Source organism: Pseudohaemophilus parahaemolyticus, assembly GCF_938021905.1.
Classification (GTDB): Bacteria; Pseudomonadota; Gammaproteobacteria; order Enterobacterales; family Pasteurellaceae; genus Haemophilus_A; species Haemophilus_A parahaemolyticus_B.
The window spans coordinates 1-53,647 of sequence record NZ_CALIFA010000064.1 but is presented as its reverse complement, the minus strand read 5'-3'; the positions used below and the strand labels follow the sequence as shown (position 1 = coordinate 53,647).

Below are 53,647 nucleotides of genomic sequence, written 5' to 3'. Positions count from 1 at the left end.
AGTTATATAAACCTGATGCCATTGGGCGAATCATACCTGCACGCAACATTAATTGATGGCTCACTACCTGAGCATCATTTGGCGTTTCTTTAAGGGTGGAGAATAAATATTGACTTGTACGCATTGTTTTTCCTATTAAAAATTATAAATAAATTTATCGGCAAAAATAAGGCTATTTTAGCGTAAAAAGGCGGGGTGTGGTATGATTGCCCACAATAAATACAGAAATTCAGTAAGGGAATAAGATGATTGTTGTTACCGCAGGTCACGTCGATCACGGCAAAACCGCACTATTGCAAGCCTTAACGGGCACAAATACGGCACACTTACCTGAAGAGAAAAAACGTGGGCTGACCATTGATTTGGGCTACGCTTATCTGCCGATCAAAACGCCAAACGGCAAGGAGGATATTCTTGGCTTTATCGATGTGCCAGGGCATCAACGCTTTTTGTCGAATATGCTTGCAGGCGTGGGTGGCATTCAGCACGCTTTGTTGGTAGTTTCCGCCGAAGAGGGCATTAAGCCGCAAACCGAAGAGCATCTTGAGATTCTGAGATTGCTCCGTTTTTCGCACATTATGCTGGTGATTACCAAAGCAGATCGTGCGGAAACAAGTCAAATCGAACAGCTAATTCACTCCATTCAAAGCCGTTATCCTTTCTTAGCGGAAGCTCCTGTTTTTGTGACTTCGGCACATACAGGGCAGGGCATTGAAGCGTTAAAAAATCATCTGATTGCCCTTAATACACAAGTTAAAAGTGCGATAGACAAACCGTTCCGCTATGCTATTGACCGCGTGTTCAATGTGAAAGGAGCTGGTTTGGTGGTTACGGGCACAGCAGTGGCGGGGCAGGTTAAAATTGGCTCGGAGTTCTACCTCACAAACGGTAAAAAAGTGCGTGTAAAAGGCATTCACGCCCAAAATAGCCCGTCAGAAATTGGTTTAGCGGGGCAACGATTAGCACTTAACATTGCGAACGTAGAAAAAGAGCAGGTGCAGCGTGGCGATTGGATTACCGAACTCGTTCCACATTTTGCGACAGACCGCATTACCGTACGGTTCAACGTGATTCAGCCGTTAAAAGAGAGTACCGTTGCTCATCTTTACCATTTTGCTTCTCATATCACGGGCAAAGTGAGCTTGCTCAACGCCAAACAAGCGGTGGAAAATGGCGATTATTTTGCAGAAATTTTGATGGATGAGCTGCTGCACATTACGGTAAACGACAAGTTGATTATTCGCAGCGGTGATGACCGTCAAACGCTTGGCAGTGCGGAGGTGTTGGAGATTCATTCGACTAAACGCCATAAACGTAGTGAAGCTCGTCTTGCTTTTGTCAATGAATTGGCAAAAACAACCGCTTGCGATGATTTTACTGCTCGTCTGGAGTTGATGTTGCAAAATCGTGCTTTGACGTTGGATTTCTTGCTTTGGGCAGAACAGCGTTTTGCCAGCCAATTACCTGAAAATACAGATGCGATAGTTTACGATAAGTGGATTTTCTCCTGCAAATTTAAGCAACAAATCCAGCAAAGAATGGTCGAGAAACTAACGGAATATCACGCCAACCATCAAGACCAACTAGGGCTTTCGAAAGCTCGCCTTTATCGAATGACAGTACTTGAACAGCCTGAAGGTTTGGCGTTGCAATGGCTAGATGAATTAGTTGCCGAAGGCGTGCTGGCTCAAACGCGTGGTTGGGTGCACCTGCCTGAGCATCGCATTGAGTTTTCGGCAACAGAATTGCAAATCTGGCAACAAATTCGACCGCTTTTTGAAGCTACTAATCAAGCCCTGTGGGTGCGAGAAATCGCAACCGAGCTTAGCCTTGATGAAACGGATACGCGAAACTTGCTCTATAAAGCAGGAAAACTGGGCTATGCCGTGCCAATTGTCAAAGATCGCTTCTTACTTGCTGAACAAATCCAACAATTTGCAGGCTGGATTAAAGCATTTGTGCAAACCCACGGTGAGATTTCTGTTAATCAATTACGCGATGAATTGCAATATGGACGCAAACTTACCGTGCAGTTGATGGAGTATTTTGATCGCACAGGTTTCCTCCGCCGTAAAGGGAATGTGCATCTGTTGAGGGATGCGGAGAGTTTTTAATATTACCCCTCTTTTTGCTAAAGAGGGGGAATGTTCTTAGAAAAAATATATGATGAAAAAAAAATCCCCCCGTGCGGTTGCCGCACAAATTATTTTAGAGGTGTTGGATCAGGGCAAATCGCTTTCAAACCTGATTCCCGAAGCACAAAATCATCTCAACCCTAAAGATATGCCATTGGTGCAAGAGATAACGTTTGGCGTGTGTCGTGTATTGCCTCGCCTAGAAAATATTATCAAACAGTTGGTTGATAAACCACTTAAAGGCAAAACCCGTTTGGTGCATTGCTTGCTGTTAGTTGGGTTGTATCAACTGCTTTATATGCGTGTGCCAGCTCACGCGGCAGTGGATGAAGTGGTGAATGCAACTAAAGTGCTGAAACTCGACAGTTTCCGTGCTTTAACTAACGGCGTGTTGCGTCGTTTTCTGCGTGAGCAAGAGCAAATTCTCGCTGTAGTCGATAAACATTGGCAAACGCTTCACCCTGAATGGTTTGTGAACAAAATCAAAAAAGTCTATCCGCATTGGCGTGAGATTGTAGAGGCGAATAATCAGCGTCCACCGATGTGGATTCGTGCCAACGTGCAGCATATTCAGCCGAAAGATTATGTGGCTTTATTGGGCGAGTTGGCAAATCAACGTGAAAATCCGACCGCTTGCGTGCCTGATTGTGCCATTTTGCTTGAGAACCCAGTGTCGGTAAACCAATTGCCTCACTTCGAACAAGGCTGGGCGACGGTGCAAGATGCTCACGCTCAATGGTCGGCAGAACTCTTGGATGCTCAAAATGGTGAAACGATTTTAGATGCCTGTGCCGCGCCTGGTGGCAAAACCACACATATTCTTGAAAAAGCCCCGCAAGCGGTCGTTTTTGCGTTAGATATTGAAGAAAATCGCTTGAAACGTGTGCGGGAAAATTTAGTACGTCTCAATCAATCCGCAACTGTGATTTGTGGCGATGCCAGCCAGCCTGATACCTGGCTTGAAAAGGGGGTGATGTTCGACCGTATTTTGCTGGATGCACCTTGTTCAGCAACGGGCGTGATTCGTCGTCATCCTGATATTAAATGGCTTCGCAAAGAAGCGGACATTACTGAACTTGCCAACTTGCAAGCTAAGATTTTAGAGGCACTTTGGGCAAGATTAAAACCAAACGGCATTTTGCTTTATGCGACGTGCTCGATTTTGCCAGAAGAGAACAGCTTGCAAATTCAACGTTTCCTTGAAAATCACGCAGATGCTGAAGCGGTGGAGATGGATTTCCACGGTGAAAAAGTGGCTGAAAAACAATTCTTCCCACAGTCCAACGGCGGGGATGGATTCTTTTATGCGAAGTTGAGAAAAGTGGGTTTATAAGAACAATATAATTCGTAGCAATCTTGTTTTGTGTAGGGGCGGGGTTTATCCCCGCCCGAAATCAATATCAATGATATGTTTTATTGGGTGGGATAAATCCCACCCCTACGCAAATGAGGGTAATACAATAAAAATAAAAAATCATTATGAAAATAATCATCCTCGGAGCGGGGCAAGTAGGCTCAACGTTGGCTGCTTCGCTTTCTAATGACGAAAACGACATCACGCTGATTGATGATCGCCAAGATTTGCTTGATAAATTGCAGGAAAAGCACGATTTACGCGTGCTAAAAGGCAATGGGGCATCGCCTCGTATTTTGCGACAGGCGGGAGCGAACGATGCAGATATGTTGGTGGCGGTGACCGATAGTGATGAAATCAATATGATCGCCAGTCAAGTCGCGTATAGCTTGTTCAAAGTGCCGACTAAGATTGTACGGATTCGTAACAGCGATTATGTGCGTGAGCGTGAACATCTGTTCGGCAACGATAATTTACCGATAGACCACGTGATTGCACCTGAATTGTTGGTGCAAAAGGATATTTTACGTCTGATTAACTATCCTGGGGCGTTGCAAGTGGCACATTTTGCCGATGATTTGGTCAGCCTTGTTAGCACTAAAGCCTATTACGGTGGGCCTTTGGTCGGCTACCCAATTTCTGCCCTGCACGATCATCTACCTTATATTGAAGCTCGTATTGTGGCAATTTTCAGACAAGATCGTGCCATTATTCCGCAAGGTTCGACTATTATCGAAGCAGGTGATGAGGTCTTTTTTATCTGTGAAACGCAAAACATCAAGGCGATTATGAGCGAGCTGCAACGTTTGGAGCGTCCGCATAAACGAGTGATGATTGTAGGTGGTGGCTCAATCGGATTAGGGTTAGCGAAGGATTTGGAAAATCAGTGCAGCGTGAAAATCATTGAGCGAAGCCGTGAAAAAGCTGAAGTACTTTCAACTAAGCTAGAAAAAGCCCTTGTGTTACAAGGCGATGCGTCGGATCAAGAGTTGCTTTTTGAAGAGCATATCGAAAATATCGACTTGTTTCTCGCCCTGACAAGTGATGATGAAGCAAATATTATGGCGGCACTGTTGGCAAAACGTTTAGGGGCGAAAAAAGCGATTGTGTTGGTGCAACGGATGTCTTATTTGCACTTAATTCAAGGCGGGACGATTGATATTGCGATGTCACCACAGCAATCGACTATTTCTGCACTTTCTAGCTATGTTCGCAAAGGCGATATTGTGAAAGTGGTTTCGCTCAAACAAGGTTTGGCTGAAGGGATTGAAGTAGTCGCCCACGGTGATGAGGAATCTTCCAAAGTGGTAGGGAGAAAAGTACGAGAGCTTAAGCTTCCGCAAGGGGCGATTGTTGGGGCAATTGTGCGAGATAGTCAGGTGATGATTGCCCACAAATCCACTGAAATCCAAGCTGAAGACCGTGTGATTTTGTTCGTAAACGATAAAAAACACGTGAGTGAAATTGAAAAATTGTTCCAAGTAAGTTCGTTTTTCTTATAGCGATTTGAGGCATAAAAACACCGATCAAGCGGTCGGTTTTCTTTTACAAATTACCAAATTACTTCTACGCTGTTTTGATACTGCGATAACAACTCATCAGCAATCGGTTCGTCAGTAAACAGTTTATCAATTTCTGTCAATTTACAAAGTCTGAACACATCTTTTCGTTCAATTTTGGAGTGATCGGCAACTAAGAATTTTTGCTTGCTCATTGCAAGTACTTTACGTTTAAATGGCAAATTAAGTTGGTTAGATTCCCAAATTGCTCCTTCATAAATGCCTGTACACGAGAAAATTGCCATATCAATATGTAAGCGTGAGAACAGATGCTCGGAAAAAGGGCCGTAGAAAGCATCATATTTTTCGGAATAAACCCCTCCTGTGGCAATGGTTTCGATATGTGGCTTATGGGCAAGCGAATGGATTATCCGCATAGAGCTTGTGATAATTTTGCACGGAATGTTGGGTAGGCGTTGGGCGATGTACCATGCAGTTGAGCTGGCATCAAGCACAATCACCGCATCTTCAAAAATCTGTTCGCGAATTAGCTCGGCAATGTGTTTTTTGCCGTCATTATGGGATTTCTTACGGGTAGAAAAAGATTGTCCAATATTCTGGCTTTGCAAACTTATCGCTCCCCCGTGCGTGCGATAGAGCTTGTTTTGATCAGCGAGTTTGTTTAAATCGCGTCGGATAGTTTCAATCGATACCCCTAAACTTTCGGCAAGTTCTGCCGAACCCGCCTCCTCATACTCTTTTAAGTAATCTAAAATCAGCTCGTGGCGTTTTTCCATCGTCACATCCTGTGGTTTATCGGAAAAGAATTTGCCAATTTTGGGCGAAATTAGACCGCTTGTCGAGCAAGAAAGGCGAAAATTGGGAGGGGGATCACAAAATTCATCAACATAAAACTTTGTTCGTAGGGTGTGTGAAACAAAGGTTCACGTACGTAAGCGGTTAATTTGTATTGAGGTTTTGAGAAAATGTGTGTGGATTTTGCAAATCCGCACACGATACATTTTCTAGAGGTATTTTTGTAATGCTTTCAGCTTTAGCTACGAGTTTTTTTCTCAATCATAACCATTTGTTCTGCACTTTTTATTAAGAGATTGAAGAGATTTTTATCCATTATCCTTTCCTTCATCAATAGAAATAAATGTTGATTTTTCAAAGAAGTATACTTCTTTTTAGTTGTTATTGACATAACAACTAAACAATATTGATGAATTAAATTTATGAGGTGTTAGCTATGTCAGATAGTTTTAAAAATAGCCCTGAATATGATGATTGGATTGAATCAGGTGGACGTGATTCAGATTACGAATACTATTACAATAAATGGTATCGTAGAACTCACGGGTAATTAGGAAATGGCAAGCTAATTTATTGATGAATTAGCTTGCTTTTTTATTTGTTATTTAAATAGGAGATTTGGCATATGGGACTTTTCGGTTTTATTCATGAAGTTTTTTCAGAAGCTACGGATTTTGTGACAGATACAGTAGAAAGTGCAGTTTCAACTGTAGGCGATGTTGCAATGGGAACATTAGATGTTACTTTCAGCACCATTGAAAAAAGCGTTGATCTTGTTGGAGATGGGATTTCAGCAACAGTTGAAACAGTAAGTGATATCGCAGATGCTGTTTCGGATTTTGCGAAAGAAAATCCGACTGTAACAACAGTGGCAGTTGCAGCAGCAGGTGTAGCAGCTGCAACCGTTGCAGCACCAACAATCGTAGCAACACTAGGTGCAAGCGGTGTGTTAGGCACGGCAAGTACAGGCACGGCAATTAATACGTTAAGCGGAGCAGCTCTTAAAAGTGCTTCATTAGCTAAAATTGGCGGTGGTGCTAAAGCTGTTGGTGGCTTAGGCGTTGCAGGTGGCAAGGGCGTTATTGGTGCAACTGGTGGAGTTTGGGGCGGTGGTGTAGGAAATAATTTTTCTTCTGATAAATAGAACTTTAATCGCTCAAATTTTCGCAAAAAATTTGCCAAAAAAGCAAAAATCTTTTATAATCTCCAACCATTTTTGCATAAGTTTTCGGCTGGCGAATTATCGTCAGCCTTTTGTGCTTTATAAAATTCGGCGAACTTTGTCATTTTAGTGGCTGAATTTGCAAATTCCTTCCCCTTTTTAACCGCTTGCAGTAGTGATTTTTGACTCAAGAGAGGAAAAAGGAAAATGACACATCGTACTCTATTTTAATGCCACTTCCAGCCGAGTTTTCTCGTGTGGATTGTGAAATCTCAACCAAATACATAAAAATCAGAGGCTATCTACAAATGGCATACTCATATTCCGAGAAAAAGCGTATTCGTAAGAGCTTTGGTAAACGTCCACAAGTTCTGAACGTACCTTATCTATTAACTCTCCAACTTGATTCTTACGAGAAATTTATTCAACAAGATTCAGAAGGACAACAAGGTTTAGAAGCGGCATTCCGTTCTGTATTCCCGATTGTGAGCAACAACGGTGCAACAGAATTACAATACGTTTCTTACGAACTTGGCGAGCCTGTTTTTGACGTACGTGAATGTCAAATTCGTGGCACAACCTATGCTGCACCATTACGCGTAAAATTACGTTTAGTGACTTTTGACCGTGAAGCCGCAGCGGGCACGGTAAAAGATATTAAAGAACAGAACGTGTATATGGGCGAAATCCCATTAATGACCGACAACGGTACTTTCGTCATCAACGGTACTGAGCGTGTTATCGTTTCACAATTACACCGTAGCCCGGGCGTGTTCTTCGATTCTGACAAAGGTAAAACCCACTCTTCAGGTAAAGTGCTTTATAACGCACGTATTATTCCTTACCGTGGTTCTTGGTTAGATTTCGAGTTCGATCCGAAAGATAACTTATATGCACGTATCGACCGTCGTCGTAAATTACCAGCAACGATCATTCTTCGTGCGTTAGGCTATACAACTGAAGAAATCCTTTCGATGTTCTTCGAAAAAGTGAAGTTCACCGTTTCAAGCGATAACAAATTACAAATGGAACTTGTGGCTGAGCGTTTACGTGGTGAAACAGCGTTATTCGACATTGAAGCAGATGGCAAAGTTTACGTAGAAAAAGGTCGTCGTATCACGGCAAAACACACGCGTGATTTAGCGAAAGCAGGCGTGACCAAAATTGATGTGCCAGTGGAATATATCGTAGGCAAAGTGTCTGCGAAAGACTATGTGAATTTAGAAACAGGCGAGATCATCTGCCCTGCGAATATGGAAATTTCTTTAGAAATGTTAGCGAACCTTTCACAGGCAGGTTATAAAGAGATCGAAGTATTATTCACGAACGATTTAGACCACGGTCCTTATATTTCTGAAACGTTACGTGTAGATCCAACTTACGACCGTTTATCAGCGTTAGTGGAAATCTATCGTATGATGCGTCCAGGCGAACCACCAACAAAAGAGGCTGCAGAAGGCTTATTCGATAATATGTTCTTCTCAACAGAGCGTTACGACTTATCAGCAGTAGGTCGTATGAAATTCAACCGCTCGTTAGGCATTGCAAAAGGCGAAGATTCAGGCGTATTAAGCAACGACGACATCATCGGTGTGATGAAGAAACTCATCGAAATCCGTAATGGTCGTGGTGAAGTAGATGATATTGACCACTTAGGTAACCGTCGTATTCGCAGCGTGGGCGAAATGGCAGAAAACCAATTCCGTATTGGTTTAGTACGTGTAGAACGTGCAGTGCGTGAGCGTTTATCTTTAGGCGATTTAGACGGTGTTACTCCACAAGATTTAATCAATGCGAAACCAATTTCTGCAGCAGTAAAAGAGTTCTTTGGTTCATCACAACTTTCGCAATTTATGGACCAAAATAACCCGCTTTCAGAGGTAACACACAAACGTCGTATCTCTGCACTTGGCCCAGGCGGTTTAACTCGTGAGCGTGCAGGCTTTGAGGTTCGAGACGTACACCCGACCCACTATGGTCGTTTATGTCCAATCGAAACCCCAGAGGGTCCAAATATCGGTTTGATCAACTCACTTTCTGTGTATGCACGTACTAATAACTATGGTTTCTTAGAAACCCCATTCCGTAAAGTGGTGAATGGTCAAGTAACCGAAGATATTGAGTACTTATCTGCGATTGAAGAAGGTAAATACGTTATTGCACAGGCGAACTCAAACTTAGACGAAGAGTTCCGCTTTACCGATACTTATGTAACCTGCCGTGAACAAGGCGAATCTGGTTTATATAAACCAGAAGATGTTCACTATATGGATATTTCAACCCAACAAGTGGTGTCTGTGGCTGCTGCACTTATTCCGTTCCTAGAGCACGACGATGCGAACCGTGCGTTGATGGGTGCGAACATGCAACGTCAAGCAGTTCCAACATTACGTGCGGACAAACCATTAGTTGGTACGGGTATGGAAAAACCAATCGCACTTGACTCTGGTGTCGCGGTAGTTGCAAAACGCGGTGGTATAGTGCAATACGTTGATGCATCACGTATCGTGGTGAAAGTAAACGAAGATGAAACGATCCCAGGCGAAGCGGGTATCGACATTTACAACTTAATCAAATACACCCGTTCAAACCAAAACACTTGTATCAACCAAATTCCTTGTGTGAACTTGGGCGAGCCTGTGGCACGTGGCGAGATCTTAGCAGACGGTCCTTCAACAGACTTAGGTGAATTAGCGTTAGGTCAAAACATTCGCGTGGCGTTCATGCCTTGGAATGGTTATAACTTCGAAGACTCAATGTTAGTGTCTGAGCGTGTGGTTCAAGAAGACCGTTTCACGACAATCCACATTCAAGAATTATCTTGTGTAGCACGTGATACCAAGTTAGGTGCGGAAGAGATCACCGCGGATATTCCAAACGTGGGTGAATCTGCATTAAGCAAACTAGATGAATCAGGTATCGTTTATGTGGGGGCGGAAGTAAAAGGTGGCGACATCTTAGTGGGTAAAGTTACCCCTAAAGGTGAAACCCAATTAACCCCAGAGGAAAAACTTTTACGTGCAATCTTTGGTGAGAAAGCCTCTGATGTAAAAGACTCTTCACTTCGTGTACCAAACGGTACTTCAGGTACGGTTATTGATGTTCAAGTCTTCACGCGTGATGGTGTACAAAAAGATAAACGTGCATTAGAAATCGAAGAAATGCAGCTTCGCGAAGCGAAAAAAGACTTAACCGAAGAGTTAGAGATCTTAGAGGCGGGCTTATTCGCACGCGTACGTAGCCTTTTAGTGGAAGGCGGCGTGGCAGAAGCGACTTTAAATGCAGTTTCTCGTGAAAAATGGTTAGAACAAACGCTTGAAGATGAAGCGAAACAAAACCAATTAGAACAACTTGCAGAACAATATGATGAATTACGTAAAGAGTTCGAACGTAAACTTGAAGTTAAACGTAATAAGATTATTCAAGGCGATGATTTAGCTCCTGGCGTGTTAAAAGTGGTGAAAGTGTATCTTGCTGTGAAACGTCAAATCCAACCAGGGGATAAAATGGCGGGCCGTCACGGTAACAAAGGGGTTATCTCAAAAATCAACCCAGTTGAAGATATGCCATACGACGAAAACGGTCAGCCTGTGGAAATCGTGTTGAACCCTCTGGGCGTTCCATCACGTATGAACATCGGTCAGATCTTAGAAACCCACTTAGGTTTAGCGGCGAAAGGTATCGGTGACCAAATCAATGCGATGATTAAACAGCAACAATCAGTGGCGAAATTACGTGAATATATCCAAAAAGCATATGATTTAGGTCACGGTTCACAAAAAGTGGATTTAAGCACCTTCTCTGATGAAGAGATTATGCGTTTAGCTGAAAATCTCCGTAAAGGTTTACCGCTTGCAACACCAGTGTTTGATGGTGCACACGAAAGCGAAATCAAAGGCTTATTAGAGCTTGGCGGCTTACCAACATCAGGTCAAATCACCTTATTTGACGGTCGCACTGGTGAGAAATTCGAGCGTCCTGTAACCGTTGGTTATATGTATATGCTCAAATTGAACCACTTAGTTGATGACAAAATGCACGCACGTTCAACAGGTTCTTATAGTCTTGTTACACAACAACCGCTTGGTGGTAAAGCACAATTCGGTGGTCAGCGTTTCGGTGAGATGGAGGTTTGGGCATTAGAAGCATACGGTGCGGCTTACACTCTTCAAGAAATGCTAACCGTGAAATCGGATGACGTGAACGGTCGTACGAAGATGTATAAAAACATCGTGGACGGCACGCACTATATGGAACCAGGTATTCCAGAGTCGTTCAACGTAATCACCAAAGAAATCCGTGCATTAGCGATTGATATGGAGTTAGATGAGGCGTAATTGAGTTTTGGCGGAGAAAGAAAGCCCCCCTCTTTAGAAAAGAGGGGCAGGGGGAGATTTGATAGCGATATTAATTTCCCCTCTGAACTCCGTTTTGACTACTGCCAAATCTCCCCTAACCCCTCGGAGCTCAAAGAGGGGGGATAATTTCAAGGGGCATCAACAAGCGGTGAAGTTTCGCAAACATTTTGCAAAAATCAACCGCTTGCAATCGACAAAATTTCATAAGGTGGGCATCGCCTGCCAAGCAAAACAACCTCAAACTAGGGGCAAAAAGTGAAAGACTTAGTTAAGTTTTTAAAAGCACAATCTAAATCAAACGATGATTTTGATGTAATTAAAATCGGTTTAGCCTCACCAGATAAGATTCGTTCTTGGTCTTTTGGTGAAGTCAAAAAACCAGAAACCATCAACTACCGTACCTTTAAACCTGAGCGTGATGGTCTTTTCTGTGCACGTATTTTCGGGCCGGTAAAAGATTACGAATGTTTATGTGGCAAATACAAACGCTTAAAACACCGTGGTGTAATTTGTGAAAAATGTGGCGTTGAAGTCACCCAAACTAAAGTTCGCCGTGACCGTATGGGTCATATCGAATTAGCTTGCCCTGTGGCACACATCTGGTTCTTAAAATCATTACCGTCCCGTATCGGTTTGATTTTAGATATGCCATTGCGTGATATTGAACGCGTGCTTTATTTCGAAAGCTATGTGGTGACAGAACCGGGTATGACTGATTTAGAAAAAGGTCAGTTATTAACCGAAGAACAGTTCCTTGATGCAGAAGAGCGTTGGGGCGATGAGTTCGATGCGAAAATGGGTGCAGAAGGTATCCAAGCGTTATTACGCGATATGGATCTTGAACACCAATGTGAAATGATGCGTGAAGAGTTACAAGAGACTAACTCTGAAACTAAACGCAAAAAAATCACTAAACGCTTAAAACTATTAGAAGCATTCCAACAATCTGGCAACAAACCAGAATGGATGGTAATGACTGTGTTACCAGTGCTTCCACCAGATTTACGTCCATTAGTACCACTTGATGGTGGTCGTTTTGCGACATCAGATCTGAACGATTTATACCGTCGTGTGATTAACCGTAATAACCGTTTAAAACGCTTATTAGATTTAGTCGCACCAGACATTATCGTACGTAACGAAAAACGTATGTTACAAGAGTCTGTGGATGCGTTATTAGACAACGGTCGTCGTGGTCGTGCGATTACAGGTTCAAACAAACGTCCATTAAAATCTCTTGCCGATATGATCAAGGGTAAACAAGGCCGTTTCCGTCAGAACTTGTTAGGTAAACGTGTAGACTATTCTGGTCGTTCGGTAATTACCGTAGGTCCATACTTACGTCTTCACCAATGTGGTTTGCCGAAAAAAATGGCGTTGGAATTATTCCGTCCATTTATTTACTCAAAATTAGAATCTCGTGGCATTGCATCAACCATCAAAGCTGCGAAGAAAATGGTTGAGCGTGAAGAGCCAATCGTATGGGATATTCTTGCAGAAGTGATTCGCGAACACCCGATTCTTCTAAACCGTGCACCAACCCTTCACCGTTTAGGTATTCAGGCATTCGAACCAATCCTTATCGAAGGTAAAGCAATCCAGCTACACCCACTTGTTTGTGCGGCGTTCAATGCGGACTTCGATGGTGACCAAATGGCGGTACACGTACCATTAACGTTAGAGGCACAGTTAGAAGCACGTGCGTTAATGATGTCAACCAACAACGTACTTTCACCAGCAAGTGGTGACCCAATTATCGTTCCATCTCAAGACGTTGTATTAGGTTTGTACTATATGACTCGTGAGAAAGTAAACGGTAAAGGCGAAGGAATGTACTTCTTAGACCCACGCGAGGCGGAAAAAGCCTATCGCACAGGTCAAGCAGAGTTACATTCACGTGTTAAAGTACGTATTACTGAATATGTGAAAAATGAAGAGGGCGAATTTGAACCAAAAACTTCATTAATCGACACCACAGTTGGTCGTGCAATTTTATGGATGATCGCACCGAAAGGTATGCCATACAAATTATTCAACCAAACGTTAGGTAAAAAAGCGATTTCTAAGCTCATCAACGAATGTTACCGTCGTTTAGGCTTGAAAGAGTCTGTATTACTTGCTGACCAAGTAATGTACACAGGTTTCGCATATGCGGCACGTTCTGGTGCGTCAGTGGGTATCAACGATATGGTGATTCCAGCACAAAAAGAAGAGATCATCCGTGCAGCAGAAGCTGAAGTTGCTGAGATCCAAGAGCAATTTAACTCAGGTTTAGTAACTGCAGGCGAACGTTATAATAAAGTAATCGATATTTGGGCAGCAGCGAACGAACGTGTTGCGAAAGCGATGATGGATAACCTTTCAACGGAAGAAGTAATCAACCGTGAAGGTAACCCAGAAAAACAAGCTTCATTTAACAGCATCTTTATGATGGCGGACTCTGGTGCGCGTGGTTCTGCAGCTCAGATTCGTCAGTTAGCGGGTATGCGTGGTTTGATGGCGCGTCCAGATGGCTCGATCATCGAAACCCCAATCACGGCGAACTTCCGTGAAGGCTTGAACGTTCTTCAATACTTTATTTCAACCCACGGTGCGCGTAAAGGTCTTGCGGATACGGCGTTGAAAACAGCGAACTCAGGTTACTTAACTCGTCGTTTAGTAGACGTGGCACAAGACTTAGTGATCATCGAAGACGACTGTGGTACTTCAGAAGGTATCGTAATGACACCACATATTGAAGGTGGCGATGAGAAAGTACCATTACGCGAATTAGTATTAGGTCGTGTAGCGGCTGAAGATGTATTAAAACCAGGTTCAGAAGAAGTATTAATTCCACGTAACACCTTAATCGACGAAAAATGGTGTGATGTGATTGATGAGAACTCAGTTGATAGCATCAAAGTACGTTCTGTTGTAACTTGTGATACCGACTTCGGTGTGTGTGCGAAATGTTACGGACGTGATTTGGCACGCGGTCACTTAATCAACCAAGGTGAAGCAGTGGGTGTTATCGCGGCACAATCAATCGGTGAGCCGGGTACACAGCTAACCATGCGTACGTTCCACATCGGTGGTGCGGCATCTGCGGCAGCTAAAGAGTCTAGCGTACAGGTGAAAAACAACGGTACGATCAAGTTAGCTAACGCGAAATTCGTTACTAACAAAGATGGCAAGTTGGTATTAACTTCACGTAACACTGAATTAACCGTGATCGACACCTTCGGTCGTACCAAAGAGAACTATAAAGTGCCTTATGGTGCAGTGCTTTCTAAACACGACGGCGACGAAGTGGCAGTGGGCGAAGTGGTGGCAAACTGGGATCCGCATACAATGCCAGTTATCTCAGAGGTATCAGGTCGCATTCAATTCAGCGACATCGTGGATGGTTTAACCGTTACTCGTCAAACGGATGAATTAACAGGTTTATCATCAATCGTGGTACAAGATGTGGGTGAACGTGCAACCGCAGGTAAAGATTTACGTCCAGCATTACGCTTAGTAGATGCAAACGGTAATGATATCTTAATCCCTGGCACAGATGTTCCAGCACAATACTTTTTACCGGGTAAAGCAATTGTAACGCTTGATGATGGTGCAGAAATCGCAGTAGGTGAAGCATTAGCACGTATTCCACAAGAATCTGTGGGTACGAAAGATATTACCGGTGGTCTTCCACGCGTTGCAGATTTATTCGAAGCACGTAAACCGAAAGAGCCAGCAATCCTTGCGGAAATCTCAGGTATCGTTTCATTTGGTAAAGAAACCAAAGGTAAACGCCGCTTAGTAATCACTCCTGCAGAGGGCGAAGCATACGAAGAAATGATTCCAAAATGGCGTCAGCTCAACGTATTCGAAGGCGAAATGGTACAACGTGGTGACGTGATTTCTGATGGTGCAGAAACTCCGCATGACATCTTACGCTTACGCGGTGTACACGCGGTAACCAATTATATCGTAAACGAAGTGCAAGAAGTTTACCGCTTACAAGGGGTAAAAATTAACGATAAACACATCGAAGTTATCGTTCGCCAAATGTTGCGTAAAGCAATCATCACCAACGCTTACGACTCAGAATTCCTTGAAGGGGAACAAGTAGAAGTAGCACGCGTGAAAATTGCCAACCGCAAACGTGCAGCCGAAGGCAAACCGTTGGTAGAATTTGAACGTGAATTACTTGGTATCACCAAAGCATCATTGGCAACTGAGTCATTCATCTCAGCGGCATCGTTCCAAGAAACTACCCGTGTGCTTACCGAAGCAGCCGTTGCAGGTAAACAAGACGAATTACGCGGCTTGAAAGAGAACGTGATCGTGGGTCGTTTAATCCCAGCAGGTACAGGTTTCGCTTACCACAAAGCGCGCGCAGAAAAACGTGCTGCTGCACTTGCAGGACAAGCGGTCGGATTTACCGAAGAAGTTGCAACTCCAGTAGCTAATAACTTTGCAACCGACGCAGATATCGAAGCTGAATTTGAGTTTGTAGCAGATGATGCAACTCAAAGTTTAGCAGCGTTACTCAACGCAGAGATGGAAGCGGAAGAGTAGTCCATAGGGGGGCTTTTAGCCCACCGATTAGATAGAGAAAAGCCCTCAGAACTGGAAAGTTTTGAGGGTTTTCTGAAAATAGTTGGTTACCAGCCCCATTTTAATTTATCGTATAAAGTCACTAATTTTTTAAATTCGCTTGCAACAGCCCCTTTTTCTTTTTTAAGATATTTATTTTTATATCTATTTAGAAAATCAAGTAAATCATCTAAAATGATATCCTGAAGTTCTAAAAAAGGAATTAATCTGAAAACCTCTTCTACATTCTTATGTTCATTAATTAGTCCTTTAATTGTTTTATCCTTGGTTTGTGAAAATTTACGTTTATATTGACCATTAATTTTTATTTCAGTGTTAATGAATTTATCTAAAGAAACTCCCTTCTTTAGACAGAATGCATCTAACTCTTTTTGGTTATTAATATTACATTTTCTTAGATAGTAATATATAGGAACATATACAGCGTTTCCCAGTTGACTCGGAAAGACTAAAGTAAGTAGTTTTTCTGCATCATAATTGTTATTACCATCGGATAGAACATCTTCCATAAGATTAAGTGCATTAATACCAAAATATCCTTGCTCAGAAAATGCTTTTTTAACTCCAACACCTACAACAAATTCAATATCTTTATAATTTTTAGTTTGGTCTATATCAGAAACAAGGATATGTTCTGTTGGTTCGGAAGTATAAACAAATTCATAAAATTGTTCTTTGAAATGACGAAGTATTCTTGCAGGGATTTTTCTTTTCATGCTTCGTATAGCATTATATACCAAAGTGAAATTATTAGTCTTAATAAGAGTGATTGGTAGAGATATATGATCAAATACAATACTACTTTCCGTAATGCTTTCTGACTCATAAATTTTTAATCTATTAACAAAAATAAGATTTTTACGCAATTTATCTAAATTATGATCATCAATACATCTAACAATGGAGGCTAAAATAGCTCTAATGTTTTCGTCATTAAGAGAATATCCAATAAAAATAATAGGGTGTTCCATAAATATAGTAATTAATTTTGAAGCAAGATAAGCATTTCTCGCTTCAAACTTTTGGTAATCAGATTCTGTTAACACTAAAGAGTTTGGGTTGCTTGCACTACCATGGATTTTATATATTTCTCCTACTTCCTGAGGATTAGAAAATAGAAGTTCTTGCTGTCCTATATATACTTCATAATCAGGAAAGATGTTCTCAAGAAACATGTCCCAATTAGTAGTAATAATGCCATCTATATTAAGATTTTCTAGTGCATTAATTTCATTTTGGTATTCTTTATTAATTTTATTATTTAAATTTTTCAGATAATGACTTATTTCAATACGCAAAGCGGACGTTGTATCTTTACTAAAAGATTCATATTTTTCCCTATTTGATATATAAGAATTATCTTTCCACCAAACTTCATGAAAATCATTAGCTAGTAATTCAGCTGCTTTTGCTAAGTTACCGTCGGCAGAAGATTTGTAGTATTTAAAAGATTTTCCTGTATTGCAGAACTTAGTTAATAATCCTTCCCAATCTTCTAAATTTAAATAACGTCTAGAGAATCCAGAGCCAATGAATAGAAATGCTCCTCCTATATGAGACTGTAGTATTTCTGATAATTTATTTTGAATATTCATATACTTGATCCTTTTAATGATTTTTATTAAATGTATAGTTTTATATTTTAATTGATAAGTAAACTAAAAATTATATTTAAGTAACTCAATCTGCTAATACTTTGAAATTTCTCTAACGCTTCAATAAAATCTTCATCAAATCCTTCAAATAAATCCAAAAATTCCATATCTGCTTTAGGTTTAAATGAGCGTAAAATAATATCGCTATTTTCTCCGTGTAGAATTTCAACTGTATCTATATCTAAACGGAAACTAACAGGAATTCTTACTGCTTGGCTGTAACCACTTTGAAAAACTTTTGTTATCATAGTATTACTCCGTATATATTTGTTTTTATAAGTATACACAATTTAGCATAATTTATAATCAAAATTTAATATAACAAAACCCTCAGAGCTAGAAAGTCCTGAGGGCTTTGTTTTGCAAAAAAGAATAAAAATCTGACCGCTTACAACTTCACTAAAAAACCTTCTAACCAATTTTCTGCCGTTTCATCGTGTTCGAAATTGGTTACGGTATCAATACGTTCCGAGTCGCACACTTGTGTTGCACCTTTTGCCTTTAAAGTATTTTCAACAATATCCACTGCGTGGCAGAAGGTGTCGTAATCAGAGCTTCCAAGCCCAACAACACCAAACTTCATTTGGCTAAAATCAAGCGGTTGATTTTCGAGTGCTTCAAACAAAGGCTTGATATTATCAGGCAGCTCGCCTGCACCATGGGTTGAGGTAACCACGATTAAAATGGGTTGCGATTGAATGTCTACCAGCGTTGCGTGATTAAAAAGTTCAACATTAAAGCCTTTGGCGGTTAAACAACTTTCGAGGTGATCGGCAACATATTCCGCACCACCTAAGGTGCTGCCTGTGATAATGCAAATGGATTGGGTCATAAATTTTCCTTTGAATGATATTCGTAGGGAAGGGGAGTTATTCCTTCCCTTTTCTTGTAAATAAAGGACAGGGATAAACCCTGTCCCTACGAGTGAGTTTGGTCAGAAATGAGACTTGAAAAGTATTGGCGGAAGGTCATGGGAGTCGAACCCACCCGAGAACGCTGGCGTCCTCAACAGGATTTGAAGTCCTGCCACCTCACCGGAGATGACGACCTTCCGTTTTAAAAGTAGCCATATTCTACTTTATTTATTAGAATTATCCAACGTTTAGATTTCTCAATTCTTGGCTATGCAACATTTATTTCGTCAAATCCCGTCGGTCGATAAGCTACTCAAACAGCCACAAGCGGTCGATTTTATTCAACAATTTGGACATCAAGCCGTGGTCGAGCAGCTGCGTTTATTGATTGAACAGGCTCGCCGACACGTCCAACATCATCACTCTTTGCCCGATTTTTTGACTAATGCAACCACGTTTTTTGCACAGCTTTTTCATTCCCTTTCCCAATTGCAATCGGTGCAACTTCGCCCTGTGTTTAACTTAACGGGCACGGTGTTGCATACTAATTTGGGGCGGGGATTATGGTCAGAAGCGGCAATTCAAGCGGCGACCTGTGCGATGCAAAGTAATGTGGCATTGGAGTTTGATATTGATGAGGGTAGAAGATCGCATCGTGATCTCTATATTTCTGAGCTGGTTACCAAGATCACGGGTGCAGAAGCAGCTTGCGTAGTAAATAACAATGCGGCAGCGGTGTTGCTGATGTTGGCAACTTTCGCTAAAGATAAAGAAGTGATTGTCTCAAGGGGGGAATTGGTCGAAATTGGTGGGGCATTTCGCATTCCCGATATTATGTTGCAGGCAGGGTGTAAGTTGGTGGAAGTCGGTACGACCAACCGCACACACCTTAAAGATTATCGCAATGCGATCAATGAAAATACCGCCTTTTTGATGAAGGTGCACACGAGCAATTATCATATTGAGGGCTTTACCAGTTCCGTGCTAGAGGAAGAATTAGTCGCACTTGGCAAAGAGTTTGGCTTGCCAGTAATAAGCGATTTAGGCAGTGGCTCGCTGATAGATATGGCATTGCTTGGTTTACCTGCCGAGCCGATGGTGCAACAGAAAGTCGCGGCAGGTGTGGATTTGGTTTCCTTCTCGGGCGATAAGCTCTTAGGCGGGCCGCAAGCGGGCATTATTGTGGGTAAAAAAGTGTGGATTGATGAGCTGCAAGCCCATCCGCTCAAGCGAGTGTTGCGTTGCGATAAAGTGATTTTATCGGCGTTGGAGGCGACCCTTCGTCAATATCTTTTACCTGAAAAATTGTCTGAAACTTTACCGACTTTGAATTTACTCACGCAATCGGTTGATTTGCTGGAAATCCGAGCAGAAAAGCTCAAAGAAGTATTAGGCAAGCGGTTAAATTCACGCTATATTTTGCAAGTTGAACCAAGCCTTGCCCAGATTGGCAGCGGGGCTTTGCCAACGGAAAAACTTCCCTCTGTTGCTGTTACAATCGAGAGTGAAAAACAGAGCGATTTATTAGCATTAGAGCAACAGTTTAAACAATTACCAACTCCGATTATCGGGCGTTTTGCCGATAAAAAATTTTGGTTGGATTTGCGTTCTGTCACGCAGTTTGAGGCGTTGATTGAGATGCTGTCTTTTAATACTCCCCTCTTTAGCAAAGAGGGGCAGGGGGAGATTTGGCAGAAATGAAAACGGAGTTCATCTGAGAATTGAACATCGTTATCAAATCTCCCCTACCCCCTCTTTTCTAAAGAGGGGGATTTTTTTATTGTGATATTCACCACCAGCCCCTCAATAGGATTTTTATGAAAAAACTACTGACAACCCTTTTTGCACTTTCTGCAATTTCTGTTGCCGTGGCAAAAGAAGTAAACGTGAAATTTTTAGGCACCTCAGATGTTCACGGTCGTATTGTGCCGTGGTCTTACGGTGCGGACGTAGAGGACAAATCAGGCTCTTACGCACAAATCGCGACCTATGTAAAAGAAGTGCGTAAATCTCACCCCGATTTAATTTTGGTGGATATTGGTGATGCGATTCAAGATAACCAAGTGGTGAGAAAATCGTCGATCTGAAACTTGCCGATGGTACTCCTGTAACTGATGATATGAAAATCAAACTTGGTATGAACTCTTATCGCTTCGGTCAAATGACCAAAAAAGGCGGTATTTGGGAAGGTCAGCAAATCCCTACCCTTTGGGAATCTAAAGTGGCAATGGGTCAAGAGAAAGGCACGATCCAAAATATGATGATCGACTACATCACTAACGTGAAAAAAGGCAAAGTGGAAGGTGTTTCACACAATCGCTGGAAGATTATAGGCTTATAATTTCTACATTTTACTTTTCAGTTAACTATAACAGCCCCTTTGGGGCTGTTTTTTCTTCCCAATCGTTTTCGTTTTTCCATTCTTTTATCTTTATCAAAAAACCAATAGAATTTTGCAAAAAATCGTGTCAATCCAACCGCTTTTCAGCTAATCTATCTGAGGTATTTATTCACAATCAAATTACAGAGGATTTGTTATGGAGACACTTTTCACTACAGCTCAAAACTGGTTAAATCAAGACCCAGATCAAGAAACTCGTGCGGAGTTAGAGCAACTGATTGCAGAGGCAAAAGCAGGGAAAACGGACGCTCAAGCAGAATTAGCAAACCGTTTTAACGGTCGCTTACAATTTGGTACAGCGGGATTGCGTGGTCGTTTGCAGGCAGGCTCAATGGGGATGAACCGTGTGTTAGTAGCACAAGCTGCGGGCGGTTTAGCGGAATACTTAAAAGGCTACGATAAAGAGCCATCTATTGTAATTGGTTACGATGGTCGTAAAAATTCGGATGTGTTCGCACGCGATACCGCAGAAATTATGGCGGGTGCAGGCATTAAAGCGTATTTATTACCACGCAAATTACCAACCCCAGTGTTAGCCTATGCAATCCAATACTTCGATACCACTGCAGGCGTAATGGTAACGGCAAGCCACAATCCACCTGAGGATAACGGCTATAAAGTTTACTTAGGTAAAGCAAACGGCGGTGGTCAAATCGTTTCACCTGCGGATAAAGAGATTGCGGCACTTATCGACAAAGTAGCAGGAGGTAACATTGCAGATTTACCACGCAGCCAAAATTTCACCGTGTTAAGCGATGAAATTGTCGATGCTTACATTGTGAAAACCGCAAGCCTTGCGAAAGAGCCAGCGTGCGATATTAATTACGTTTACACTGCAATGCACGGCGTGGGCTATGAAGTATTAAGCAAAACCCTTGCCAAAGCAAGTTTACCACAACCGCACGTGGTAGCTGAACAAGTATGGCCAGACGGCACATTCCCAACCGTAAACTTCCCGAACCCAGAAGAGAAAGGGGCATTAGACTTAGCGATTGAAGTAGCGAAAAAACATAATGCTGAATTTATCATCGCAAACGACCCAGATGCTGACCGTTTAGCAGTGGCATTGCCAGATGCAGAAGGTAACTGGAAACCTCTTCACGGTAACGTGATTGGTTGTTACTTAGGTTGGTATTTAGCAAAACAATATCATGCACAAGGCAAACAAGGCGTGTTAGCATGTTCATTGGTTTCTTCACCAGCCCTAGCAGAAATTGCGAAGAAATATGGTTTTGACTCAGAAGAAACTTTAACTGGATTCAAATATATCGGTAAAGTAAACGGTTTATTATTCGGTTTCGAAGAAGCATTAGGTTACTTAGTCGACCCAGACAAAGTTCGCGATAAAGATGGTATTTCAGCGGCAATCGTATTCTTAGATTTAGTACGTAGCCTCAAAAAAGAAGGTAAAACACTTGCAGACTACGCAGCAGACTTCACCAAAGAGTTTGGTGCTTATGTAAGCGGTCAAATTTCTATTCGTGTAAGCGATTTATCTGAAATTGGTAAATTGATGAGTGCATTACGTCATAATCCGCCAGCAGAAGTGGGTGGTTTCAAAGTAGCTACATTCTTAGATCATACAAAAACTGACCGCCAAAGCGATATTTTAGTATTCGTATTAGAAAATGGTAGCCGTTTAATTGCTCGTCCATCAGGCACAGAACCGAAAATCAAGTTCTACTTAGATGCACGTGGTACTGACCCGAAAAATGCAGATGAAGTATTAGCACAATTCGATGAAAGCGTACGCGTTCTTTTGCGTCAAGAACAATATGGCAAACAAGATTGCTAATTTGCATTTTGCAAAATAGATGAGAAAAAACACCGCTTCTCTTTTGTAGGCTAGAGTGAGCACAAGGATACAGTAGCGGTTCTAAATGCCCCGTAAGGGGCATATTTATTTCTCCTATAAGATATGCCCGTTTTGACTATTTTAAGTCTAAAACGGGCATTTAATTTTCCTCTAAAGCTACCTCCAAGCGGTTATTTTTGTGATCTTGCTCACAGAACTGAACATAAAATCGCGTTTTTCTTCAAAAAAGCCTTTCCCTGTGAATAATAAAAAACAGAAATTTTCTTTATTCAACCAATCAGGAGAAATGCTATGACTGCTTTGAAATCCACTCCCGTGAAAATTGGTATCCGCCCAACCATCGACGGTCGCCGTTTAGGAGTGCGTGAATCACTCGAAGATCAAACAATGAATATGGCGAAAGCTGTGGCGAAATTGATTAGTTCAGAAGTTCGTCATACTAATGGCGATTTCGTGGAATGTGTAATCGCAGACAGCTGCATCGGTGGCGTGGCAGAATCTGCCGCTTGTGCAGAAAAATTTAAACGTGAGAATGTCGGTGCGGTGATTACGGTAACCCCTTGCTGGTGCTACGGTTCTGAAACCATTGATATGGATCCACACACACCAAAAGCGATTTGGGGTTTCAACGGTACAGAACGCCCAGGGGCAGTTTATTTAGCGGCAGCCCTTGCTGGTCATAACCAACTTGGTTTACCTGCTTTCTCTATTTACAGCCACGAAGTGCAAGAAGCAGACGATCAAACTATTCCAGCGGATGTGCGTGAAAAATTATTACGTTTTGCCCGTGCTGGTTTAGCTGTGGCAACTTTACGCGGTAAATCTTACCTCTCTATCGGATCTGTTTCGATGGGTATCGCAGGTTCTATTGTGAACCAACCATTCTTCCAAGAATACTTAGGTATGCGTAACGAATACGTGGATATGTCTGAAATTACCCGCCGTATCGACCGTGGCATTTACGACCATGAAGAATACGAACTTGCACTTCAATGGGCTAACGAATACTGCATTGACGGCGTGGATGTAAACGCACCAGAAAATCAAATGAACGCGGAAGAAAGAGCGGAGTTACGTAAAACTTTAGTCAAAATGACCATCATCGCACGCGATTTAATGGTCGGCAATCCAAAATTGGCTGAACTCAACTTTGGCGAAGAAGCGTTAGGTCACAATGCGATTGCAGCTGGTTTCCAAGGTCAACGTCATTGGACAGACCATCGTCCAAATGGCGACTTTATGGAAGCGATGTTGAACTCAACTTATGACTGGAATGGCGTACGTCCTCCATACATTCTTGCAACCGAAAATGACAGCTTAAACGCAGTAAATATGTTGTTCGGTAACCTTTTAACTGGTCAAGCTCAAATCTTTGCTGACGTACGTACTTACTGGAGTGAAGACTCCGTAGAACGTGTGACAGGCTGGCGCCCAGAAAACGGTTTCATTCACTTAATCAACTCTGGTTCTGCGGCATTAGATGGCACAGGTCAACACCAAGACAAAGATGGCAATCCTGTAGTGAAACCAGCTTGGGAAGTGACTGAGGCAGACGGCAAACGCTGCTTAGAAAATACTCGTTGGTGTCCAGCGGTGTATGAATACTTCCGTGGGGGCGGTTTATCTTCTCAATACCTCACCAAAGGTGGTATGCCATTTACCATGCACCGCATTAACTTTGTCAAAGGTGTAGGCCCTGTTCTTCAAATTGCAGAAGGCTGGTCAATTGAGTTACCTGAAAATGTACACGACATCTTAAATAAACGTACTAATGAAACTTGGCCAACGACTTGGTTCGTGCCTCGTCTAAATGGTAAAGGTGCATTCAAAGATGTGTATTCTGTGATGGCAAACTGGGGTGCAAACCATTGTGTAGCTACTTACGGACACGTTGGGGCAGACTTGATTACCTTAGCTTCTATGCTTCGTATTCCAGTCAATATGCACAACGTGGAAGAAAAAGACATTTTCCGTCCAAGTGCATGGAATATGTTTGGTCAAGATAAAGAAGGTCAAGACTACCGTGCTTGTGCGAACTTTGGACCGCTTTATAAATAACGCAAGCGGTAAAAATTTGCGTATAAATTGCAAATTTCCTCGAATGGAGGAAATTTGAAAAGATGCTACTTAAACGATGAGGTTGAATTTTTTCTGCCAAATCTCTCCCCCTCTTTGCTAAAGAGGGGGGAAGAGAGCGGAGTAATAAGTAGCATCACATTTCAGAATTCAGGAGATAACCATGGCAATTGCATTTATCTTCGACTGTGGTGCAACCAACCTTCGCACCATTGCTATTGATGATACAGGGAAGATTTTAAGTGCTCACCATCTACCCAATAACACTCAACCTGGGGTAGAAAATCCAGATTATCACATCTGGGCGATTGATGAAATTTGGGGCAAATTGCTCACCTGTGCTAAACAAACCTTAGCGGAATTAAGCCCAGAACAACGTCAGCAAATTGTGGGCATTTCTGTTACCACCTTTGGTGTGGATGGTGCGTTATTTGACAAACAGGGCAACCAACTTTATCCGATTATTTCGTGGAAATGTCCACGTACCTTGCCAATTATGACAAGCCTCGCAAATTACATTGATGTCGAAAAACTTTATCAACGTAATGGTGTAGGACATTACAGCTTTAATACCCTATTCAAACTGTTATGGCTTAAACAGCATCAACCTGAGGTTTATACCAAAGCAAATAGTTTTATGTTTATTTCATCTATCTTGACCTACCGTTTAACAGGCGTGCAAAGCACAGACCGCACAATGGCAGGAACTTCTATGATGACTTGTATTGAGCAAGATGCTTGGGACGACGAAGTATTGAATTTATTGGGCTTGAGCAAAGAGCATTTCCCACCAATGAAAAGTGCAGGTGAGGTCATTGGCGGATTAAAAGCGGATCTTGCTGTTGAGTTAGGCTTGAGTGCTGATATTCCCGTGATTTCTTGCGGACACGATACTCAATTTGCGATTTTTGGATCAGGAGCAGATTATAACCAACCTGTTTTAAGCTCGGGTACTTGGGAAATTTTGATGGCTCGTACCCAACAGGCAAAGCCAGAATGGCAATTTGCTCAACACGGTTTAACCATTGAATTTGATAGTCAAGCGGGTTGCTTCAATCCTGGTGTGCAATGGGTAGCTTCAGGCATTATGGAATGGCTCGGCAAACGCTTCTTTACTGAAGTGGCAGGTACGGATGCTTATTATCGTACGATGATTGATGAAGCTCGTGCCATTCCTGCGGGGGCAAATGGTGTAAAACTGATTGGGAATTTTGATGGTACAACCAATCAAATGGGATCAATCGTTGGGCTTTCAATGCATACCAAACGAGGAGAAATTTACCGTGCAGGTCTGGAATATATGGCTTACCGCCTAAAAGATGGCTTACAGCTCTTGCAAAAAGTAGGTAACTTCAATGCTGAAAGTTTAATTTGCGTAGGTGGTGGTTCGAAAAATGCACTTTGGAATCAAATCCGTGCCGATGTGCTGAATTGTCCCGTTGATGTGGTGGATTTCCCAGAAACCACGGTTTTAGGTGCAGCGATGTTTACTTTCTTCGGTGCGGGTAGATTTGGCTCACCGCTCGAAGCTCAACAAGCGATGCGACCAACTGTTACAAGGATTGAGCCGTCAGAAAACAGCCAGTATTACAAATAAATAATAAAAGGAGACATTCTATGTTAAAAGGCATCCACCCCGCAATTTCCCCAGAATTATTAAAAATTTTGGCTGAAATGGGACACGGGGACGAATTGGTCCTTTCAGATGCTCACTTTCCAGCACATCAATTACATCACAAAGTAATTCGTGCTGATGGTGTTGACATCCCAACTTTATTGCTTGGCATTACTCCGCTGTTTGAATTTGACCAATACGTTGAAGCACCATTAGCAATGATGCAAGCGGTAAAAGGAGATAACCTCGATCCAAGCGTAGAAGCTCGTTATTTAGAAGCTATCAAAAAAATTAACGGCACCGCACCAAAAGTAGAACGCGTCGAACGCTTTGCTTTTTATGAGCGTGCTAAAAAAACTTATGCCGTCGTAATCACAGGCGAAACTGCCAAATATGGCAATGTGATTATTAAGAAAGGCGTTACGCCTGTGGAATAACCCTACAAGCGGTTAAAAATCTTAGAAATTTTACTAATCTTACAATAAAAAGGTGAATCAAATGAACCGACTAGAACTTTCCGAAAAAATTATTCATACCTGTTTAGAAATGACTCGTCTTGGTTTAAACCAAGGCACAGCGGGCAATGTGAGCGTACGTTATAAAGACGGTATGCTCATTACGCCAACAGGTAAACCTTACGAACTCACTAAACCTGAAGACATCGTTTACGTAGATAAAAACGGTAAACACGAAGAGGGAAAATTACCTTCAAGTGAATGGCAATTCCATTTAGCGGTTTACCAAGCACGTCCTGAAGCGAATGCAGTTGTGCACAACCACGCTAAAAATTGTGCAGGGCTTTCTATTCTCGAAAAACCGATTCCGCCAATCCACTATATGATTGCTGTTGGTGGAACAGATCATATCCCTTGCGTGCCTTATGCTACTTTCGGTACACATCAATTGGCTGATTATGTGCGTGAAGGGATTAAAGAAAGCAAAGCGATTTTACTTGCTCACCACGGTTTAATTGCGTGTGAGTCTAACCTTGATAAAGCGTTATGGCTTGCTCACGAAGTAGAAGTGTTGGCAACGTGGTATTTGCAACTGTTATCGACAGGCTTAGATATTCCGCTACTCAGCAAAGAGCAAATGGCGGTTGTGCTTGAGAAATTTAAATCTTACGGATTACGTATTGAAGAATAATCCTAGCTGAAATCATACCCATTCAATATGAGGAAACATATTATGAGTGCTAAAGTTTTAGAAAAGAAATTCCTTGTTCCCTTCATCTTAATTACGAGCTTATTTGCCCTTTGGGGATTTGCGAATGATATTACCAACCCAATGGTTGCCGTATTCCAAACAGTAATGGAAATTCCAGCATCTGAAGCAGCACTTGTGCAATTTGCCTTCTATGGTGGTTACGGCACAATGGCAATCCCTGCCGCACTTTTTGCTAGCCGATATAGCTATAAAGCCGGCATTATGTTGGGGTTAGTACTCTATGCGATTGGTGCCTTCTTATTCTGGCCTGCCGCAAAATATGAAGTGTTCAATTTCTTCTTAATTTCACTTTATATCTTAACTTTCGGCTTGGCTTTCTTAGAAACCACAGCAAACCCTTATATTCTAGCTATGGGCGATCCACAAACTGCAACTCGTCGTTTGAACTTTGCACAATCTTTCAACCCACTGGGCTCAATTACAGGGATGTTTGTTGCCTCTCAATTAGTACTGACTAATTTAGAATCAGACAAACGCGATGCGGCAGGTAACTTAATTTTCCATACGCTTTCAGAAGCCGAAAAAATGGGGATTCGTACTCACGATTTAGCTGAAATCCGCGATCCTTATGTAGCACTAGGTTTTGTGGTAGTTGCCGTGCTTATCATCATCGGCCTTTATAAAATGCCAGCAGTAAAAGTAGAAGAAGGTGCTCGTATCTCATTTAAAGAATCTTTTGGTCGCTTAATTCAAAAAGCGAAATATCGTGAAGGTGTGATTGCACAAGTATTCTATGTAGGTGTGCAAATCATGTGCTGGACATTCATCGTACAATACGCTGAGCGTTTAGGCTTCACTAAAGCGGAAGGTCAAAACTTTAACATTATTGCGATGGGTATCTTCATTGTGAGTCGTTTTGTCAGCACCAGTTTAATGAAATATCTTAAAGCTGAATTTATGTTAATGCTCTTTGCTATCGGCGGATTCTTCAGCATCTTAGGTGTCATTTTCATCGACGGAGTATGGGGCTTATATTGCTTAATCTTAACTTCAGGCTTTATGTCTCTTATGTTCCCAACTATCTACGGCATCGCTTTAGATGGCTTGAAAGAAGAATCAACTTTAGGTGCAGCAGGTTTAGTCATGGCGATTGTGGGCGGTGCGTTAATGCCACCTCTACAAGGTATGATCATTGATCAAGGCGTTGTTATGGGCATCCCAGCTGTAAACTTCTCATTCATCTTACCACTTATCTGTTTTGTGATGATTTCAATCTACGGTTACAGATGCTGGAAAGTCTTAAAATAAATTGCTGATGGCATAGGATGTGCCATCTTCCCTTCTTCTTTAATTTGTAAAATCATGGAGTCTATTATGGCTAATCGAATCATTCTTAATGAAACCAGTTATCATGGTGCAGGCGCGATTGGACATCTTGTTGATGAAGTACGCAGTCGCCAATTCAAAAAAGCTTTTGTCGTAACTGACAAAGAATTAGTGAAATTCAACGTTGTCGAGAAAGTTACCCGCTTGTTAGATGAAGCAGGCTTACCTTACGAGATCTTTGATGAAGTCAAAGCCAATCCAAGCGTAGAGGTGATTAAGCAAGGCGTAGCAAAATTTAAAGCTAGCGGTGCGGATTACTTAATTGCTATTGGTGGCGGTTCACCAATTGATAGCTCAAAAGCGATTGGGATTATTATCGACAACCCTGAATTTAGTGACGTATTATCACTCGAAGGTGTAGCGCCAACACGTAATAAATGTGTACCGATTATCGCTATTCCAACTACCGCAGGGACTGCTGCTGAAGTGACGATTAACTACGTTATTACTGATGAAGAGAAAAAACGCAAATTCGTTTGTGTTGACGTGCATGATGTTCCCATCGTTGCATTAGTCGATCCAGAAATGATGAGCAGTATGCCAAAAGGTTTAACTGCAGCAACTGGTATGGATGCCTTAACTCACGCCATCGAAGGTTATACTACCAAAGCTGCTTGGGCATTAACCGATGCATTACACTTAGAAGCAATCCGCTTGATCTCTAGCTCCTTACGTGGTGCGGTAGCTAATACCAAAGAAGGCCGAGAAGGTATGGCACTTGGTCAATATGTTGCAGGTATGGGCTTCTCAAATGTGGGATTAGGTATTGTACATAGTATGGCTCACCCTCTTTCTGCCTACTACGACACACCACACGGCATTGCAAATGCGGTGTTATTACCTTATGTTTTAGCATTCAATGCACCAGCAACAGGTGAAAAATTCCGTGAAATTGCACGTGCAATGGGCGTTAAAGGCGTTGATAACATGAGCCAAGAAGAGTATCGTCAAGCTGCTATTGATGCAGTAAAACAACTCTCTCATGATGTTGGCATTCCTGAAAAATTACATATGATTGGTGTGAAAGAGGAAGATTTAGTATCCCTTTCTCAAGATGCACTGAAAGATGTATGCACAGGCGGCAATCCGCGTGATTGTACCGCAGAAGAGATCCTAGAAATCTACAAAACTGCCTTTTAAGTAGAACTATAATAAAAACTTAACTCCGTATTGCCCGATTATTTGTCGTGTTTGAATAATCGGGCTTTTTTGTGGGTAGTTACTTAATTTGGCTACCAATCACGCCACCTAAAGCAGCGCCACCTAAGGTTGCACCTGTTGATTCGCCAATGACGTGTCCTGCAACACCACCAATTGCCGCACCAATCGCTGTGTTGCGTTGTTGTTTATTTAGGTTGCCACAAGCAGCAATGCCTATCACTAAACTTAACACAAACATTTTAGAGATTAATTTCATTTTTTATTCCTTATCAATCTGCGTGAAATTACGCATTCATTAAGATGAGCAACCGATAAATAAGTTCTTAAAAAGCACAAATTTCTGAGAAAGTTTGTATAAACTTCCAGTCTTCTTTATAATTCCACTCTATCAAGCGGTTATTTTTAACAACATTTTTGCAATGAATACTCAACTTTTAGATGGCGTGCCACTCACCAGCCTGTCAGGTGTAGGAGCGGCGATTGCCGAGAAACTTAGCCGAATTGGCATTCAAAACGTGCAGGATCTGCTGTTTCATTTGCCGATGCGTTATGAAGATCGCACGCGGATCACGCCCATTTCAGACGTTCGCCCTGAAAGTTTTGCCACCATTGAAGGCTACGTGCAGCACACCGAAGTGCAATTTGGGCGTCGCCCGATTTTATCGGTCACGCTTTCCGATGGCACGAGCAAAATTATGCTTAAGTTCTTCAACTTCAATGCAGGAATGAAAAACAGCCTTGCCACAGGCGTGCGGGTGAAAGCCTTTGGTGAGATTAAACGCGGGCGTTATATGGCGGAGATTTATCACCCCGAATATCAAATTATCCGCAATAATCAACCGCTTGCATTGGCGGAAACACTCACACCAATTTACTCCACCACCGAAGGATTGAAACAGGCTTCACTGCGTAAAATGACCGAACAAGCCTTGGTGGTGTTGCAGAATGTGCAAGTCGCTGAGCTTTTGCCTGAGCAATATAACCCGCATCAATATAGCTTGAAAGAAGCATTGGCGTTGCTGCATCGCCCACCACCGAGCGTGTCGGCTGAGGTATTAGAAAAAGGCGAACATCCTGCTCAGAAGCGGTTGATTTTTGAGGAACTTTTGGCACACAACCTTGCGATGCAACAGCTTCGCTTAGGCGTAAAACAGCAATATGCCGAGCCGCTAAGCTACAAAACGGATTTGAAACAACGCTTTTTAGCGAGTCTACCTTTCCAACCAACCAACGCCCAAAAACGCGTTACCGAAGACATTGAGCGCGATTTGGCTCAACCGTCGCCAATGATGCGCTTGGTGCAAGGTGATGTAGGCTCGGGAAAAACCTTAGTTGCAGCACTTGCCGCACTCACTGCCATTGATAACAGCAAACAAGTAGCGTTGATGGCACCAACTGAAATTCTGGCTGAACAACACGCCAATAATTTCGCCAATTGGCTTCGTCCGTTTGGGATTGAAGTTGGCTGGCTGGCTGGCAAAGTGAAAGGCAAAGCGAGAAATGCTCAGTTGGAAGCGATCAAAAATGGTGATGTACAGATGATTATTGGCACGCATGCCCTGTTTCAAGAGAGCGTGGAATTTCACGACTTGGCGTTGATTATTATCGACGAGCAACACCGTTTTGGGGTGCATCAACGTTTGACGTTACGTGAAAAAGGTGCAAAAACTGATCACTATCCACATCAACTGATTATGACCGCAACGCCAATTCCACGAACGCTAGCGATGACAGTTTATGCTGATTTAGATACTTCAATTATCGATGAATTGCCACCTGGGCGAACGCCTATTAAGACGGTGGTTATTTCAGAAGATCGCCGCCCTGAAATTGTGCAACGTGTTTATCAAGCCTGCAAAAATGAGAAACGCCAAGCCTATTGGGTTTGCACGCTTATTGATGAATCAGAAGTGCTGGAAGCCCAAGCCGCGGCAGCCATTGCCGAAGATTTACAGCGTGCCTTGCCTGATTTGCGGATTGGTTTGGTACATGGGCGAATGAAACCACAAGAAAAACAAGAAATAATGTCGGAATTTAAAGCTGCAAACATTGATTTGTTGGTAGCAACTACAGTGATTGAGGTGGGTGTAGATGTGCCAAATGCGAGCTTAATGATTATAGAAAATTCAGAACGCCTAGGATTAGCACAACTTCACCAACTGCGTGGACGGGTTGGACGTGGAGCAACCGCTTCGCACTGTGTGCTGATGTATAAACCACCGCTAGGCAAAATTTCCAGCAAACGCCTGCAAGTGATGAGAGATAGTCAAGACGGCTTTTACATTGCAGAGAAAGATTTGGAAATTCGTGGAACAGGCGAAATTCTCGGTACGAAACAAACTGGTTCGGCGGAATTTAAGGTGGCAAATTTAATGCGTGATCGCAAAATGATTCCGCTCGTCCAACGCTACGCCAAGCAAATTATTGTGGAAAATTCACCGCTTGCAGAGGCGTTGATTAGACGCTGGTTGAATGAAAAGGCGGAGTATACGAATGCGTAGGTAGAATAAAAAATCCTTCTTTTGGAGTGCAGATCATGCATATCATTGTTAAAAAGAGGGATTTTTTTAGTATGTTCTTACGCTTGGTGGCTCGTAGCTTTCAATAAACGTTTCAATCTCTGCCAAATCATTACTAAATAAAATCTTGTCGCGATCTGGTTGCGTTAAGAAACCATCTTGCACCATTCTGTCGTAAAAATCACGTAAATTATCAAAATAGCCGTTTTCATTAAAGAGAATGCACGGATTTGGATTTTGCCCAATTCTTGCCCAAGAAATCACTTCGGAAATTTCTTCTAACGTGCCTGGTCCACCTGGTAAGGCGATAAAGGCGTTGGCAAGATCAAACATTCGTTTTTTACGTTCGGTCATTGATTGAACGACAACTAATTCAGTTAAATTCGGATGAGCAAGTTCACGTTCTTTTAAAAACTCAGGAATAATGCCAATCACCTTGCCACCTTGAGCTAACACACTATCGGCAACCAGCCCCATTAAACCAGCTGCCACGCCACCATAAACGAGTTGATGCTGTTTTTCTGCAATCCATTTGCTGAGTTTTTGGCTGGCTTGTTGGTACACTTCATTATTGCCAAGACTAGCACCACAATAGACGGTAATATTCATAACACTTCCTTTGTATTAGGTGGGATTTGCAAATTTGAGGTAATAAAAAACCGCTTGTTATAAAACAAGCGGTTAGAATTTAATGGCGGAGGAAGTGAGATTCGAACTCACGGAGGGCGTAAACCCTCGCCGGTTTTCAAGACCGGTGCCTTCAACCACTCGACCATTCCTCCGTTGAAAACGAGCAGAATAATATCGGTTTATCAGCAGGTGGTCAAGCAAAAGTTTGACTGAAAATCTTAAGTGGCTATTTTCTAATCAACCAAATGCCGCTTTCAATGTGATGCGTGTAAGGGAATTGGTCGAACAGTGCTGCACGTTCAATTTTATGCGTTTGCGAAAGCTGTTTTAGGTTATCTGCCAGCGTTTCTGGATTACATGAGATGTATAAAATTCGCTCATAGGCTTGCACCATATCAAGTGTAGCTTGATCTAAGCCTGCACGTGGTGGATCGACAAAAATCGTGTTGCATTCATAGCTTTTCAAATCAATGCCTTTCAAGCGGTTAAATTCCCGCATGCCATTTATCGCTTGGGTAAACTCTTCAGCAGACATTCGAATAATCTGCAAATTATCCACACCATTTTTTTCGATGTTGTATTGTGCTGATTGCACTGAAGATTTTGAGATTTCGGTCGCCAGCACTTTGCGGAAATTGTCGGCTAACGCAATCGAGAAGTTGCCGTTGCCGCAGTAAAGTTCCAGCAAATCGCCCGTGCTGTTTTTGGTGCAATTTCTCGCCCATTCGAGCATTTTAATATTCATTTCGGCATTCGGTTGGGTGAAGCTGTTTTCCACTTGGCGATAAACATAATTTTTGCCTGCGAGCGGTAAAATTTCCTCGACAAAATCACAATCTAACGCGATTTTTTGCTTAGTTGCACGCCCGATGATTTGCACCTTAAAGCCTTGATTTTCTAAGCGAGTTTTTAAGGTTTTCGCCTGTTCAATCCATGCCTCATCGAGCTTTTTATGATAGAGCAGTGAAACAGCGATTTCGCCGCTTAATGTGCTTAAATAATCAACTTGGAACAGTTTACGAGTTAAGATTTCATTATCAAGAATTTCAGCCAGCAAAGCTTGCATCATACGGTTGATCAGTTCATTCGCAATAGGGAAGCTATCTACGCGATAACGCTGTTTGGTTGTTTGATCAAACATAATATGATAGAGCTCATTTTCGCCTTGCTCGTTCTTATCGTGCCAAACGCGAAATTCAGCCCGCATACGGAAATGACTGGGTTTTGAGGCAAAAACGTCTAACTCAGGCGCATTGAATGGTGCAAGTAAAGCGGTTAAATTTTCGGTTTTTTTTGCAAGAAGTTCGGAATATTGTTCGATAGGTAATGTCATGGTTTTCTTCAGATAAAAAACAAGGTGCAAAAATGCACCCTATCTATAAAAAAATATTAGCGAATGGCTTATTCTGCCGCACTAAAATCGTCACCAGCATCGCTGCCTGCGTTGCCAGAAAGCGTGTAGATGCGTTTCGATTTGGTTGTTAATGAACGATATTTTAACCACGCTTTTTCGATGATGCTTTCTGCGATTTCATCACCTTTCATCACGGCAACAAAACGTTCTTCTTCCGCCGTTGTTGCTTTACGTTCGCCACTTTCTAATGCTAAACATGCTTGACCATATTGCTCTAAAATTTGAGCTTCGCGGATGGTGTAGTCACCGTGGCGAGCAAAACCACGCGGGTAGTTTTTATCATCAAAGTAACGACGGGTTACGCTAAAACTTTCTGCCATAATATGCCTCTTTATAATATGCAAATTTGCTGTGGGAAAATAAAAAATCAATTGTGCATTAAAGCAAGGAATAAAAATAAGGTCAAGGATTTATGCATGCAAGCGGTCGTTTTCTTGCAAAAATTTACCTATAATGGGAGCTTCTGTGATTTTGATAAAAGGACTTTTATTTAAAAATGAAACCCTACATTAGGCTTTTCTTTCGTGTTTTTTTCAAGCGAATAGGGCAAAACCAAATTCCGGTCACTGCAGGCTATTTGACCTACAACACAATGCTTGCTACTGTGCCATTGATTATGGTGATTTTCTCCGTGTTTACCATTTTTCCGTTTTTTGAGGAAGCTACGGGGCAAATTAAAGCACTCATTTACGATAATTTCGCCCCAAGTGCAGGCGATTTAGTGCAAGAATATTTGGAAAGTTTTGTCGCGAATTCCCGCAAAATGGGGATCGTCAGCACGCTCGGTTTGGTTGTTGTTGCGTTGATGTTGATCCATAACATCGATAAAGCACTTAACAGTTTGTGGCACGAAACCCGTAAGCGGTCAATTTTGCTCTCATTTTTGCTCTACGCCTTGTTACTGGTGTTCGCACCGCTCCTCACTGGGATGAGTATTGCGATTAGCTCTTATATTATGTCTCTGCGAATGTTTAGCGATTTGGAGGTGTTTTCGCTCAGCAATTATCTGCTAAATTATGTGCCGTTTTTGCTCACGTGGCTGCTATTTAGCTTGATTTATTGGTTGGTGCCGAATACCAAGGTAAAATGGCATCATGCCTTGATTGGGGCGTTATTAGCAGGGATTTTCTTTACGCTCGGTAAACAGGTTTTTATTTGGTACATTACTACTTTCCCTTCTTATCAAGCGATTTATGGTGCATTGGCAACCCTGCCAATTACTTTATTGTGGATTCATCTAAGCTGGCAGGTGGTACTCTTTGGTGGGCAATTTGCCGCTGTGTTAAAAGATGTTGAGTTGATTCAAAAAGGAGAGTTAACTTTATGATTGCGTTAATTCAGCGAGTGAAATGGGCAAAAGTGGAAGTAGAAAACCAAACGATAGGCGAAATTGCCCATGGGTTGTTGGTGCTATTAGGTGTAGAACAAGGCGATACGCAAGAAAAATCTGATCGCTTATTGGAGAAAGTGCTGAATTACCGCATCTTTTCCGATGAACAAGGCAAAATGAATTTTAACGTGCAGCAAGCGGGCGGAAGCCTGCTAGTGGTTTCACAGTTCACGCTGGCTGCCGACACCCAAAAAGGCTTACGCCCAAGTTTTTCCAAAGGCGGAAGCCCGCAAGTGGCGAACGAGCTTTACACTTACTTCCATCAGCAAGCAGCGAAAAAAATTCACACCCAAACAGGGCAATTTGCGGCAGATATGCAAGTCTCATTACAAAATGACGGACCAGTGACTTTTTGGTTGCAGGTTTAGCGATTTATTTGTGGAAAAAAACGCCTTTCTATGTTAAAACTAGGGAGCTTTTTTCGTTAAATTTTTAACAATTTTATTTACAAGGAACACAACAATGTCTTTACAAGCAATTATTGAAGCGGCATTCGAACGTCGTGCAGAAATCACTCCAAAAACTGTGGATGCAGCAACACGCACAGCAATTGAAGAGGTGATCGAAGGGTTAGACAACGGCACTTACCGCGTGGCGGAAAAAATTGACGGCGAATGGGTTACGCATCAATGGTTAAAAAAAGCGGTTTTACTTTCATTCCGTATTAACGACAACCAAATCATTGACGGTGCAGAAACCAAATACTACGACAAAGTGGGCTTAAAATTTGCAGATTACACAGAAGAACGCTTCGCACAAGAAGGCTTCCGTGTCGTGCCTTCTGCAACCGTGCGTAAAGGGGCATACATTTCTAAAAACTGTGTGTTAATGCCATCTTATGTGAACATCGGTGCTTACGTTGGCGAAGGCACAATGGTGGACACTTGGGCAACCGTAGGTTCTTGTGCACAAATCGGTAAAAACGTTCACTTATCAGGCGGCGTGGGCATCGGTGGCGTATTAGAGCCATTACAAGCAAACCCAACCATCATCGGCGACAACTGCTTTATCGGTGCACGTTCTGAAGTGGTTGAAGGTGTGATCGTAGAAGACGGCTGTGTAATCTCAATGGGCGTATTCATCGGTCAATCAACCCGTATTTATGACCGCGAAACAGGCGAAATTCACTACGGTCGTGTACCAGCTGGTTCTGTGGTAGTGTCTGGTAGCCTACCATCAAAATGTGGTAAATACAGCCTTTACTGTGCAGTAATTGTGAAAAAAGTAGATGCAAAAACTTTAGGTAAAGTGGGCATCAACGAATTACTTCGTACGATTGAAGAATAATTTTTAAATATAGGGAGTGTGAACCCTTGGTTCACGCACGTAAGCGGTCTATTTTCATAAGAAAAGGCAAAACGTGCGTGGGTTTTTCAAATCACACCCCTATTCTAGTGCAACATTGGAGGCACTATGACCACCTACAATCTACGCTTAAAAGCTAAAAACGAACTTACCCCTCACCCCACCGCCCAATACTGGCGAAAATGCCAAGTTGAAGAACTTTTCGATTTACCTTTTATGGATTTAGTCTTCCGAGCGGCAAGCGTTCACCGTGAACATTTCAACCCTAATGCCATTCAACTTTCTACTTTGCTTTCCATCAAAACAGGTGGCTGTGCGGAAGATTGCGAATACTGCCCGCAGTCCGCTCGTTACGACACAGGTGTGGAAAAGCAAACGATGCTTGACGTGGAATATATTGTTGAAAAAGCCAAAATCGCCAAATCCCGTGGTGCAAGCCGTTTCTGTATGGGAGCAGCGTGGCGAGGACCGAAACCGAAAGATATTGAAACCGTCTCAAACATCATTCATGCAGTGAAATCTCTTGGTTTAGAAACCTGTGGTACTTTCGGTATGTTGGAAGAGGGAATGGCGGAAGATTTAAAAGACGCGGGCTTGGATTACTACAATCATAACCTCGATACTGATCCAGAACGCTACAATAAAATTATCCACACCCGTTCTCATGATGACCGAATGGACACACTCGGCAAGGTGCGTCATGCAGGCTTGAAAATCTGCTGCGGGGGCATTGTGGGAATGAACGAAACCCGTGCTGAACGTGCAGGCTTAATCGCTAGCCTTGCGAACCTCGACCCGCAGCCTGAAAGCGTGCCGATTAACCAATTAGTGAAAGTGGCAGGCACACCGCTGGAAAATGCGGAAGATTTGGACTGGACTGAGTTTGTTCGCACCATCGCTGTTGCACGTATTACAATGCCAAACAGCTACGTTCGCCTTTCTGCAGGCAGAAGCAATATGCCAGAATCAATGCAAGCCCTTTGCTTTATGGCGGGCGCGAACTCGATTTTCTACGGTGACAAATTGCTCACCACCGAAAACCCAGAAGAAGATGGCGACCGCTTGTTAATGGAAAAATTGAACTTGTATCCGTTGGCGTATGAGGCAGAAAATTAAATGAAAAAAATCCTTTTATTAAATGGCCCAAACCTGAATATGCTTGGTAAACGCGAGCCTCAGATTTACGGCTCACAAACCCTTGCAGATATTGAAACGCACCTTCAAACTGAAGCTCAAAAGCGGGGCTACCAGCTTGATTATTTCCAAGCCAATGGCGAAGAGCCGTTGCTTAACCGTATTCATCAAGCCTTTGGCAACGTGGATTTTATTATCATCAACCCTGCAGCATTTACCCACACCAGTGTTGCCTTACGCGATGCATTGTTGGCGGTCGCTATTCCTTTTGTGGAAGTGCATCTCTCCAACGTCCACGCCCGCGAACCTTTTCGCCATCACTCTTATTTAAGTGATCTTGCCAAAGGTGTGATTTGTGGTTTAGGTGCAAAAGGGTATGATTACGCTCTTGATTTTGCGATTTCTCAACTGGAAAAATAAGAAAAATGAGCATTAAATACGAGAAACTCATCGTGCTATGCAACGGGCTATCGCGTTTGCTTGGCAATATTGTCAAAATTTTGGGTTACCCATTTCACGCCCTTTTTCCGAAAAAACGCTTTACGATTCCTGAATTTAGCCCTGCAAAACTCAGCTCAAATCGCAAGGATAAAATCAACCGCACCATTTGGCAAACAAACTATTCCAACAAAGTCACGTTGCCGATGTATTGCAACTATCTCTTCAATCGCTTGATGTCGTTGAGCTACGATTATCGGTATGTCAGCACTGAAGAACGCGAAGAATATCTGAAAACCCACGCAGAGCCGCGTGTGTTTGAGGCTTACAGCCAACTGACCGATGGTGCTGCCCAAGCGGATTTTTGGCGTGTCTTTACCCTATGGCGTGAAGGTGGGATTTACATCGACATCGACGGGCATTTGGTTTTCCCACTTTCGCAAATCATCCGCGAAAACGACAGCGAAGTGCTGATTAAACGCCGTGATAAATATACCAACTTCTTTCTTGCGTGCGAAGCAGGACATCCGATCATGAAAGCGACGCTCGATCGCATTGTGGATAATATCGAAAACCGTCGCATTGATGGTGGTGTATTTGTGATGACAGGACCCGACACCTTAAATGCTGCGATTGGGAATCAAATCGTGAACACTCGCCGTGATAAAATCACTTGCACACAAGGCACATTCACCAACGAGCATTTCCAATATATCGACAAGCCGCGTAGTAAGTGGAATTACAAAAAGAATGAGGAACTATTGAAATAGGTGTAGAATAGCCCCGATTTTGACCTTTTAAGCGGTCGTTTTTCGCAAATTTTTTGCAAAAACGACCGCTTGTATTTTTGTGATTTAAACTTTTAGGACTTTGTGTGAAAAAACAACCCTCTCTTTTAGGTGGTGCGAGTATTATCACGGGTGTGTGCGTGGGTGCTGGAATGTTGGGCTTGCCAATGTCGGGAGCAGGGGCTTGGACTGGCTGGACGCTCGCGGCTATTACGTTTACGATGATCACGATGACACTCTCTGGCTGGCTATTGTTAGAAGTGTATCAAGACCACCCCATTCGTGCCTCTTTTAACACCGTAACCCAAGCAGTGCTAGGCAAGCATATTAACATTATCAACAATCTTGCCGTTTATTTTGTGGGCGGTATTTTACTTTATGCCTACATCACCGCTTCAGGTGAGATTCTACAGAATTTAGCCAAGCCTTACCTTGATTTGGGTGATGCAAGCGGTCGAATTTGGTCGGTGATTTTCGTTGCGATTTTCTCCTTTTTCGTTTGGCATTCTACTCGCCTAGTTGATCGTATCTCAGTGGTGCTGATTGCCTTTATGGCGATTTCATTCTGCTTGAGCATTTCAGGGCTGATTAGCCATATCGACTTGAACACATTGTGGGATTTATCGAACGAGAGTGGAGGATATGCCAAATATAGTCTTGCGGTGTTGCCGATTGCATTAACTTCGTTTGGCTATCATCACTCAGTTTCTTCAATGCGTGCTTATTATGGTGAGGAACGTAAGGCAAAATGGGCGATTATGGGGGGGACTTTTATTGCACTGGTACTTTATTTGCTCTGGGTCATCAGCATTTTTGGCGTATTACCGCGTGAGAATTTCGCCCCAATTTTAGCAAGTAATGGCGATTTAGGCGTGCTGTTGCAACACATTGGCGAGCAGATCGAAGTTGGGCAAATTTCGCAAACCTTGCACGCTTTTTCGATTGCGGCGATTTTATCTTCATTTATCGGCGTTGGGCTTGGTACCTTCGATTTCTTAGCGGATTTCTTTGGTTTTGCTGATGATAAAGTGGGAAGAAGCAAATCTTGGGCGGTTACCTTTTTACCACCGCTGATTTTCTCGCTCATTTCACCGCTCGGATTTTTAAAAGCAATTGGTTATGCAGGGGCAATTGCAACACTTTGGACGTGCATTATTCCTGCTTGGTTGGCTTACAAAACGAAAAAAGGCAATCAAGCGGTCGTTTTTTTAGTCTTTATTTTTGGTGTTTGCACTGCGATTTTCCACTTGTTGGCAATGGCGGATCGCTTACCAATGTTTAAAGGATAACATTGTATGTGTTTGCTTTTGCAAAGTATGCCATTTTCAAGGATAATACGCCCATTTTTTAACACAATTTGAACGAATAAGAGAAGATTATGACCTATCCTCAAGAAGTGAATAAACGCAGAACCTTTGCGATTATTTCCCACCCCGATGCGGGTAAAACCACCATTACCGAAAAAGTACTTTTATACGGAAACGCAATTCAAACTGCAGGTTCGGTGAAGGGAAAAGGCTCAACCGCTCATGCAAAATCCGACTGGATGGAGATGGAAAAACAACGTGGGATTTCTATCACTACCTCTGTGATGCAATTCCCATATAACGACTGTTTGGTGAATCTCCTTGACACCCCAGGACACGAGGATTTCTCGGAAGATACTTACCGCACTTTAACGGCGGTGGATAGTTGCTTGATGGTCATCGACTCGGCGAAGGGTGTTGAGGAACGTACTATTAAATTGATGGAAGTTACCCGCTTACGCGATACACCAATCATCACTTTTATGAACAAACTCGACCGTGATATTCGCGACCCTATGGAATTGTTGGACGAAGTGGAAAGCGTGTTGAAAATTCGCTGTGCACCAATCACTTGGCCTATCGGTTGTGGAAAATTGTTCAAGGGGGTTTATCATATCGCCAAAGATGAAACCTATTTGTATCAATCAGGGCAAGGCTCGATCATTCAAGAAGTGCGTATTGTCAAAGGCTTGGATAACCCAGAATTAGATGCGGCAGTGGGTGATGATTTAGCCCAACAATTGCGTGATGAGCTAGAATTAGTTCAAGGTGCAAGCAACGAATTCGACCACGAAGCCTTCATCAATGGCGAACTTACTCCAGTGTTCTTTGGAACGGCTCTCGGTAACTTCGGGGTGGATCACTTCTTAGATGGCTTAACCGAATGGGCACCAAAACCACAGCCACGCCAAGCAGATACTCGCACAGTAGAAAGCTCGGAAGAGAAATTCAGTGGCTTTGTGTTTAAAATCCAAGCGAATATGGATCCGAAACACCGCGACCGCGTTGCCTTTATGCGTGTAGTTTCAGGCAAATACGAAAAAGGAATGAAGCTCAAACACGTCCGTATTGGTAAAGATGTAGTGATTTCAGATGCACTTACTTTTATGGCGGGCGACCGTGCCCACGCTGAAGAAGCTTATGCGGGCGATATTATCGGCTTACACAACCACGGTACGATCCAAATTGGTGATACCTTCACCCAAGGCGAAACCTTGAAATTTACGGGTATTCCAAACTTTGCCCCTGAATTATTCCGCCGTATTCGTTTGAAAGATCCACTTAAGCAAAAACAATTGTTAAAAGGCTTGGTACAACTTTCTGAAGAAGGTGCGGTGCAAGTGTTCCGTCCACTGATGAACAACGATTTAATCGTGGGTGCGGTGGGAGTACTTCAGTTCGATGTGGTGGTTTCACGCCTCAAAACTGAGTACAACGTAGAAGCGATTTACGAAAATGTGAACGTGGCAACTGCACGCTGGGTGGAATGTTCGGACGCAAAAAAATTTGAAGAGTTCAAACGTAAAAACGAGCAGAATTTAGCCTTAGATGGTGGTGATAACCTCACTTATATTGCCCCAACAATGGTGAATTTGAACTTGGCTCAAGAGCGTTATCCTGATGTAGAGTTCTTTAAAACGCGAGAACATTAAAAATAACGCTATTTATGTTTGAGACAGGCGTCGGATTCGTTTAGAATCCGAAGCCAGAGAGGGGAAAGCGGTTTATTTTCTTCTATAATTCGCAAATTTTCCCTCTCACTCCGAAAATTTTTTGGTTTTTTCCTCCCTCTCCCGCAAGCGGGCGAGAGGAATGATTGTTTTTTTCCATTCATCGATTTTTATGACCACACACAACCTTGCCACCCATCTTTCAGGTGTAATGCCGAAATTACTGAAAACCATTTTAATTGGCTTTGTTCTTAGTTTAACCGTTGTATTAATTATTGCTTTAGCAAAAATCAGTTATAGCTTATTTTTGATGGTACTCAGCCCAGATGCAATTGTGACGAATACTTTAGCTGAGAAAATTCTTAACTTTTTCCTCTATTTCGGGTTCTTAGGACTAATTTCTCAATATTTCCGCAGTGGCTATCATTTTCCGTTACGTTATTTTATTTATACGGGAATTACTGCAATGGTGCGGTTAATTATTGTGGATCACGAAAGTGCAACCAGCACGATTCTCTTTGCAGGTGCGATTTTATTGATGGTTATTGCACTTTGTTTGATTTTATATTCGGATAAAGTGAAAAATATTTAATCGCTTTTTACTTGAAAACCACAACAAAAAAGCCGATATAACAGCCCTATTTTGACAAAACAGCTCAAAAAAATGGTATAATCCACCACTATTTTTGCCTGCTCGAAAAAAACGGAAATCATTATGGAACAACACGTAGATCAACAATTAGAACAACAATCTCAAATCGAGCTTCTGATTGCTCAAGGTCGTGAACAGGGTTATTTGATTCTGTCTGAAGTGCACGACCACCTGCCTGAAGAATTGGTTGATGCAGAGCAAATCGAAGATATTATTCAAATGATCACGGATATGGGGATTAAGGTATTAGAAACAGCCCCTGATACTGATGAGTTAATGCTTGCCGAAAATATTACCGATGAAGATGTGGTAGAAGAAGCAACGAAAGTGCTTTCTACGGTGGAGTCGGAATTAGGAAGAACTACTGATCCTGTGCGTATGTATATGCGAGAAATGGGAACTGTTGAATTACTTACCCGTGAAGATGAAATTCAGATTTCAAAGCGCATTGAAGAAGGCATTAATGAAGTTCAATGTGCGGTAGCAGAGTATCCTGAAGCCCTTGAAGGCGTATTAGCTTGTTATGATGAAGTAGAAGCAGGCAATATGCGTTTAGTGGATTTAATAACCGCTTTTGTTGATCCAAATGCTCAAGAAGAAGATCCTGTAGATGATGATTCTATTCATCTTGATGACGATGCGCATCCAGATGTAGACGATGTTGAAGATGAGGAAGAAGAGGATGATGGCGACAGCAGTAATGCAGATTCTGGCGATGATAACTCAATCGATCCAGAGCTTGCTCGTGAAAAATTTACTGCTCTTAAAGAACAGCACGAAAAAGCGTTATTAGCCATTCGTAAACATGGTCGTACACACGCAAAAGCACGTGAACAAATCAATGCGTTGTCTGATATTTTCCGTGAATTCCGTTTAGTACCGAAACAATTCGATTTACTTGTGGAAACGATGCAGAAATTGATGAAACAAGTGCGTGCGGAAGAACGTCAAATCCAACGCTATGCGGTGGAATATGCGGGAATGAAGAAAGCGGACTTCCTCAAAAACTTCCAAGGTAATGAAACCAGCGAAGCGTGGATGGAAAAAGCCATCAATGCAAAACGTGGTGGTGTGCCGAAATTAGCGAATTATGTTGAGAAAATTCGTATAAATATCGTGAACTTGCAGAATTTAGAACAAAATTCTGGTTTGACCATTGCCCAAATTCGTGAAATTGGTGGACGTATTGCCAACGGTGAATTAAAAGCACGTCGTGCGAAAAAAGAGATGGTGGAAGCAAACTTACGTTTGGTGATCTCTATTGCGAAAAAATACACTAACCGTGGTTTACAATTCTTGGATTTAATCCAAGAAGGGAACATTGGCTTGATGAAAGCGGTAGATAAATTTGAATACCGTCGCGGTTACAAATTCTCAACCTATGCAACTTGGTGGATTCGTCAGGCGATTACTCGCTCAATTGCAGACCAAGCACGTACGATTCGTATCCCAGTGCATATGATTGAGACAATTAACAAACTTAACCGTATTTCTCGTCAATGCTTACAAGAAATGGGACGCGAAGCGACACCAGAAGAACTTGCTGAGCGTATGAATATGCCTGAGGATAAAATCCGTAAGGTGTTGAAAATTGCTAAAGAGCCAATTTCAATGGAAACGCCAATCGGTGATGACGACGATTCGCATTTAGGTGATTTCATTCAAGACGAAAGCCTTGAATTGCCTTTAGATTCCGCAACGGCAGAAAGCCTACGTATTGCAACCAATGAAGTATTGGAAGGCTTAACCCCGCGCGAAGCAAAAGTATTACGTATGCGTTTCGGGATTGATATGAACACTGACCACACGCTCGAAGAAGTGGGTAAACAATTCGATGTAACCCGTGAGCGTATTCGTCAGATCGAAGCGAAGGCGTTGCGTAAATTACGCCACCCAAGTCGCTCTGAAACGTTACGTAGTTTCTTAGACGATTAATCTTTTTTCAAGCGGTCAATTTTTTGCAAAATCTTGCGAAGAATTGACCGCTTATTTTTTTATTTCATCGCTGCTATGAATAAACTTGCTTTTTCCTTTCTTCTTACTCTTTTTTCATCAAATGTTTTGGCTGATGATATTACCCAATCCCTCCAACAATCTAAACAAGAACTTGCAGAACTACAGATCCAAAAGCAACAACGCTGGTTAGAACAACATCAATTCCAATCTACTTCGCAAGCGGTTGAAAATAGCGATTTCTCGCAAATTTGTTTAGATTATCAAGGTGTGAAATTTAAAGGCATAACACTGATTGATCCAACGCCTTTTTTGCCTAAATCGGGTGAATGTTTGAATGAAGCTCGTCTTAATCAGCTGAGCCAACAACTGACTCAAGCCTACGTGGAAAAAGGTTACATTCATAATCCTTTTCAGTTTGAAGACGATCAATCAGGCGTTTTAACCCTGCATGTATTTGAGGGCAAAATTGTTGTTGTGGAAAGCGATAATAAGCGGTTTAATCTTGGACAAATCTTGCCAAATGCGATAGGTAAACCGCTGAAAGTGCAAGATCTCGACCAAGCACTTGATCAAGCGAATCGTATCACGGGAAACCATGTGTCTGTCGACGTTTTGCCAGCTAAAAATGGCGAAGTTAAACTGAAATTTACGAACGAACCGACTTCCCGTATCAATGGTTCAATTGGATTAGATAATTATGCGTCAAGAGCCTATGATCGTTGGCAGGCACGTTTTTCAGTTAGCATTGGGAATCCTTTTGGCTTATCGGATATGCTCTATCTAAGTGGTACGCATACATTAAAATCCCACCACCAATTTAGCCGCTCTGCATTGCTCTATTATTCTTTACCTTATGGTTATTGGACATTCAGTGGCTTTGCATCCGTTTCTCAGTTTAAAACGCCACTCTCACTTCAAACATTAAGCCTGCAGCAAAAAGGACGAACTCTCCAAACGGGATTAACTGCAGATTATGTTTTCCATCGTGGTTCTAACCATATTTCAACATTTTCAACGCAGGTTGAGAAAATTAACAGCAAAAACCGACTAGATGATGTGATTTTAGACCTTCAAAGCCCTAAATTAAGTAATATTTCTATTGGGTTCAATCATTTGCAACTGTTTGAAAATGCCACTTTTGTTATTGATTTCCGCTATGAACAGGGGCGAAATAAAGGCGAAAATCAGCCAGAAGATCGTTTTAGTCGTTGGAATTTTGAGCTGAAATTTAACCGCTATCAACCGATTGGTGAACAACTTTTTCGCCATTCTCATCAGCTCACATCACAATATAGCTACGATTATTTGCCTTCGATTAAACAAGAAGATTTAACGGGACGAAATAGAGTGAGAGGCTTAAATGATTTGAGTTTATCGGCAGAGAAAAATATTGTTTTACACAACGATATTGCTTGGGTAAGAGCAACTGAATTCGGCACATTTTCTCCCTACGTTGGGATTGATTTTGGCGTACAAAAATCCATACAAACGAATGTACAGCGAGAACAAGCCTTTGCTTATGCTGTTGGGTTGAATTGGGAGCAGAAAACCTTTCAAGCTAACCTTGAATGGGCAACTGGACGATTATTTTCTAAAACTGATGGTGTAAAACAAGAGCGATTGTTACTAGGAAATATTTCTTATCAATTTTAAGGAACGGTCATGAGATATTTTGCTAATGGCAGTCATTTATTAGATGAGAACTCGTTAATATGCTAAGAAATAGGAGAATGAAGATGAATCTGAAAAAACTTTTTATTATTCTACCGCTTGTAGGGGCAAGTCTTGCTACTTCAGCTGAAGTTTTAACCGATGTGAATCAAGCGACTATGTTCCAATTTTCTGCAGAAGCGAGTAGAACGGTGGAAAAAGATTTAATGGACGTGAGCCTTTATAGTCGTAAGTCAGGTAAATCGTTAGTTAATCTTAAAAACGAAGTCTCTGTTAATTTAAACAAAGTGCTTGCAGCCGTAAAGCAATATCCTGAAATTGAGGTAAAAGTGGATGGGATTTCAAATCGAGTGAATTACAACGAAAAAGGTAAAGTGGATGGCTGGATTGCAGAGGGTTATATTAATCTGAAAAGTAAAAACTTTTCATCTATTGAAAAAGTGTTAGAAGGTTTGAGTAACCAAGTCGCGATTAATGATATTCGCTTTAGTGTCTCGCCCGAAACGATGAAGGTATTAGAAGATGAATTAACGTTAGAAGTAATTAAACGATTCAAACACAAAGCTGAGGTTGTACAAAAAGGCTTGAATGCAAAAGGCTATCAACTTGTGGATGTACAATTAAATACGCTTAATAGTGAAGGAACTTATTATGGTGTTCGTCCAATGATGGCAATGGCTAAATCAGCAAATTACTCAGAAGAGATGCCATTAGAGGCAGGTAAAGAGATCATTTCTGCGACAGCATCAGGCAAAGTGAAATTTGAATAATAATATTTAAAGCCAAGATGAGAATATTAAAAAAATTATTAGGATTGTCATTATAAAATACAAGTGATATTTTATTATGCCATAAGCTGTATAGGGTGTAGTCGATATAAAAAAACCGACCAAGCGGTCGGTTTTCTTTTTAGTTTTGCAAATTATGCTAACGCTTTGATACGTGCAGATAATTTCGCTTTGTGGTTTGCTGCTTTATTTGCGTGGATTAAGCCTTTAGATGCCATACGATCCACTACTTTTTGCATTTCAAAGAAAGCGGCTTGAGCTGCTTCTTTATCACCTGTTGCTACTGCTGCATATACTTTTTTGATGAATGTACGCATCATTGAGCGTTGGCTTGCGTTGTGTTGGCGGCGTTTTTCAGATTGAACCGCACGTTTTTTTGCTGACTTGATATTAGCCAAGGTCAAACTCCTAAGATATCTGTGTTAAATAAATAAACATAAAACGTGGTTTATGTTGCTATCGATAGTTTTTAATTCATTTTCAACGAGACACGTGCTTGAAAATAACACCGTTTTTCTGTTTAAGAAAACGATAGGGCGAGATTTTATCAGTTTTTTTCTGATTTTCCTATAAAAAAACTGATAAAATTCCGATCAATTTTTGTGATCGTGTGGTATAGCCTATATCAAACAAGCAACCCCCTCTTTGCTAAAGAGGGGATCCTCTTTTAACTTGAGAATACTATGAGCAAAAAACTTCTAAAATCAGGTGTGTTAGTCAGTGGGTTAACCCTCATTTCCCGCGTGTTGGGCTTAATTCGCGATATGATCGTGGCAAGTGTACTCGGGGCGGGGGCGATGTCAGATGTCTTTCTTTTTGCCAATCGCATTCCTAATTTTCTGCGTCGTTTATTCGCTGAAGGGGCTTTTTCTAAGGCATTTGTGCCCGTTTTAGCGGAATATAATTCTGATAACGACTTGAACAAAACCCGTGAATTTGTGGCGAAAGTGTCGGGGTCGTTGGGGTTGGTAGTGTCTGCCGTGACATTATTGGCAATGATTGGCTCGCCTGTTGTAGCTGCACTTTTCGGTACAGGCTGGTTTATGGATTGGCTTAATGGTGGGGCTGATGCGGAAAAATTTACCCAGGCCTCGCTATTGTTGAAAATCACCTTTCCTTATTTATGGTTTATCACTTTCGTTGCCCTTTCTGGTGCAGTGCTAAACACGATTGGTAAATTCGGGGTGATGGCATTTTCGCCTGTGTTGCTGAATGTAGCGATTATTGCGATGGCTATTTTCGGTGCAGGTTATTTTGGGCGACCAGATATTGCCCTTGCATGGGGGATTTTTTTAGGCGGTTTGCTGCAATTCTTATTTCAAATTCCATTTATGAAAAAAGCGGGCTTACTAGTGAAACCGCAATGGGCGTGGAATGATGAGGGCGTGAAAAAAGTGCGTATGCTGATGCTACCTGCTCTTTTTGGTGTATCAGTAACCCAAATCAACCTCTTATTAAATCAAGTGATTGCCAGCTTTTTGGTGACTGGCTCAATCACGTGGCTTTATTATTCCGACCGTTTGATCGAATTCCCACTCGGTATTTTTGGCATTGCAATTTCTACTGTGGTGCTCCCAACGTTGTCTAAAATTGCTAAGCAGAAAGCACTGAATGAAACTGCACGCCAAGCCCAATTCCAAACCACAATGGACTGGGGGGTCAGAATGGTATTATTGCTTGGTATTCCTGCAATGATTGGTATTGCCACGCTTGCCCAACCGATGATGATGACGCTTTTTATGCGTGGCAAATTTGGGCTTTCAGATGTAATTGCTTCGAGTCATTCGCTCTGGATTATGTGTTTAGGGCTGAACAGCTATATGCTAATTAGCATTTTGGCGAATGGTTTTTATGCTAATCAAAACACCAAAACACCGGTAAAAATTGGCTTAATTGCGACCGCTTGTAATATATGTTTTGGCTTACTTGCGATTCCGTTTGGCTACTTGGGGTTGGCAATGGCATCAGCATTATCTGCTGCGGTGAATGCCTCTTTACTTTATCGCCAACTGTCGAAACAAGGGATTTATCACATTTCTCGCAAAACGATTTTCTTTATCCTAAAAGTGGCGATTGCTGCACTTGTGATGGGTGGGCTAGTCAATTATTTCTCGCCACATTTAGAGGAATGGTTTGAAATGAGTACGCTTATGAAAGCCTATTGGCTTGGCTGGTTGATTGTGCTTGCTGTAATTAGTTATTTCGCAATGCTCTTTATTTTAGGCATTCGTAAGTGGGATTTTCGAAGTTGATTCTTTTTCGATTTCTTTCATTGATTGAACTAAATACAACAGGCGGTTAAAATTACCACAGAATTTGCTAAATTGTGTGGCATTTTTGATGCCTAAGGATGAGAAATGAAAGTTGCTGTGTATAGCACTAAAAATTACGACCGCAAATATTTAACCGTTGCAAACGAGAAATTTGGCTCAGCATTTGAGTTGGAGTTTTTCGATTTTATGCTCGATCGTAAAACCGCAAAAATGGCAGAAGGAGCAGATGCAGTGTGTATTTTTGTGAACGATGATGCGAGCCGTCCTGTATTGGAAAAATTAGCGAAGTTAGGGATTAAAACCATTGCTTTGCGTTGTGCAGGGTTTAATAACGTGGATTTACAAGCTGCGGAAGAGCTTGGCATTCAGGTGGTGCGTGTACCTGCTTATTCGCCAGAGGCGATTGCCGAGCATGCTGTGGGTTTGATGCTGACTTTAAACCGCCGTATTCACAAGGCTTATCAACGCACACGTGATGCAAATTTCTCATTGGAAGGTTTGACGGGATTTAATATGCACGGTAAAACGGCGGGCGTAATTGGCACGGGTAAAATTGGGATTGCTATGATGCGAATTTTGAAAGGTTTTGGGATGAATATTCTGGCTTTCGACCCGTTTCATAACCCGATTGTAGACGAGTTAGGAGGCAAATATGTGTCGTTAGACAAGCTTTATGCTCATTCTGATGTGATTACTTTGCATTGCCCAGCGACTGCAGAAAATCACTATATGCTGAATGAAACGGCATTTAATAAAATGAAAGATGGTGTGATGATTATCAATACGAGTCGTGGTGGTTTGATTGATAGCCAAGCGGCGATTGAAGCCTTAAAACGCCAAAAAATTGGGGCGTTGGGTATGGATGTTTACGAAAACGAGCGCGAGTTGTTCTTCGAAGATAAATCCAACGATGTGATTACCGATGATGTGTTCCGCCGTCTCTCTTCTTGCCACAATGTGTTGTTTACAGGGCATCAAGCGTTTTTAACAGAAGAGGCGTTAGTGAATATTTCAGAAGTGACACTGTCGAATATTTTAGACATTGCTAATAACGGCGAATGTGTGAATGCGGTAAAAGCCTGATTTTAGCTATACAAGCGATAGTATTTTCAAGATGATTTGCAATAAGCTATTTGTTGCAAATCATTTTTATTTATAGATAATAGTGCCTATTTTTAACGCATTATTAACTTTTTCTATGAAAATTCTTTACGCACTTTTGGGTTTTATTTTTCTCGGCATCGGCATTGCAGGTATTATTTTACCAGGCTTACCAGGCACGGTTTTCTTGCTGAGCGCTTTGTTCTGCTTTACGCGTAGTTCTGAGCGTTTGCATAATTGGTTTATCGGCACCAAGATTTATCAGAATCATTTGAAAGAGTTTAATGAGCAACGTGCATTGACTAAAAAGGCGAAGATGCGGATTCTGATGATCGGCACAACGGCGATGGGCATTACGTTTTTTATTAGCTCATCGTGGGTCATTAAGAGTATTATTTTATGTGCGTTGGTGGTGAAATATCTGGTGTTCTTTTTCTATATTAAGACGTTGGATGAAGATATGCCTAATTTGCAAGAAAGTATAGAAAATTGACCGCTTGAAAAATAAATAAAAGAACGCCCGTCTATGTGTGAACATAAACGGGCGTCTCGTTATACAAGCGGTTAATTTTGCTTGTCATTTTGTAAAAGAATTAAGCGTAGTACATCTCAAATTCCACTGGGTGTGGAGTCATATTTAAACGTTCTACTTCTTTACGACGAATGCCGATGTAGGCTTCGATAAATTCTTTGCTGAATACGCCACCTTGGGTTAAGAAGTCGAAATCTGCCGCTAACGCATCTAACGCTTCACCTAACGAACTAGCTACCGCAGGAATTTCTTTTAACTCTTCTGGCGGTAAATCGTAGAGGTTTTTATCCATGGCATCGCCTGGGTGGATTTTGTTGATTACACCGTCAAGACCTGCCATTAACAATGCTGCAAAACACAAGTATGGGTTTGCTAATGGATCTGGGAAACGTGCTTCTACGCGAGTTGCTTTCGGGCTAGTTACCGCAGGAATACGGATAGATGCCGAGCGGTTACTTGCCGAGTAAGCTAATAACACAGGGGCTTCAAAGCCGGGTACTAAGCGTTTGTATGAGTTGGTTGATGGGTTGGTAAACGCATTCAACGCTTTAGCGTGTTTGATGATACCGCCGATGTAGTAAAGTGCTGTTTCAGATAAGCCTGCGTATTTGTCGCCCATGAACACGTTTTTGCCATCTTTGCTTAACGACATATTACAGTGCATACCTGAGCCGTTATCGCCTGCGAATGGTTTTGGCATAAAGCACGCGGTTTTGCCGTGTTCAAGAGCTACGTTTTGCACTACATATTTATAGATTTGGGTTTCGTCTGCTTTTAAAGTTAAGCTGTTGAAACGGGTCGCAATTTCATTTTGACCTGCGGTTGCCACTTCGTGATGGTGTGCTTCGATCACTAAGCCCATCTCTTCCATAATTAAGCACATTTCTGAACGAATATCGTGTGCCGTATCGATTGGCGCAACGGCACAGTAGCCACCTTTTTTCAATGGACGGAAAGCGTTGTTACCATTTTCATATTTGCGGTTGGTGTTCCACATCGCTTCAACATCATCAATATGATAAGAGACATTTTGCGGATCGGTTGAGAAACGCACATCATCAAATAAGAAGAATTCGGGTTCTGGGCCGAACATTACGCTATCTGCGATCCCTGTGGATTTTAAAAAGTTTTCCGCACGAATTGCGATAGAGCGCGGGTCGCGGTCGTAGCTTTGCATTGTGTTAGGGTCGTAGATGCTACAGCGGAGAGAGAGGGTAGGGATTTGAGCGAATGGGTCAACAACAGCAGTTTCAGGGATTGGCATTAACAGCATATCTGCTTTGTTAATTGCCTTCCAGCCTTCAACCGATGAACCATCGAACATCTTGCCTTCTTCGAAAAGATCTTCAAGGTCGTCAGCGACAAGGCTTACAGGTAAAGAAACACCGTGTTCCTTGCCCTTAATATCGGTAAATCGTAATAAAACGAACTTGATTTCGTTTTCACGAATCATTTTTGCAACGTTTGCGATTGCATTAGTGTTTGACATTTGGCTTCCTCATTAAATACACAACGTGAAATAAAGCAGATAATAACATTTCTCTTCACTAAATAGTGAGATTTTCATTAAGAAAAGCAGAAAATTTCCTTTAATGCGATGAGTGATGTTAGAATTTATGCAATAAAAAGATAATTATCACGCAATTTGTATGAAATAAAAACAAATGAATGAAAATATTAAAATTTTTTTAAAAAGTGCTAGACAAGGGGAGTCTAAATCTATAATATACGCCTCCGTTGCGACGCACTAATCAAAACAACGCGTTCGTAGCTCAGTTGGATAGAGCGTTGGCCTCCGGAGCCAAAGGTCGCAAGTTCGAATCTTGTCGAGCGCGCCAGAAAGTCAATGCGATGAACAACTAATCAATGGTGGCTATAGCTCAGTTGGTAGAGCCCTGGATTGTGATTCCAGTTGTCGTGGGTTCGAATCCCATTAGCCACCCCATCTTCTCATTGTTGAGAAATCTGACGGCGAGTAGCGCAGCTTGGTAGCGCAACTGGTTTGGGACCAGTGGGTCGTAGGTTCAAATCCTATCTCGC

41 protein-coding genes, 4 tRNA genes and 1 pseudogene are annotated in these 53,647 nt (G+C 42.1%); 34 read left to right on the top strand and 12 right to left on the bottom strand.

The window, feature by feature from the left end; genetic code table 11:
* Nucleotides 1-245: 245 nt before the first annotated feature.
* The 3 genes from selB to trkA all read left to right on the top strand — a co-directional run bounded on the left by selB (nucleotide 246) and on the right by trkA (nucleotide 4,991).
* Nucleotides 246-2,114, top strand: a complete 1,869-nt coding sequence (selB, locus tag QMF79_RS06390; RefSeq protein WP_281773175.1) for a selenocysteine-specific translation elongation factor — start codon at nucleotides 246-248, stop codon at nucleotides 2,112-2,114.
* Nucleotides 2,115-2,166: 52 nt separating this feature from the next.
* A complete protein-coding gene (rsmB, locus tag QMF79_RS06385) occupies nucleotides 2,167-3,468 on the top strand; it encodes a 16S rRNA (cytosine(967)-C(5))-methyltransferase RsmB (protein WP_281773176.1) in 1,302 nt (433 codons plus the stop codon).
* Nucleotides 3,469-3,614: 146 nt separating this feature from the next.
* Nucleotides 3,615-4,991, top strand: a complete 1,377-nt coding sequence (gene trkA / locus QMF79_RS06380; RefSeq protein WP_281773174.1) for a Trk system potassium transporter TrkA — start codon at nucleotides 3,615-3,617, stop codon at nucleotides 4,989-4,991.
* 50 nt (nucleotides 4,992-5,041) lie between these two features.
* On the opposite strand, the gene QMF79_RS06375 is transcribed toward trkA, so the two are convergent.
* Entirely contained in the window at nucleotides 5,042-5,785 is a 744-nt protein-coding gene (locus QMF79_RS06375; protein ID WP_281773173.1) for a DeoR/GlpR family DNA-binding transcription regulator, read from the bottom strand.
* A 695-nt stretch (nucleotides 5,786-6,480) separates the two neighbouring features.
* Between QMF79_RS06375 and QMF79_RS06370 the strand changes: the two genes are divergently transcribed.
* The 3 genes from QMF79_RS06370 (at nucleotide 6,481) to rpoC (ending at nucleotide 15,869) form a co-directional block, all read left to right on the top strand.
* Entirely contained in the window at nucleotides 6,481-6,948 is a 468-nt protein-coding gene (locus tag QMF79_RS06370; protein ID WP_281773172.1) for a hypothetical protein, read from the top strand.
* Between the two features lie 326 nt (nucleotides 6,949-7,274).
* Nucleotides 7,275-11,303: a DNA-directed RNA polymerase subunit beta gene (gene rpoB, locus QMF79_RS06365; RefSeq protein ID WP_281773171.1), complete on the top strand. Its 4,029-nt coding sequence runs from the start codon at nucleotides 7,275-7,277 to the stop codon at nucleotides 11,301-11,303.
* Between the two features lie 276 nt (nucleotides 11,304-11,579).
* A complete protein-coding gene (gene rpoC / locus QMF79_RS06360; RefSeq protein ID WP_281773170.1) occupies nucleotides 11,580-15,869 on the top strand; it encodes a DNA-directed RNA polymerase subunit beta' in 4,290 nt (1,429 codons plus the stop codon).
* A gap of 86 nt (nucleotides 15,870-15,955) precedes the next feature.
* Here the strand turns inward: rpoC and QMF79_RS06355 are convergent, their stop codons facing one another.
* From QMF79_RS06355 to QMF79_RS06340, 4 genes are all read right to left on the bottom strand, one after another.
* The gene (locus QMF79_RS06355; protein WP_281773169.1) at nucleotides 15,956-17,503 is read right to left on the bottom strand and encodes an SIR2 family protein; all 1,548 of its coding nucleotides are present in this window, start codon (nucleotides 17,501-17,503) and stop codon (nucleotides 15,956-15,958) included.
* A gap of 47 nt (nucleotides 17,504-17,550) precedes the next feature.
* A complete protein-coding gene (locus tag QMF79_RS06350) occupies nucleotides 17,551-17,811 on the bottom strand; it encodes an antitoxin (protein ID WP_281773168.1) in 261 nt (86 codons plus the stop codon).
* 140 nt (nucleotides 17,812-17,951) lie between these two features.
* Complete coding sequence (gene mioC / locus QMF79_RS06345; RefSeq protein WP_281773167.1) at nucleotides 17,952-18,395, bottom strand: FMN-binding protein MioC; 444 nt, start codon at nucleotides 18,393-18,395, stop codon at nucleotides 17,952-17,954.
* Nucleotides 18,396-18,521: 126 nt separating this feature from the next.
* Nucleotides 18,522-18,616 (bottom strand) — tRNA-Sec (locus tag QMF79_RS06340).
* 71 nt (nucleotides 18,617-18,687) lie between these two features.
* On the opposite strand from QMF79_RS06340, the gene selA reads away from it, so the two are divergent.
* The 10 genes and pseudogenes from selA to fucO all read left to right on the top strand — a co-directional run bounded on the left by selA (nucleotide 18,688) and on the right by fucO (nucleotide 30,018).
* Nucleotides 18,688-20,118, top strand: a complete 1,431-nt coding sequence (gene selA, locus QMF79_RS06335) for an L-seryl-tRNA(Sec) selenium transferase (protein WP_281773166.1) — start codon at nucleotides 18,688-18,690, stop codon at nucleotides 20,116-20,118.
* A 116-nt stretch (nucleotides 20,119-20,234) separates the two neighbouring features.
* Nucleotides 20,235-20,504, top strand: a complete 270-nt coding sequence (locus QMF79_RS06330) for a hypothetical protein (RefSeq protein ID WP_281773165.1) — start codon at nucleotides 20,235-20,237, stop codon at nucleotides 20,502-20,504.
* Nucleotides 20,477-20,758: pseudogene (locus QMF79_RS06325) on the top strand (bifunctional metallophosphatase/5'-nucleotidase); the annotation flags it as partial. The gene QMF79_RS06330 and the pseudogene QMF79_RS06325, both read left to right, overlap by 28 nt.
* A 196-nt stretch (nucleotides 20,759-20,954) precedes the next feature.
* Nucleotides 20,955-22,613, top strand: a complete 1,659-nt coding sequence (locus tag QMF79_RS06320; protein WP_281773163.1) for a phospho-sugar mutase — start codon at nucleotides 20,955-20,957, stop codon at nucleotides 22,611-22,613.
* 312 nt (nucleotides 22,614-22,925) lie between these two features.
* Nucleotides 22,926-24,692: an L-fucose isomerase gene (gene fucI, locus QMF79_RS06315; protein ID WP_281773162.1), complete on the top strand. Its 1,767-nt coding sequence runs from the start codon at nucleotides 22,926-22,928 to the stop codon at nucleotides 24,690-24,692.
* 181 nt (nucleotides 24,693-24,873) lie between these two features.
* Nucleotides 24,874-26,307 (top strand): L-fuculokinase, encoded by a 1,434-nt coding sequence (fucK, locus tag QMF79_RS06310; protein ID WP_281773161.1) that lies wholly within the window; start codon nucleotides 24,874-24,876, stop codon nucleotides 26,305-26,307.
* Nucleotides 26,308-26,327: 20 nt separating this feature from the next.
* Nucleotides 26,328-26,762: an L-fucose mutarotase gene (gene fucU / locus QMF79_RS06305; RefSeq protein ID WP_281773160.1), complete on the top strand. Its 435-nt coding sequence runs from the start codon at nucleotides 26,328-26,330 to the stop codon at nucleotides 26,760-26,762.
* Nucleotides 26,763-26,823: 61 nt separating this feature from the next.
* Nucleotides 26,824-27,471 carry an L-fuculose-phosphate aldolase gene (gene fucA / locus QMF79_RS06300; protein WP_281773159.1) on the top strand — a complete coding sequence of 216 codons (648 nt, stop codon included), beginning with the start codon at nucleotides 26,824-26,826 and terminating at the stop codon, nucleotides 27,469-27,471.
* A 42-nt stretch (nucleotides 27,472-27,513) separates the two neighbouring features.
* Complete coding sequence (gene fucP, locus QMF79_RS06295) at nucleotides 27,514-28,800, top strand: L-fucose:H+ symporter permease (RefSeq protein WP_281773158.1); 1,287 nt, start codon at nucleotides 27,514-27,516, stop codon at nucleotides 28,798-28,800.
* A gap of 66 nt (nucleotides 28,801-28,866) precedes the next feature.
* Nucleotides 28,867-30,018, top strand: a complete 1,152-nt coding sequence (gene fucO, locus QMF79_RS06290) for a lactaldehyde reductase (protein ID WP_281773157.1) — start codon at nucleotides 28,867-28,869, stop codon at nucleotides 30,016-30,018.
* Nucleotides 30,019-30,097: 79 nt separating this feature from the next.
* Here the strand turns inward: fucO and QMF79_RS06285 are convergent, their stop codons facing one another.
* Complete coding sequence (locus QMF79_RS06285) at nucleotides 30,098-30,277, bottom strand: glycine zipper 2TM domain-containing protein (RefSeq protein ID WP_374057555.1); 180 nt, start codon at nucleotides 30,275-30,277, stop codon at nucleotides 30,098-30,100.
* Between the two features lie 181 nt (nucleotides 30,278-30,458).
* Between QMF79_RS06285 and recG the strand changes: the two genes are divergently transcribed.
* Complete coding sequence (gene recG, locus QMF79_RS06280) at nucleotides 30,459-32,540, top strand: ATP-dependent DNA helicase RecG (RefSeq protein WP_281773156.1); 2,082 nt, start codon at nucleotides 30,459-30,461, stop codon at nucleotides 32,538-32,540.
* Nucleotides 32,541-32,606: 66 nt separating this feature from the next.
* Here recG and QMF79_RS06275 read toward each other — a convergent pair whose 3' ends face one another.
* From QMF79_RS06275 to QMF79_RS06260, 4 genes are all read right to left on the bottom strand, one after another.
* Nucleotides 32,607-33,167, bottom strand: coding sequence for a TIGR00730 family Rossman fold protein (locus QMF79_RS06275; protein WP_281773155.1), 561 nt, complete (start codon nucleotides 33,165-33,167; stop codon nucleotides 32,607-32,609).
* A gap of 83 nt (nucleotides 33,168-33,250) precedes the next feature.
* Nucleotides 33,251-33,340, bottom strand: a tRNA-Ser gene (locus tag QMF79_RS06270).
* A gap of 74 nt (nucleotides 33,341-33,414) precedes the next feature.
* Nucleotides 33,415-34,521 (bottom strand): tRNA (uridine(54)-C5)-methyltransferase TrmA, encoded by a 1,107-nt coding sequence (gene trmA / locus QMF79_RS06265; RefSeq protein ID WP_281773154.1) that lies wholly within the window; start codon nucleotides 34,519-34,521, stop codon nucleotides 33,415-33,417.
* Nucleotides 34,522-34,589: 68 nt separating this feature from the next.
* Complete coding sequence (locus QMF79_RS06260) at nucleotides 34,590-34,922, bottom strand: DUF413 domain-containing protein (RefSeq protein ID WP_281773153.1); 333 nt, start codon at nucleotides 34,920-34,922, stop codon at nucleotides 34,590-34,592.
* 176 nt (nucleotides 34,923-35,098) lie between these two features.
* Here QMF79_RS06260 and QMF79_RS06255 point away from each other — a divergent pair, with 176 nt between their 5' ends.
* The 12 genes from QMF79_RS06255 to QMF79_RS06200 all read left to right on the top strand — a co-directional run bounded on the left by QMF79_RS06255 (nucleotide 35,099) and on the right by QMF79_RS06200 (nucleotide 47,683).
* Complete coding sequence (locus QMF79_RS06255) at nucleotides 35,099-35,929, top strand: virulence factor BrkB family protein (protein WP_281773152.1); 831 nt, start codon at nucleotides 35,099-35,101, stop codon at nucleotides 35,927-35,929.
* A complete protein-coding gene (gene dtd, locus QMF79_RS06250) occupies nucleotides 35,926-36,360 on the top strand; it encodes a D-aminoacyl-tRNA deacylase (protein ID WP_281773151.1) in 435 nt (144 codons plus the stop codon). Before QMF79_RS06255 ends, dtd begins: the two co-directional genes overlap by 4 nt.
* A gap of 94 nt (nucleotides 36,361-36,454) precedes the next feature.
* Nucleotides 36,455-37,279 (top strand): 2,3,4,5-tetrahydropyridine-2,6-dicarboxylate N-succinyltransferase, encoded by an 825-nt coding sequence (gene dapD / locus QMF79_RS06245; RefSeq protein WP_281773150.1) that lies wholly within the window; start codon nucleotides 36,455-36,457, stop codon nucleotides 37,277-37,279.
* A gap of 126 nt (nucleotides 37,280-37,405) precedes the next feature.
* Nucleotides 37,406-38,413 carry a biotin synthase BioB gene (gene bioB / locus QMF79_RS06240; protein WP_281773149.1) on the top strand — a complete coding sequence of 336 codons (1,008 nt, stop codon included), beginning with the start codon at nucleotides 37,406-37,408 and terminating at the stop codon, nucleotides 38,411-38,413.
* Nucleotides 38,414-38,851, top strand: coding sequence for a type II 3-dehydroquinate dehydratase (gene aroQ, locus QMF79_RS06235; RefSeq protein ID WP_281773148.1), 438 nt, complete (start codon nucleotides 38,414-38,416; stop codon nucleotides 38,849-38,851).
* Nucleotides 38,852-38,856: 5 nt separating this feature from the next.
* A complete protein-coding gene (locus QMF79_RS06230) occupies nucleotides 38,857-39,639 on the top strand; it encodes a glycosyltransferase (protein ID WP_040218236.1) in 783 nt (260 codons plus the stop codon).
* Between the two features lie 104 nt (nucleotides 39,640-39,743).
* On the top strand, nucleotides 39,744-40,946 hold the full coding sequence (locus QMF79_RS06225; RefSeq protein WP_281773147.1) for an aromatic amino acid transporter: 1,203 nt from the start codon (nucleotides 39,744-39,746) through the stop codon (nucleotides 40,944-40,946).
* Between the two features lie 89 nt (nucleotides 40,947-41,035).
* Nucleotides 41,036-42,616, top strand: a complete 1,581-nt coding sequence (prfC, locus tag QMF79_RS06220) for a peptide chain release factor 3 (RefSeq protein ID WP_040218238.1) — start codon at nucleotides 41,036-41,038, stop codon at nucleotides 42,614-42,616.
* Between the two features lie 190 nt (nucleotides 42,617-42,806).
* Nucleotides 42,807-43,226 carry a phosphate-starvation-inducible protein PsiE gene (gene psiE, locus QMF79_RS06215; RefSeq protein ID WP_111313369.1) on the top strand — a complete coding sequence of 140 codons (420 nt, stop codon included), beginning with the start codon at nucleotides 42,807-42,809 and terminating at the stop codon, nucleotides 43,224-43,226.
* Nucleotides 43,227-43,349: 123 nt separating this feature from the next.
* Nucleotides 43,350-45,221, top strand: coding sequence for an RNA polymerase sigma factor RpoD (gene rpoD / locus QMF79_RS06210; RefSeq protein ID WP_281773146.1), 1,872 nt, complete (start codon nucleotides 43,350-43,352; stop codon nucleotides 45,219-45,221).
* A 75-nt stretch (nucleotides 45,222-45,296) separates the two neighbouring features.
* Complete coding sequence (locus QMF79_RS06205) at nucleotides 45,297-46,895, top strand: ShlB/FhaC/HecB family hemolysin secretion/activation protein (RefSeq protein WP_345739943.1); 1,599 nt, start codon at nucleotides 45,297-45,299, stop codon at nucleotides 46,893-46,895.
* A gap of 83 nt (nucleotides 46,896-46,978) precedes the next feature.
* Complete coding sequence (locus QMF79_RS06200; RefSeq protein WP_281773144.1) at nucleotides 46,979-47,683, top strand: SIMPL domain-containing protein; 705 nt, start codon at nucleotides 46,979-46,981, stop codon at nucleotides 47,681-47,683.
* Nucleotides 47,684-47,835: 152 nt separating this feature from the next.
* Here QMF79_RS06200 and rpsT read toward each other — a convergent pair whose 3' ends face one another.
* A complete protein-coding gene (gene rpsT / locus QMF79_RS06195) occupies nucleotides 47,836-48,099 on the bottom strand; it encodes a 30S ribosomal protein S20 (protein WP_281773143.1) in 264 nt (87 codons plus the stop codon).
* 285 nt (nucleotides 48,100-48,384) lie between these two features.
* Here rpsT and murJ point away from each other — a divergent pair, with 285 nt between their 5' ends.
* From murJ to QMF79_RS06180, 3 genes are all read left to right on the top strand, one after another.
* Entirely contained in the window at nucleotides 48,385-49,953 is a 1,569-nt protein-coding gene (gene murJ / locus QMF79_RS06190) for a murein biosynthesis integral membrane protein MurJ (protein ID WP_281773142.1), read from the top strand.
* 105 nt (nucleotides 49,954-50,058) lie between these two features.
* A complete protein-coding gene (locus QMF79_RS06185) occupies nucleotides 50,059-51,057 on the top strand; it encodes a 2-hydroxyacid dehydrogenase (RefSeq protein ID WP_281773141.1) in 999 nt (332 codons plus the stop codon).
* A gap of 115 nt (nucleotides 51,058-51,172) precedes the next feature.
* Nucleotides 51,173-51,568, top strand: a complete 396-nt coding sequence (locus tag QMF79_RS06180) for a YbaN family protein (RefSeq protein WP_281773140.1) — start codon at nucleotides 51,173-51,175, stop codon at nucleotides 51,566-51,568.
* A 100-nt stretch (nucleotides 51,569-51,668) separates the two neighbouring features.
* Here QMF79_RS06180 and glnA read toward each other — a convergent pair whose 3' ends face one another.
* Nucleotides 51,669-53,096 (bottom strand): type I glutamate--ammonia ligase, encoded by a 1,428-nt coding sequence (gene glnA, locus QMF79_RS06175; RefSeq protein ID WP_119222242.1) that lies wholly within the window; start codon nucleotides 53,094-53,096, stop codon nucleotides 51,669-51,671.
* 272 nt (nucleotides 53,097-53,368) lie between these two features.
* Between glnA and QMF79_RS06170 the strand changes: the two genes are divergently transcribed.
* Nucleotides 53,369-53,445: transfer RNA gene (locus tag QMF79_RS06170), tRNA-Arg, on the top strand.
* Between the two features lie 31 nt (nucleotides 53,446-53,476).
* Nucleotides 53,477-53,552 (top strand) — tRNA-His (locus QMF79_RS06165).
* Nucleotides 53,553-53,647: the final 95 nt, after the last annotated feature.

Coding starts and splice junctions, on each gene's coding strand:
- rpoB (WP_281773171.1), top strand. CDS start 7,275: ATGGCATACTCATATTCCGAGAAAAAGCGTATTCGTAAGAGCTTTGGT.
- QMF79_RS06330 (WP_281773165.1), top strand. CDS start 20,235: ATGAAAAAACTACTGACAACCCTTTTTGCACTTTCTGCAATTTCTGTT.
- glnA (WP_119222242.1), bottom strand. CDS start 53,096: ATGTCAAACACTAATGCAATCGCAAACGTTGCAAAAATGATTCGTGAA.
- mioC (WP_281773167.1), bottom strand. CDS start 18,395: ATGACCCAATCCATTTGCATTATCACAGGCAGCACCTTAGGTGGTGCG.
- rsmB (WP_281773176.1), top strand. CDS start 2,167: ATGAAAAAAAAATCCCCCCGTGCGGTTGCCGCACAAATTATTTTAGAG.
- recG (WP_281773156.1), top strand. CDS start 30,459: ATGAATACTCAACTTTTAGATGGCGTGCCACTCACCAGCCTGTCAGGT.
- fucU (WP_281773160.1), top strand. CDS start 26,328: ATGTTAAAAGGCATCCACCCCGCAATTTCCCCAGAATTATTAAAAATT.
- fucP (WP_281773158.1), top strand. CDS start 27,514: ATGAGTGCTAAAGTTTTAGAAAAGAAATTCCTTGTTCCCTTCATCTTA.
- prfC (WP_040218238.1), top strand. CDS start 41,036: ATGACCTATCCTCAAGAAGTGAATAAACGCAGAACCTTTGCGATTATT.
- QMF79_RS06375 (WP_281773173.1), bottom strand. CDS start 5,785: ATGGAAAAACGCCACGAGCTGATTTTAGATTACTTAAAAGAGTATGAG.
- psiE (WP_111313369.1), top strand. CDS start 42,807: ATGACCACACACAACCTTGCCACCCATCTTTCAGGTGTAATGCCGAAA.
- bioB (WP_281773149.1), top strand. CDS start 37,406: ATGACCACCTACAATCTACGCTTAAAAGCTAAAAACGAACTTACCCCT.
- fucI (WP_281773162.1), top strand. CDS start 22,926: ATGACTGCTTTGAAATCCACTCCCGTGAAAATTGGTATCCGCCCAACC.
- trmA (WP_281773154.1), bottom strand. CDS start 34,521: ATGACATTACCTATCGAACAATATTCCGAACTTCTTGCAAAAAAAACC.
- rpoD (WP_281773146.1), top strand. CDS start 43,350: ATGGAACAACACGTAGATCAACAATTAGAACAACAATCTCAAATCGAG.
- aroQ (WP_281773148.1), top strand. CDS start 38,414: ATGAAAAAAATCCTTTTATTAAATGGCCCAAACCTGAATATGCTTGGT.
- dtd (WP_281773151.1), top strand. CDS start 35,926: ATGATTGCGTTAATTCAGCGAGTGAAATGGGCAAAAGTGGAAGTAGAA.
- QMF79_RS06185 (WP_281773141.1), top strand. CDS start 50,059: ATGAAAGTTGCTGTGTATAGCACTAAAAATTACGACCGCAAATATTTA.
- fucA (WP_281773159.1), top strand. CDS start 26,824: ATGAACCGACTAGAACTTTCCGAAAAAATTATTCATACCTGTTTAGAA.
- QMF79_RS06260 (WP_281773153.1), bottom strand. CDS start 34,922: ATGGCAGAAAGTTTTAGCGTAACCCGTCGTTACTTTGATGATAAAAAC.
- QMF79_RS06350 (WP_281773168.1), bottom strand. CDS start 17,811: ATGATAACAAAAGTTTTTCAAAGTGGTTACAGCCAAGCAGTAAGAATT.
- QMF79_RS06320 (WP_281773163.1), top strand. CDS start 20,955: ATGGAGACACTTTTCACTACAGCTCAAAACTGGTTAAATCAAGACCCA.
- QMF79_RS06205 (WP_345739943.1), top strand. CDS start 45,297: ATGAATAAACTTGCTTTTTCCTTTCTTCTTACTCTTTTTTCATCAAAT.
- trkA (WP_281773174.1), top strand. CDS start 3,615: ATGAAAATAATCATCCTCGGAGCGGGGCAAGTAGGCTCAACGTTGGCT.
- QMF79_RS06275 (WP_281773155.1), bottom strand. CDS start 33,167: ATGAATATTACCGTCTATTGTGGTGCTAGTCTTGGCAATAATGAAGTG.
- selB (WP_281773175.1), top strand. CDS start 246: ATGATTGTTGTTACCGCAGGTCACGTCGATCACGGCAAAACCGCACTA.
- fucO (WP_281773157.1), top strand. CDS start 28,867: ATGGCTAATCGAATCATTCTTAATGAAACCAGTTATCATGGTGCAGGC.
- QMF79_RS06230 (WP_040218236.1), top strand. CDS start 38,857: ATGAGCATTAAATACGAGAAACTCATCGTGCTATGCAACGGGCTATCG.
- QMF79_RS06180 (WP_281773140.1), top strand. CDS start 51,173: ATGAAAATTCTTTACGCACTTTTGGGTTTTATTTTTCTCGGCATCGGC.
- QMF79_RS06355 (WP_281773169.1), bottom strand. CDS start 17,503: ATGAATATTCAAAATAAATTATCAGAAATACTACAGTCTCATATAGGA.
- QMF79_RS06285 (WP_374057555.1), bottom strand. CDS start 30,277: ATGTTTGTGTTAAGTTTAGTGATAGGCATTGCTGCTTGTGGCAACCTA.
- QMF79_RS06200 (WP_281773144.1), top strand. CDS start 46,979: ATGAATCTGAAAAAACTTTTTATTATTCTACCGCTTGTAGGGGCAAGT.
- murJ (WP_281773142.1), top strand. CDS start 48,385: ATGAGCAAAAAACTTCTAAAATCAGGTGTGTTAGTCAGTGGGTTAACC.
- dapD (WP_281773150.1), top strand. CDS start 36,455: ATGTCTTTACAAGCAATTATTGAAGCGGCATTCGAACGTCGTGCAGAA.
- QMF79_RS06255 (WP_281773152.1), top strand. CDS start 35,099: ATGAAACCCTACATTAGGCTTTTCTTTCGTGTTTTTTTCAAGCGAATA.
- fucK (WP_281773161.1), top strand. CDS start 24,874: ATGGCAATTGCATTTATCTTCGACTGTGGTGCAACCAACCTTCGCACC.
- selA (WP_281773166.1), top strand. CDS start 18,688: ATGCAACATTTATTTCGTCAAATCCCGTCGGTCGATAAGCTACTCAAA.